General features: G+C 67.9%; 55 protein-coding genes (2 of these 55 running past the window's edge). 34 read left to right on the plus strand and 21 right to left on the minus strand.

Annotated elements, in window-relative coordinates; genetic code table 11:
- Positions 1–24, minus strand: the beginning of a protein-coding gene (locus ABD927_RS09485; RefSeq protein WP_345248669.1) for an SDR family NAD(P)-dependent oxidoreductase. 786 nt of this gene lie to the left of the window's left edge; only the first 24 of its 810 coding nucleotides appear in the window; its start codon is at positions 22–24; the stop codon falls past the left edge of the window.
- A gap of 28 nt (positions 25–52) precedes the next feature.
- The gene (locus tag ABD927_RS09490) at positions 53–832 is read right to left on the minus strand and encodes a helix-turn-helix transcriptional regulator (RefSeq protein ID WP_345248671.1); all 780 of its coding nucleotides are present in this window, start codon (positions 830–832) and stop codon (positions 53–55) included.
- An 86-nt stretch (positions 833–918) separates the two neighbouring features.
- On the opposite strand from ABD927_RS09490, the gene ABD927_RS09495 reads away from it, so the two are divergent.
- From ABD927_RS09495 to ABD927_RS09525, 7 genes are all read left to right on the plus strand, one after another.
- Positions 919–1,686: a class I SAM-dependent methyltransferase gene (locus ABD927_RS09495; protein ID WP_425570222.1), complete on the plus strand. Its 768-nt coding sequence runs from the start codon at positions 919–921 to the stop codon at positions 1,684–1,686.
- Between the two features lie 3 nt (positions 1,687–1,689).
- Complete coding sequence (locus tag ABD927_RS09500) at positions 1,690–2,394, plus strand: SAM-dependent methyltransferase (RefSeq protein ID WP_345248673.1); 705 nt, start codon at positions 1,690–1,692, stop codon at positions 2,392–2,394.
- Between the two features lie 257 nt (positions 2,395–2,651).
- Entirely contained in the window at positions 2,652–3,374 is a 723-nt protein-coding gene (ehuC, locus tag ABD927_RS09505) for an ectoine/hydroxyectoine ABC transporter permease subunit EhuC (protein ID WP_345248675.1), read from the plus strand.
- Positions 3,371–4,027 (plus strand): ectoine/hydroxyectoine ABC transporter permease subunit EhuD, encoded by a 657-nt coding sequence (ehuD, locus tag ABD927_RS09510; protein ID WP_345248677.1) that lies wholly within the window; start codon positions 3,371–3,373, stop codon positions 4,025–4,027. Before ehuC ends, ehuD begins: the two co-directional genes overlap by 4 nt.
- Positions 4,020–4,847, plus strand: a complete 828-nt coding sequence (locus ABD927_RS09515; RefSeq protein ID WP_345248679.1) for an amino acid ABC transporter ATP-binding protein — start codon at positions 4,020–4,022, stop codon at positions 4,845–4,847. The genes ehuD and ABD927_RS09515 overlap by 8 nt, the downstream gene beginning before the upstream one ends.
- A 45-nt stretch (positions 4,848–4,892) precedes the next feature.
- Positions 4,893–5,918 carry an isopenicillin N synthase family dioxygenase gene (locus ABD927_RS09520; protein WP_345248681.1) on the plus strand — a complete coding sequence of 342 codons (1,026 nt, stop codon included), beginning with the start codon at positions 4,893–4,895 and terminating at the stop codon, positions 5,916–5,918.
- Between the two features lie 101 nt (positions 5,919–6,019).
- A complete protein-coding gene (locus ABD927_RS09525; RefSeq protein WP_345248683.1) occupies positions 6,020–6,823 on the plus strand; it encodes a transporter substrate-binding domain-containing protein in 804 nt (267 codons plus the stop codon).
- 66 nt (positions 6,824–6,889) lie between these two features.
- Here the strand turns inward: ABD927_RS09525 and ABD927_RS09530 are convergent, their stop codons facing one another.
- Positions 6,890–7,099, minus strand: coding sequence for a hypothetical protein (locus ABD927_RS09530; RefSeq protein ID WP_345248685.1), 210 nt, complete (start codon positions 7,097–7,099; stop codon positions 6,890–6,892).
- A gap of 302 nt (positions 7,100–7,401) precedes the next feature.
- Here ABD927_RS09530 and ABD927_RS09535 point away from each other — a divergent pair, with 302 nt between their 5' ends.
- Positions 7,402–8,304 (plus strand): SAM-dependent methyltransferase, encoded by a 903-nt coding sequence (locus ABD927_RS09535; RefSeq protein ID WP_345248687.1) that lies wholly within the window; start codon positions 7,402–7,404, stop codon positions 8,302–8,304.
- An 18-nt stretch (positions 8,305–8,322) separates the two neighbouring features.
- Here ABD927_RS09535 and ABD927_RS09540 read toward each other — a convergent pair whose 3' ends face one another.
- The 3 genes from ABD927_RS09540 to ABD927_RS09550 form a co-directional block, all read right to left on the minus strand.
- Positions 8,323–9,465 (minus strand): glycosyltransferase, encoded by a 1,143-nt coding sequence (locus ABD927_RS09540; RefSeq protein WP_345248689.1) that lies wholly within the window; start codon positions 9,463–9,465, stop codon positions 8,323–8,325.
- A gap of 129 nt (positions 9,466–9,594) precedes the next feature.
- Positions 9,595–10,017 (minus strand): universal stress protein, encoded by a 423-nt coding sequence (locus ABD927_RS09545; RefSeq protein ID WP_345248691.1) that lies wholly within the window; start codon positions 10,015–10,017, stop codon positions 9,595–9,597.
- Between the two features lie 177 nt (positions 10,018–10,194).
- Complete coding sequence (locus ABD927_RS09550; RefSeq protein WP_345248693.1) at positions 10,195–11,133, minus strand: LysR family transcriptional regulator; 939 nt, start codon at positions 11,131–11,133, stop codon at positions 10,195–10,197.
- A 143-nt stretch (positions 11,134–11,276) separates the two neighbouring features.
- Between ABD927_RS09550 and ABD927_RS09555 the strand changes: the two genes are divergently transcribed.
- Complete coding sequence (locus ABD927_RS09555) at positions 11,277–11,708, plus strand: HAD family hydrolase (RefSeq protein WP_345248695.1); 432 nt, start codon at positions 11,277–11,279, stop codon at positions 11,706–11,708.
- Between the two features lie 106 nt (positions 11,709–11,814).
- On the opposite strand, the gene ABD927_RS09560 is transcribed toward ABD927_RS09555, so the two are convergent.
- On the minus strand, positions 11,815–12,708 hold the full coding sequence (locus ABD927_RS09560; protein ID WP_345248790.1) for a LysR family transcriptional regulator: 894 nt from the start codon (positions 12,706–12,708) through the stop codon (positions 11,815–11,817).
- Between the two features lie 114 nt (positions 12,709–12,822).
- Between ABD927_RS09560 and ABD927_RS09565 the strand changes: the two genes are divergently transcribed.
- The 4 genes from ABD927_RS09565 to ABD927_RS09580 all read left to right on the plus strand — a co-directional run bounded on the left by ABD927_RS09565 (position 12,823) and on the right by ABD927_RS09580 (position 17,779).
- Positions 12,823–14,160: an acyclic terpene utilization AtuA family protein gene (locus ABD927_RS09565; RefSeq protein ID WP_345248697.1), complete on the plus strand. Its 1,338-nt coding sequence runs from the start codon at positions 12,823–12,825 to the stop codon at positions 14,158–14,160.
- A gap of 4 nt (positions 14,161–14,164) precedes the next feature.
- Positions 14,165–14,542, plus strand: a complete 378-nt coding sequence (locus ABD927_RS09570; RefSeq protein WP_345248699.1) for an AtuA-related protein — start codon at positions 14,165–14,167, stop codon at positions 14,540–14,542.
- Positions 14,543–14,618: 76 nt separating this feature from the next.
- Positions 14,619–15,596 carry a Bug family tripartite tricarboxylate transporter substrate binding protein gene (locus ABD927_RS09575; protein WP_345248701.1) on the plus strand — a complete coding sequence of 326 codons (978 nt, stop codon included), beginning with the start codon at positions 14,619–14,621 and terminating at the stop codon, positions 15,594–15,596.
- Between the two features lie 44 nt (positions 15,597–15,640).
- A complete protein-coding gene (locus ABD927_RS09580; protein ID WP_345248703.1) occupies positions 15,641–17,779 on the plus strand; it encodes an alpha/beta hydrolase domain-containing protein in 2,139 nt (712 codons plus the stop codon).
- Positions 17,780–17,847: 68 nt separating this feature from the next.
- Here the strand turns inward: ABD927_RS09580 and ABD927_RS09585 are convergent, their stop codons facing one another.
- The 4 genes from ABD927_RS09585 to ABD927_RS09600 form a co-directional block, all read right to left on the minus strand.
- On the minus strand, positions 17,848–20,121 hold the full coding sequence (locus tag ABD927_RS09585; protein ID WP_345248705.1) for a xanthine dehydrogenase family protein molybdopterin-binding subunit: 2,274 nt from the start codon (positions 20,119–20,121) through the stop codon (positions 17,848–17,850).
- Between the two features lie 2 nt (positions 20,122–20,123).
- Positions 20,124–20,585, minus strand: a complete 462-nt coding sequence (locus ABD927_RS09590) for a (2Fe-2S)-binding protein (RefSeq protein ID WP_345248707.1) — start codon at positions 20,583–20,585, stop codon at positions 20,124–20,126.
- A 48-nt stretch (positions 20,586–20,633) separates the two neighbouring features.
- On the minus strand, positions 20,634–21,587 hold the full coding sequence (locus ABD927_RS09595) for an AraC family transcriptional regulator (RefSeq protein WP_425570223.1): 954 nt from the start codon (positions 21,585–21,587) through the stop codon (positions 20,634–20,636).
- 153 nt (positions 21,588–21,740) lie between these two features.
- Positions 21,741–22,031 carry a DUF4148 domain-containing protein gene (locus ABD927_RS09600; RefSeq protein WP_345248709.1) on the minus strand — a complete coding sequence of 97 codons (291 nt, stop codon included), beginning with the start codon at positions 22,029–22,031 and terminating at the stop codon, positions 21,741–21,743.
- Positions 22,032–22,283: 252 nt separating this feature from the next.
- Here ABD927_RS09600 and ABD927_RS09605 point away from each other — a divergent pair, with 252 nt between their 5' ends.
- The 18 genes from ABD927_RS09605 (at position 22,284) to ABD927_RS09690 (ending at position 41,156) form a co-directional block, all read left to right on the plus strand.
- Entirely contained in the window at positions 22,284–23,264 is a 981-nt protein-coding gene (locus ABD927_RS09605; RefSeq protein WP_345248711.1) for a VTT domain-containing protein, read from the plus strand.
- Positions 23,265–23,506: 242 nt separating this feature from the next.
- Positions 23,507–25,171: a methyl-accepting chemotaxis protein gene (locus ABD927_RS09610; RefSeq protein WP_345248713.1), complete on the plus strand. Its 1,665-nt coding sequence runs from the start codon at positions 23,507–23,509 to the stop codon at positions 25,169–25,171.
- Between the two features lie 301 nt (positions 25,172–25,472).
- Positions 25,473–25,832: an NADH-quinone oxidoreductase subunit A gene (locus ABD927_RS09615; RefSeq protein WP_345248715.1), complete on the plus strand. Its 360-nt coding sequence runs from the start codon at positions 25,473–25,475 to the stop codon at positions 25,830–25,832.
- A gap of 34 nt (positions 25,833–25,866) precedes the next feature.
- The gene (locus ABD927_RS09620; protein ID WP_087779235.1) at positions 25,867–26,343 is read left to right on the plus strand and encodes a NuoB/complex I 20 kDa subunit family protein; all 477 of its coding nucleotides are present in this window, start codon (positions 25,867–25,869) and stop codon (positions 26,341–26,343) included.
- A gap of 65 nt (positions 26,344–26,408) precedes the next feature.
- On the plus strand, positions 26,409–27,002 hold the full coding sequence (locus ABD927_RS09625; protein WP_345248717.1) for an NADH-quinone oxidoreductase subunit C: 594 nt from the start codon (positions 26,409–26,411) through the stop codon (positions 27,000–27,002).
- Between the two features lie 3 nt (positions 27,003–27,005).
- Positions 27,006–28,259, plus strand: a complete 1,254-nt coding sequence (locus tag ABD927_RS09630; RefSeq protein ID WP_345248719.1) for an NADH-quinone oxidoreductase subunit D — start codon at positions 27,006–27,008, stop codon at positions 28,257–28,259.
- 31 nt (positions 28,260–28,290) lie between these two features.
- A complete protein-coding gene (gene nuoE / locus ABD927_RS09635) occupies positions 28,291–28,797 on the plus strand; it encodes an NADH-quinone oxidoreductase subunit NuoE (protein WP_345248721.1) in 507 nt (168 codons plus the stop codon).
- Positions 28,794–30,116 (plus strand): NADH-quinone oxidoreductase subunit NuoF, encoded by a 1,323-nt coding sequence (gene nuoF / locus ABD927_RS09640; RefSeq protein WP_345248723.1) that lies wholly within the window; start codon positions 28,794–28,796, stop codon positions 30,114–30,116. The genes nuoE and nuoF overlap by 4 nt, the downstream gene beginning before the upstream one ends.
- Before the next feature lie 75 nt (positions 30,117–30,191).
- Positions 30,192–32,522 carry an NADH-quinone oxidoreductase subunit NuoG gene (gene nuoG, locus ABD927_RS09645; protein WP_345248725.1) on the plus strand — a complete coding sequence of 777 codons (2,331 nt, stop codon included), beginning with the start codon at positions 30,192–30,194 and terminating at the stop codon, positions 32,520–32,522.
- A gap of 1 nt (position 32,523) precedes the next feature.
- Positions 32,524–33,597, plus strand: a complete 1,074-nt coding sequence (nuoH, locus tag ABD927_RS09650) for an NADH-quinone oxidoreductase subunit NuoH (RefSeq protein WP_345248727.1) — start codon at positions 32,524–32,526, stop codon at positions 33,595–33,597.
- 41 nt (positions 33,598–33,638) lie between these two features.
- Entirely contained in the window at positions 33,639–34,127 is a 489-nt protein-coding gene (gene nuoI, locus ABD927_RS09655; RefSeq protein WP_345248729.1) for an NADH-quinone oxidoreductase subunit NuoI, read from the plus strand.
- 37 nt (positions 34,128–34,164) lie between these two features.
- Positions 34,165–34,812, plus strand: a complete 648-nt coding sequence (locus ABD927_RS09660) for an NADH-quinone oxidoreductase subunit J (RefSeq protein ID WP_345248731.1) — start codon at positions 34,165–34,167, stop codon at positions 34,810–34,812.
- Positions 34,809–35,117 (plus strand): NADH-quinone oxidoreductase subunit NuoK, encoded by a 309-nt coding sequence (nuoK, locus tag ABD927_RS09665; protein ID WP_345248733.1) that lies wholly within the window; start codon positions 34,809–34,811, stop codon positions 35,115–35,117. The genes ABD927_RS09660 and nuoK overlap by 4 nt, the downstream gene beginning before the upstream one ends.
- A 27-nt stretch (positions 35,118–35,144) precedes the next feature.
- Positions 35,145–37,226, plus strand: a complete 2,082-nt coding sequence (nuoL, locus tag ABD927_RS09670) for an NADH-quinone oxidoreductase subunit L (protein WP_345248735.1) — start codon at positions 35,145–35,147, stop codon at positions 37,224–37,226.
- On the plus strand, positions 37,223–38,725 hold the full coding sequence (locus tag ABD927_RS09675; protein ID WP_345248794.1) for an NADH-quinone oxidoreductase subunit M: 1,503 nt from the start codon (positions 37,223–37,225) through the stop codon (positions 38,723–38,725). The genes nuoL and ABD927_RS09675 overlap by 4 nt, the downstream gene beginning before the upstream one ends.
- Positions 38,726–38,744: 19 nt before the next feature.
- The gene (nuoN, locus tag ABD927_RS09680; protein ID WP_345248737.1) at positions 38,745–40,226 is read left to right on the plus strand and encodes an NADH-quinone oxidoreductase subunit NuoN; all 1,482 of its coding nucleotides are present in this window, start codon (positions 38,745–38,747) and stop codon (positions 40,224–40,226) included.
- Between the two features lie 28 nt (positions 40,227–40,254).
- Positions 40,255–40,572, plus strand: a complete 318-nt coding sequence (locus ABD927_RS09685) for a DUF2818 family protein (protein ID WP_345248739.1) — start codon at positions 40,255–40,257, stop codon at positions 40,570–40,572.
- Positions 40,569–41,156, plus strand: coding sequence for an NUDIX domain-containing protein (locus ABD927_RS09690; protein ID WP_345248741.1), 588 nt, complete (start codon positions 40,569–40,571; stop codon positions 41,154–41,156). Before ABD927_RS09685 ends, ABD927_RS09690 begins: the two co-directional genes overlap by 4 nt.
- A 22-nt stretch (positions 41,157–41,178) precedes the next feature.
- Here the strand turns inward: ABD927_RS09690 and ABD927_RS09695 are convergent, their stop codons facing one another.
- The 3 genes from ABD927_RS09695 to ABD927_RS09705 form a co-directional block, all read right to left on the minus strand.
- A complete protein-coding gene (locus ABD927_RS09695; RefSeq protein WP_345248743.1) occupies positions 41,179–42,159 on the minus strand; it encodes a tripartite tricarboxylate transporter substrate binding protein in 981 nt (326 codons plus the stop codon).
- A gap of 95 nt (positions 42,160–42,254) precedes the next feature.
- The gene (locus tag ABD927_RS09700) at positions 42,255–43,430 is read right to left on the minus strand and encodes a mandelate racemase/muconate lactonizing enzyme family protein (RefSeq protein WP_345248745.1); all 1,176 of its coding nucleotides are present in this window, start codon (positions 43,428–43,430) and stop codon (positions 42,255–42,257) included.
- Positions 43,431–43,533: 103 nt separating this feature from the next.
- Positions 43,534–44,208, minus strand: coding sequence for a GntR family transcriptional regulator (locus ABD927_RS09705; RefSeq protein WP_345248746.1), 675 nt, complete (start codon positions 44,206–44,208; stop codon positions 43,534–43,536).
- A 272-nt stretch (positions 44,209–44,480) separates the two neighbouring features.
- Between ABD927_RS09705 and ABD927_RS09710 the strand changes: the two genes are divergently transcribed.
- Both ABD927_RS09710 and ABD927_RS09715 read left to right on the plus strand, forming a co-directional pair.
- A complete protein-coding gene (locus tag ABD927_RS09710) occupies positions 44,481–45,539 on the plus strand; it encodes a FecCD family ABC transporter permease (RefSeq protein ID WP_345248748.1) in 1,059 nt (352 codons plus the stop codon).
- Complete coding sequence (locus tag ABD927_RS09715) at positions 45,536–46,360, plus strand: heme ABC transporter ATP-binding protein (protein ID WP_345248750.1); 825 nt, start codon at positions 45,536–45,538, stop codon at positions 46,358–46,360. The genes ABD927_RS09710 and ABD927_RS09715 overlap by 4 nt, the downstream gene beginning before the upstream one ends.
- A gap of 145 nt (positions 46,361–46,505) precedes the next feature.
- On the opposite strand, the gene ABD927_RS09720 is transcribed toward ABD927_RS09715, so the two are convergent.
- The 7 genes from ABD927_RS09720 to ABD927_RS09750 form a co-directional block, all read right to left on the minus strand.
- A complete protein-coding gene (locus tag ABD927_RS09720; RefSeq protein WP_345248752.1) occupies positions 46,506–47,489 on the minus strand; it encodes a Bug family tripartite tricarboxylate transporter substrate binding protein in 984 nt (327 codons plus the stop codon).
- Positions 47,490–47,545: 56 nt separating this feature from the next.
- On the minus strand, positions 47,546–48,445 hold the full coding sequence (locus ABD927_RS09725) for a TauD/TfdA dioxygenase family protein (RefSeq protein WP_345248754.1): 900 nt from the start codon (positions 48,443–48,445) through the stop codon (positions 47,546–47,548).
- Positions 48,446–48,476: 31 nt separating this feature from the next.
- Positions 48,477–49,409 carry a 3,5-dioxohexanoate:acetyl-CoA acetone transferase gene (gene kce / locus ABD927_RS09730; RefSeq protein ID WP_345248757.1) on the minus strand — a complete coding sequence of 311 codons (933 nt, stop codon included), beginning with the start codon at positions 49,407–49,409 and terminating at the stop codon, positions 48,477–48,479.
- A 4-nt stretch (positions 49,410–49,413) separates the two neighbouring features.
- Entirely contained in the window at positions 49,414–50,181 is a 768-nt protein-coding gene (locus ABD927_RS09735; protein WP_345248759.1) for an SDR family NAD(P)-dependent oxidoreductase, read from the minus strand.
- Positions 50,178–50,897, minus strand: coding sequence for a GntR family transcriptional regulator (locus ABD927_RS09740; RefSeq protein WP_345248761.1), 720 nt, complete (start codon positions 50,895–50,897; stop codon positions 50,178–50,180). The genes ABD927_RS09735 and ABD927_RS09740 overlap by 4 nt, the downstream gene beginning before the upstream one ends.
- Positions 50,898–51,068: 171 nt before the next feature.
- Positions 51,069–53,246 (minus strand): malate synthase G, encoded by a 2,178-nt coding sequence (locus ABD927_RS09745; RefSeq protein ID WP_345248763.1) that lies wholly within the window; start codon positions 53,244–53,246, stop codon positions 51,069–51,071.
- Positions 53,247–53,582: 336 nt separating this feature from the next.
- Positions 53,583–55,211, minus strand: coding sequence for an electron transfer flavoprotein-ubiquinone oxidoreductase (locus ABD927_RS09750; protein WP_345248796.1), 1,629 nt, complete (start codon positions 55,209–55,211; stop codon positions 53,583–53,585).
- A 259-nt stretch (positions 55,212–55,470) separates the two neighbouring features.
- Here ABD927_RS09750 and ABD927_RS09755 point away from each other — a divergent pair, with 259 nt between their 5' ends.
- Positions 55,471–55,617, plus strand: the 5' portion of a protein-coding gene (locus ABD927_RS09755; protein WP_345248765.1) for a CoA transferase subunit A. Its footprint extends 552 nt past the window's final position; the window shows 147 of its 699 coding nt (coding positions 1–147); the start codon lies at positions 55,471–55,473; the stop codon falls past the right edge of the window.

The raw sequence follows: 55,617 nt of genomic DNA on the forward strand, positions 1-55,617 counted from the left end.
TCCCGCCATGCGGCCTGTTGCCATGCCTGCCTCCCGTCTTCCGTGTGCGTCGTCAATCGGATAGTACGACGGGCGTGAGCATGACCAGCTTGTAGTCGGGCCGTTCGGCCAGGCTGAAGGTGTGCTGTTCGAAGCAGAGCCTGCCATCGCGCGGGTGGTCGAAGGCGCGCAGGCCGCCCTCGCGATGCTGGACGTCCTGGTCGTCCCAGGTGCGGGCGAACAGCGGGCTTTCCTTCTTGAGCGCCTCGATGAAATTCCTGACGTGGGCGTCGCGGAAGATGTGGCCGTAGTCAGCGCGGAATTCGGCCAGCAGCCTGCGCGCCCGGTCCTGCCACTGCGGGATCAGCGCGCGGGCGGCGGGCTCCAGGAAGATGAAGCGCAGCAGATTGCGCTGATGGTCGCCATCCAGCCAGCCGCAAAACAGGTGGGCGGCGGCGTCGTTCCAGCAGCAGGCGTTCCACAGGCGGTCGAGCCCATAGGCCGGATGCCGGGTGGCGTTCACGGCAGCCACCAGCGACGGCGGTGCGTCGGCGCGGGGCTCGGCCGGCAGTTCGGGGTCGAGGCGGCCGGCCAGTTCGAACAGATAGGCGCGCTCGGCGCGGTTCAATGCCAGCGCCTGTGCGAGGCGGCCGAGGGTTTCGGGCGAGGCCTGCACCGGGCGCCCTTGTTCGAGCCACGCGCACCAGGTCACGCTGATGCCGGCCATGGCCGCCAGTTCTTCCCGCCGCAGGCCGGGCGTGCGGCGGCGGCCCCCGGGCGCGGGAGGGCGGGCGCGCTCGCGGTGCGCGCGGATGAATTCCCCCAGCAGGCGTTTTTGGTCCGTTTCGAGCATGTGGAGAATTATAATAGGATAAGGTTCTGACTTGTAATAGCTTATGGCTCCCGGATAATGCCTTCCACGCAACATGAAAGGAGTCGATGATGCAGAACCCACACCAGAAGGCGGTGGAGGCCCAGTTCGGCCCGCGCGCCAAGGCCTATGTCGAAAGCGCGGTCCACGCGCGGGGCCCGGATCTCGAAGCGCTGGAGGCGCTCGTCGGCCAGCTCAAGCCCGCGCGGGCGCTGGACCTGGGCGCCGGCGGCGGGCACGTTTCCTATTTGATGGCGCGCCATGCCGGGCAGGTAACGGCGGCCGACCTGTCGTCCGAAATGCTGGCGGCGGTGGCGTCCACCGCCAACGAGCGCGGCCTGGCCAATATCGAGACCGCGATGGCGGCGGCCGAGCGGCTGCCGTTCGCCGACGGCAGTTTCGATTTCCTGGCCTGCCGCTATTCCGCCCACCATTGGCTCGATTTCGACGGCGGGCTGCGCGAAGCGCGGCGCGTGCTCAAGCCAGGATGCCGGGCGGTATTCATCGATATCTGTTCGACCGGCCCGGCGCTGTTCGACACCCATCTGCAGGCGGTCGAACTGCTGCGCGATACCTCGCACGTGCGCGACTATACGGCCGCCGAATGGGCCGCCGCGCTGGGCCGCAGCGGTTTCGTTCCCACTGCCAGCCGCACGTGGCGGCTGCGCATGGATTTCCCCGTCTGGATTGCGCGCATGCGCACGCCCGAGGAAAACGTCCGCGCCATCCGGGCCTTGCAGAAGGCGGCCTCGGACGAGACGAAGCGGCATTTCGCGATCGAGGACGACGGCTCTTTCGTGATGGACGTGCTGATGGTCGAGGCTTTGGCGCACTAGCTCATGACCTCTTCAGCAGACAAGTTCGACGCCGGCCGCGCCGGCGAATACGCGGTCCAGAGCCGTATCGCGCTCGCGGGATACGAGGCGTGCCACGAATTGGCCGCCTGTCTCCTGTCCGCATCGCTGGGGCATGGCGGCAGCGCCCGGGTGCTGGTCGTGGGGGCCGGCGGCACGGCGCAGGAAGTGCTGGCCGCCGGCCGCCTGGAACCCGGCTGGCGCTTCACTGCCGTCGATCCGTCGGCGCCGATGCTGGCGAGCGCGCGGGCCGCGGTGGAGGCCGCCGGCCTGTCGGCCCGTACTTCATGGCAGCTGGGCGGCGTCGAGACGCTCGGCGAAGAGCGCTCCTTCGATGCCGCCACGCTGATCGGCGTGCTGCATCATGTGCCGGGGCGCGCGGCCAAGCTCGCGCTGCTCCAGGAGGTCGCCGCGCGATTGAAGCCGGGCGCGCCTTTCATCCTGGCGGGCAACCGGGGCGCCTACGCGGACCGGCCGCTGTTCCTGTCGGCCTGGGCCACGCGCTGGCGCATGGCCGGCACGGCCGAGGAGGAGGTCCAGGCCAAGATCGGCAAGATCCTGCAGGGCGCCGACCCGCCGGCCGATGACGGAGACATTGCCGGCCTGCTGGCCGGCGCCGGGTTCACCGCGCCCGACATGTTTTTTTCGAGCCTGTTCTGGGGCGGCTGGATCGCCCGCCGCATCGGCTAGACCTGCTGCGGAGAGGGCGCGTCGGCCACGACGCCTTCCCCCCGCGGAATCACCCTCCCCCTTCCGAAACAGAACCCGGTTTATCCGGGGGCGGGATTCTTGTATCCAAGAAACTAACAGAATCCTGAATAACTGATGGTGGCCAGATGCGCCGAAATTATTTATTGACTTAAATTTGGAACGAATCTAGTATTTGTTCCAATATTTGTACGAATATATGAATCGGCAGTCCAACGGCACGTCATCCGGGAGATGTTGTGTTAGCTTCGCAGGACCTGAGCGCGATATTCATCTATCTTCTGACAGGGACGCAAGTCACCCTGGAAGTGACGGCCGCTGCGCTGGTATTGGCCGTGCTGTCGGCCTTCATTCTGGCCACGCTGCGCGTTTCGCACAATGCCCCGCTGCGATACCTGGCCGGCTTCGTCGTCGAGGGTTTCCGCGGCACCTCGGCGCTGGTCCAGTTGTTCTGGGCCTATTATGTATTCCCGATGTTCGGTTTCCAGCTGTCGCCATTCTGGGCTGCCACTTTCGTGCTGGGCCTGAACTGCGGCAGTTATTTCTCCGAAATCGTCCGTTCTTCGTTCGACGCCGTGCCGCGCGGCCAGAAAGAGGCCTCGGTCGCGCTGCATCTTTCCCGCTGGTACGTATTCCGGCACGTCACGCTGCCGCAGGCGCTGCCCATTCTCATCCCGGGCTTCGGCAATACCCTCATCACCCTTCTGAAATTCACCTCGCTGGCGTCGCTGGTCACGGTGCAGGAACTGTCGTTCCGGGCCGGGCAGATCAAATCGACCACGGGCAGCACCGCCGGCATCTATCTGGTGACCCTGGCCATTTACTTCCTGCTTTCGGTGGTGCTGGGTTCGGCCGCGCGGCTGTGGGAACGGCACGCCGCGGCGGCCGCCGGGCGCGGCGACGCATCCCGGATCGGGACGCGCGGCAAGTCTCAGATTCCGGATTGGGCGCTGTCGAAATGAATGCTTTTTCCTGGGATTGGGCCTACGCGCTCTCGCTGCTGCCCCGTCTGGCCAGGGGGCTGGAACTGACGGTGCTGGCCACGCTGGCCGGCTCACTGGTGGCCGCCGCGCTGGGTTTCGTCTGGACCATGGTGCGGATCTGGCGGCTGCCCGTGCTCAGCCAGGCCGCCTCCGGCGCCGTCATTTTCCTGCGCGGCACGCCGCTCATCGTGCAGCTGTTTTTCTGGTTCTACGTGCTGCCGCTCGCCGGCCTGAAACTCTCGCCGCTGACGGCGGGCATATTGGCGCTGGGCATCTATTACAGCTCGTATATGTCGGAGATCTACCGCGCCGGGCTGGAGGCCGTGCCGCCGGGCCAATGGGAGGCCTGTCTGGTGCTGAGCCTGCCTTTGCCGCGCGTGTGGCTGGGCGTCATCCTGCCGCAGATCGCCCGCATCGTGACGCCGATGCTGGCCACCTACGTGATCGTGATGTTCAAGGAATCGGCGCTGCTGTCCACGATTACCGTGACCGAAATGTTCTGGCAGGCGATGGACGCCGGCTATGAAAGTTTCCGCTTCGTGGAGCCGATCACGATGGCCGGGATCCTCTACTGGCTGATCAGCTACCCGCTGGCCATTCTGTTCCGATATGTGGAGCGCCGCTTTGCTTAAACTGCTCGATCTCCAGAACGACGCGCGGTCGCAGGCCGCGCCTTCGTCCGAGCCCATCGCCGAGATGCGCGGAATCACCAAATCGTACGGCGCGCGCCGGGTGCTCGACAACGTCGGCCTGCAGCTGCGGCCGGCCGAGCGGGTAGCGTTGATCGGCCCCAGCGGCTCGGGCAAGACCACCATCCTGCGGCTGCTGATCGGCCTCGACCGCCCGGACGCCGGCGATATCGAGATTGCCGGCCGCCCCCTGTGGCCCAAGGGCGGCAAGCGCAAGCCCGGCGACGAGCGGCAAGCGCGCGAAGTGCGGCAGTGCGTAGGCATGGTGTTCCAGCAGTTCAATCTGTTCCCGCACATGACCGCGCTGGAGAACGTCAGGGAGCCGATCCGCCACGTGCTGGGCGAGCCGATCCGCGTGGCCAACGAGCGCGCCGAGGAACTGCTGACCCAGGTCGGCCTGCGCAAGCACCTCGACCAGCGGCCGGCCCAGCTTTCGGGCGGCCAGCAGCAGCGCGTGGCCATCGCGCGGGCGATCGGCCTGCGGCCCCGCATCATGCTGTTCGACGAGATCACCTCGGCGCTCGACCCCGAGGTGGTGGGCGAGGTGCTGCAGGTCGTGCGCAAGCTGACCGACGACCACGACATGGCGATCATGATGGTCACCCACGAGATCAGCTTCGCCGCCGCATTCGCGGACCGGATCCTGATGTTCGATTCCGGATCGATCGTCGAAGACGGCCCGCCCCAGCAGGTTCTGAAGGAACCCGCCCATCAACGGACCCGGCAGTTCCTGCGCGCGATCATCGATCGCGAGGGACGCTGAGGCGCGCGCCTGCCGGGCGAATCGGCAACCGAAGGAAGACAGACCATGAAGGTAGATTTGAATCCGATGAAAGGCGTGCTCGCCGATACCGAGGAAGAGCTGCGCCTGATGGATTATCCGGACTCCGACGAAGAAATTCCGGTGCTGGACCTCGCCCCCTATCTGGAGGGCAGCGAAAGCGGCCGCGCGAAAGTGGCCCGCGAACTGGGCCGGATCAGCCAGCGGGTGGGGTTTTTCTACGTCAAGAACCACGGCGTGCCGCAGGAACTGGTGGACAACGTGTTCACCCAGGCCCGCCGTTTCCATTCGCTGCCGGAAGAAGTGAAGGCGCAGACGCCGCACGGCTACGTGGACAGTTTCCAGACCGGCTACGTGCCCATGCGCGCCGCAGGCAAGAAAACCAACGTCAATATCGTTGCCGACGCCAAGCCCAATCTGCTGGCGAAATTCCTGATCTCGCGCGAACTGCCCGCCGATCATCCCGACTACAGGCCGGTGAACAAATGGCCGGAAAACCTGCCCGGGTTCCGCGACGTGGTGAAGGAATATGCGCTGCAGATCGAGAAACTGGGCCGGTCGTTCCTGCCATTATGGGCCGTGTCGCTGGACCTGCGGCCCGATTATTTCGACCGCTTTTTCACCACGCCGCACCTGACCGTTTCGCTGTTGCATTATCCGCCGCAGGAAAGCGTGGGCGACCGCCAGTACGGCATCGCGCCGCATACCGACAACAGTTTCATGACGCTGCTGGCGCAATCGTCGGTGCCGGGCCTGGCGGTGCGGATGCCATCGGGCCACTGGCGCGTAGTCGAGAATATCCCGGGCACTTTCCTGATCAATACCGGCAACGTCATGGTGCGCTGGACCAACGGCCGCTACCTGTCGACCAAGCACCGCGTGATCAATTCCGCCGGCCGCGAGCGCTATTCGGTGCCGGTTTTCTTCGGCCCCAGCGGCGATGCGGTGATCGAATGCGTGCCCACCTGCGTTTCGCCGGAAAACCCGCCCCAGTACGAAACGATGACCTATCGCGAGCTGAGGCAGTGGTACTACAACCTCGGCTCGAAATGAATCCGGTTCCGATTTTTGACTGAAACTGCATGGGGGAAAAGGACATGCCGCGCATTATTTCGCGCCGAGAGGTGCTTCTGGGCCTGGCTGCGGTGCCCGCGATGGGTTTGATCAGGCCGGCCTGGGCGCAGCAGGGCCTGCTGGCGCGCCTGCAGGCGGCCAAGAGCGTCACGGTCGGCATCACCAACTTTCCGCCCTACAGCAGCGTGGGGATGGACGGCACGCCGGGCGGTTTCGTGCCGACGGTCACCAAGGTCATCATGGGCCGGCTGGGCATTACCGAGATCAAGGTGATGACCTCGACCTTCGGCGAGCTGATTCCCGCCATGATGGCGGGCCGCTGCGATTTCATCTCGACCGCGATGACCATCAGCAAGGCGCGCTGCGCCCAGGTCGGCTACGCGGATCCGATGATTGCCGACGGCCCCTGTCTGGTTTCGCTGCCGGGCAAATTGCAAAATGCGCCGAAAACCATCGCCGATCTGGTCAAGCAGAAGCTGGTGGTGGGGGTTTCGACCGGCGGCGCGCTGTCGCGCTATGCCGCGTCGGCCGGCGTGGAGCCGGGCAATATCCGGCAACTGCCCGACAACAACGCGCTGATCGACGGCCTGGTGGCGGGGCAGGTGCAGATCGTCCTGCAGGACCACGCGGGCATCGAGCACGTCTACATGCAGCGCAAGCTGCCGGTGGAGGTGACCTTCCCGATTCCCGACGCGCCCAAGCACAGCTCCAGCGCGGCGTTCCGCAAGACCGATTCCGACCTGCGCGATGCCTACCAGCGTGAGTTCCGAAAAATGAAGGCGTCCGGCGAGTTCCAGGCCATCTCGCGCCAGTTCGGCTTCGAACCCGCGCAGGACATGGTCGATTCGACCGCGGAGCAGGCCTGCTCGGTCGCCGAGCACTGACCGGCCGGCCGGTCGCCGGAACGGGGCGCATCGCCTCGCGCCGGCTCGCAGGGCAGGGCGGCGGCGTCAGCCGAAATGGATCGACGCCGCGATCAGGCCGCCGGTGACTGCGAACACCACCCAGCGGTGCTCCCACACGTCGCGCCAGGCCGCCCGGACGCGCCGCCGCAACGGCGGCGTATGCAAGCTGGGCATCAGCACCACACAGCCCACCACCCGTCCCGGGACCAGTCTTTCGTCCCAATGCTTGGCCCGCCAGCGCTGCCACCTGTTCATATCCCTGTCTCCCTTCATTGCGCCTCCTCCTTTTGGCAAGAGTTTGATGCTCGGCACCGATAACTGTACCGGGGCGCGGGACATTCGCCAACGTAGGGTAATGGAGTAATACAAGCGTTTCGCCTTCCTTTCCGGCGGAAGGCCGGCCGCATCGCCGCGCCGATCCTGACGTTCTGCTGAACTTGGCGCCACCTATGCGGTCACTTCCTGCATCGCCCGGCGGCAGCGTCCTCCGCCGGCGGTGTCCCGGCGCCGCGCCGCGGCTGCCGGGCTTCCTGCCCCGCTCGAAGAGGAGAACCACCATGCACGCGCAGCTCCGCTTTTCGTCGCCACGGATCAACCCCCCGGCCGCCGGCCGGCAGCCGCGGGCCCGCCGCCGCGCCGTCCCGTTGTTCGCGCCGCTGATAGCGCTGTCGCTGGCGCTGCCGGCCATTGTCCAGGGCCAGAGCCAGGGGGCCCAGGCGACTTCGCAGGCGCCGGCCGCCGGCTACACCCCGGAGGTCGGCCAGGCCGGCAAGGACGTCGTCTGGGTTCCGACCCCGCAGGCGCTGGTCGACCGGATGCTCGACATGGCCCAGGTGACCCCGCAGGACTACCTGATCGACCTCGGTTCGGGCGACGGCCGCACCGTCATCACGGCCGCCAAGCGCGGCCTGCGCGCGCACGGCATCGAGTACAACCCCGACATGGTGGAACTGGCCCGCCGCAACGCGGCGCAGGCGGGCGTGGCCGACCGCGCCACTTTCGTCCGGGCCGACCTGTTCGAGAGCGATTTTTCGCAGGCCCAGGTCATCACGATGTTCCTGCTGCCCACCATCAACGAACGGCTGCGTCCGCGCCTGCTCGAGCTCAAGCCGGGCACCCGCGTGGTTTCCAATTCGTTCACGATGGGCGACTGGAGCCCCGACCGCAGCTCCAAGGTAGAGGGCGATTGCCAGACCTGGTGCACGGCGCTGATGTGGATCGTGCCGGCCAGGGTGCAGGGGGCGTGGCGGCTGGGCAGCCAGGAGCTGAGGCTGACCCAGCAGTACCAGATGCTGAACGGCACCCTGGGGTCGGCGCGGATCGCCGACGGCAAGCTGGAAGGCAGCCGCATCACCTTCACCGTCAATGGCACGCGCTACAGCGGCACGGTCGACGGCGACCGGATGACGGGCAAGGCCACCGGAGGCCAGGGCGGCGACTGGACGGCGCGGCGGGTCTGAGCGGGCGGGGGAGCGGTTCTAGGCCGCGTCGCGCCCGGCGGCGGCGCCGCTTTCCAGGATGCGCGCCAGAATGTCGGGGATCTCGAACACGGCGCGATTGTCAATGCGCGCCACGTTGGCGCGGAAACGATCGAGCCCGTGGCACAGTTCGGCCACGGCCGGCCCGATCGAGCGGAAGCTGGGCACCGCCAGGCCCACGCCGTTCTCGCGGATCCACTGCGCGTTGTAGCGCTCCTGAGGCATGGTGGCGCGGTTGCTGGCCACGATCACCGGCAGCCCCTGCCGCACCGCCTCGCTGATGCTGCCTGGGCCCGGCTTGCCGATGAAGAAGTCGGCCAGCTTCATGTAGTAGGGGATGTCGCCGCTGTACTCCAGCACCACCCGCGGCGCCTCGGCTTTCATGGCCCGCAGCTGCGCGGCCAGCGCGCGGTTGTGGCCGCACAGCAGGATCAGCGGGACGTCCGGCAGCCGGCGCGCGATGGCGTGCATGGCGCGCGAGCCGTGGCCGCCGAACAGCACCACGCCGGTCAGGCGGCCGGGGTCCAGGCCCAGGCGGCGCCGCTCGGCTGCGCGGTCGATGGGGGTTTGCCGGTAGAAATCGGGCCGGATCACCACGCCGGAGGTCGCGTGCACCTGCCAGTCGGCGTATCCCATCGCGCGCGCCTGCGCCACGGCGCGCGGGGTGCCGCACACGATGTGCTGGCGCTGGCCGCGTTCGATCCAGAAGCGGGGCGGGTAATCGGCCAGGTCGGTCAGGATGGTGACGTAGGGCACGCCGGGCCGCACGGCCCCCAGGCTTTCGTACAGCGCGCGGTTGAAGTTGGGCACCAGCGAAACGACCGCGTCGGGCGCCGAGGCCGCCCAGTGGCGGCGCAGCCGCGCGGTCATCGGCCGGTGGCACAGGCGGATGCCGCCCTGCAGCAGCTTGAGCTCCTGCGCCATGCCCATCGTCCAGCCGCGCGCCAGGCGCCCGTTGTACAGGTCTTCGGGCCGCCGGCCAGTCACCTTGCGGAACAGGTCGCGCGGATCGAGCACTTCGAACAGGTCGACCAGGCGAATCGTCCACGGCAGGCCCAGTTCCTGCACCGCCTGCCGAATGGCCAGGGCCGAGGCCCGATGTCCGCCGCCGGCATTGAAATACACCAGGTCTATCGTTGTCATCGTGCCGTCGCGATCCCTCTGTCCGGGCAAAAACGAGGCAAGAATGCGGCACGAATGTGAACGGCCTGTGACATCCGGCCCGGACCGCGCCGCGGTCGGCGCGCCGCCGGCCGTTGCGCCCTGGCGCGCCTATTTCACCAGGGTAACGGGCACTTCGGCCAGGTGGATCACCTTGGTGGCGACCGAGCCGAGCAGCGCGGCCGACAGCGAGCCCAGCCCGCGCGTGCCCATGACGATGCGGTCGCACTGGCGGCGCTTGGCGTAGGCCGCCAGCGTATCGGCCGGGTGGCCCACCTCGATGCGCTGCACGTAGGTGACGCCGTCGGCCTGCGGCAGCGGCTCGACGGCGCGCAGCGCGTTGCGGCCTTCCGACTCGTAGTAGTCGCGGATCTGGGTTTCGTTCAGAAAACGCGCCGCGTAGCCAGACAGCACCGGCGGCTGCACGTTCACGAGATGCACCTCGGCCGGGTTGCCGCCGGCCATGCGCAACGCTTCGCGGCAGGCCCGGACGGAATTGTCGGAACCGTCGATGGGAACGAGGATTTTCTGCATGGCGTCGCCTCCTTGTGGGTAACAAACGGCCGGCGGGCCAATCGGAGCCCGAACCAGGGGTACCCAGCATATGCGCCCGTGGCGCGGCGGCGCTTGACGCAGGTCAATCGCGGGCGCCGCCTGCCGGGAGACGAAGCGGCGAGCAAGCGACGTACCCGCCTTGCCGCGCCGGCAGGCTCAGGCCGCGCGCCGGGGCGCGGACGGCCGCACCAGCGGGGCGGCCGCCGCGCCGCGTTGCACCAGGAAATCGCGGAACAGCGCGGCCACCGGCGGCAGGCGCTTGTCGGAGGCGTGCATCACGAACCAGTCTTTCTCGATCGGGTTGCCGGGCAGCGGCAGCAGCGCCAGCAGCCCGGCCTGGAATTCGAGCGCGCAGGCGTGCATCGACAGGAAAGCCACGCCCAGCCCGGCCTTCACCAGCTGCTTGATGGCCTCGTTGCTCGACAGCTCCGAGCCGATGTGCAGTTTGCAGCCGCCGAGCCGGAACAGGCTTTCGATGGCCGAGCGGGTGCCGGCGCCGTGCTCGCGCACCAGCAGGTTGGCCGATTCGAGGTCTTTCAGCGACAGCCGCTTGCGCTTCATCAGCGGGTGCGAAGGCGAGGCCACGAAGGCCATCGGGTGCTTGGCGAACGGCGTATAGACGGTGCGAATCTCGCGCGGCGGGCTGCCCATGACGGCCAGGTCGATCTCGTGCGTGGCCAGCATCCTGACGATCTCGTCGCGCTTGCCGACCTTGAACTTCACCTTGACCGAGGGGCGCCGCTCGGTGAATTCCACCAGCACCGGCGGGATCAGGTATTCCGACGTGGTGATGGCGCCGATACGCAGCATGCCACCCAATTCGCCGCGCAGCGCGCCGACCTCGTCGACGGCCTGCGTCCACAGGTCGAGGATTTCCGAGGCATAGCGCGCCAGGACCTCGCCGGCGCTGGTGAGCTGCACGCCGCGCCCCACGCGCTGCAGCAGCGGCGCGCCGGCGGATTCCTCCAGCATGCGGATCTGCACCGAGATCGCCGGCTGGGTCAGGTGCAGTTCCTCGGCCGCGCGCGACACGCTGCCGAGCGTGGCGACGGTGTGCAGTGTTTTCAGCTGCCGGAAAGTGGCGGTTTTCAGCATCGCATGGGGATGTTGCGCCAATATATAAGATGAAACTTATATATCGACAAAAAACATTAACTGGTCAATAAGACGTCCCAACTCTATAGTCCTTCCCATGCCGTCGTCAACCGGACGCGGCGCGAATCCAGGAGGACCGTCCCATGAGCATCGAAGCCGTCGTCACCAATTTCGATCATCTCCTGGAGCAGATCGACGAGGCCCCGGAGTCGCGGCAGGCCGCCGAGCAGCGCCGCACGATCGAGCGTTTCCTGCGCGGCGCGCAGCACGAAGGGTATCTGCTGGGCCTGATCACCGGCCTGTCGGCCGAGCGCCTGGGCTCTGTGCTCGATCGCCATTTCGGCGCCGACAGCCTGGACTATTTCTCGGTGATCGTGGCCGGCGCGGCCGACCCCGCCGGGCCGGCCGGGCAGGAGCCCTACGACGTGGCGCTACGTACGCTGGGCGTGCCGCCCGAGCGCTGCGCGGCCGTCGGCAGCACCGAGTCGGAGCTGCCGGCAGGGCCGCTCGGGTTTGCGGCTTGCGTGCCGCTGCCCATGGCCATGGAAGCCATCTGCGCCGATTACGCAGAGTGAGCGTCCGGGTCTGACCCCGGCCGCAAGGCCGGGCCCGTTTCCTGTTCCACCTCTTTTCCGGGCGGTGTCCGTAGGGATCCGCCCGGCCTTTTCGTTCGTCCCGGCTTCATGCCTGGTCGCCTGGCGTGGCAGCCATGACGCTTTCGTAGAGCGCGCGCGCCGGGGTGGAAAGCTGGCGGTCCGCGCGCCGGATCAGGAACAGGTCGCGCTTGAGCCCTGGCGCATTCAAAGGCCGGGTGTCGAGCGCGCGGTCGCGGAAGTGGAAAAGGGTCAACGCCGGCACGGCGCTGATGCCCAGCCCGGCGCGTAACATGCCCATGACCGTGGCCAGTTGTTCCACTTCCATCAGGGTATTCATTTTCAGCGGATGCAGCGCGGCCTCCAGATATTGCCGCACGCTGCTGTGGCGCGCCATGTGCACGAAGGGGTAGGCGCTGAGGTCCTTGAGCCTGAGCCGGGGCGCCAGGAGCAGCGGGTGGCCGCGCCGGCACACCAGATGGAACAGGTCGCTGCAGAAGGCTTCGGTCTTCAGTTCCGCGCTTTGGCCTTGTGTGGCCGCCAGGGCGAAATCGACGGCGCCGGTCTTGACCAGATCGATGCACGGCTCGGAAAGCACGTCCGAGACGTTCAATTCGATGCCAGGGTATTCGGCGTGGAAGCGGGCCAGGATGCCGGGCAGCCAGCCGGCGGCCAGCGAGGGCAGCACGGCGATCGACACCCGTCCGCGGCGCTTCTGCGCGTAGTCGCGCACGTTGGCCAGCGAGGCCTCGAAGTCGGCGAGCAACTGGCGCGCCGAGGCCTCGAACACCGCGCCCTCCTGGGTCAGGTCGACGCTCCGGGTCGTGCGCACGAACAACCTTGCCCCTACCTCCTGTTCCACCGCCGCGATCAGCGCGCTGAAGGCCGGCTGCGACAAATGACATTCCGCCGCAGCGCGCGTGAAGCTGCGCTGTTCGGCCAGCGCGACGAAGGCGCGCAGCTGGCGGGTGGACAGATTGATTTGCATGGCAAATTTATTTATCCAAAATATCGATTTAACAGAATAAATGCGCACGCATAAATTGTCGACGGTCCGCGCGGGCACGGGGTCTGCGCCATCAAGGCAATCGTCGGTATGGCTCGTTCTTCCCTATTGGTCGGCTGCGCGGCGGGATTCTCCGGCGATCGCACCGACGCCGCCGGCCCGGTGGTCGATACGCTGATCAGGCGCGGCGGCCCGTCGGTGCTGATCTTCGAGACGCTGGCCGAGCGCACGCTGGCGCTGGCGCAATTGGCGCGGCGGCAGAATCCGGCGGCGGGCTATGAACCACTGCTCGACGAATTGCTGGTGCCCGTGCTGGCCCGCTGCCTGGAGCACGGCGTTCGCATCGTCAGCAATATGGGCGCCGCCAATCCGCGCGGCGCCGCGCTGCGCATCCGGGACCTGGCCGCTTCGCTGGGGCTGCGCAGCCCGCGGATCGCCGTGGTATCGGGCGACGACCTGAGCGCCCGCGCCGACGTGCTGGCCCGCCACGTGCCGGCCTTGCCCGGCGCGCTGGCCAGCGCCAACGCCTATCTCGGCGCGGAAGCCATAGCGCAGGCCCTGGGGGCGGGAGCCGACATCGTGATCACCGGGCGCGTGGCCGATCCGTCGCTGGTCCTCGGTCCGGCCCTCGCGCATTTCGGCTGGGCGATGGACGACTGGGACAGGCTGGCGCGCGCGACGATGGCCGGCCATTTGCTGGAGTGCGGCGCGCAGGTCTGCGGGGGGTACTACGCCGATCCGGGCTACAAGGATGTCCCCGGACTGGCCCAGCTAGGGTATCCGATCGCCGAGATCGATGCCGAAGGCGACTGCATTGTCACCAAGGCGGACGGCACAGGCGGCTGCGTCACGGCGCACACCGTCAAGGAACAGCTTCTGTACGAAATCCATGACCCCGCCGCCTACCTGACACCGGACGTGGTCGCGGACCTGGGCGATGCGCGAGTGACGGAACTGGCCCCCGATGTCGTCCGGCTCAGCGGCGTGCGGGGCCATCCACGCCCGGCCTCGCTCAAGCTCAACGTCTGCTATGAAAACGGCTGGCTGGCCGAAGGCGAGATTTCCTATGCCGGGCCGCGCGCCGAGGCGCGCGCCCGCCTGGCTGGCGACGTGCTGCGGCGGCGGCTGGCGAGCGGCGGCCGTCTGCGCATCGACCTGATCGGCGTGGCCAGCGTGTTCGCCGATGACGCGGGCGAACTGATGGCGAGCATGCCGGCCCACGATGCCCGCGACGTGCGCCTGAGGGCAGCCACCAGCCATCCCGAGCGCGAAGTTGCCGAGCGGCTGACCCGCGAAGTGACGGCGCTGTACTGCTGCGGCCCGGCCGGTGGCGGCGGGGTGCGCACCTCGCTGCGGCCACGGCTCGGCACCTGGTCGGGGCTGGTGCCGCGCGACGTGCTTGTCCACCGTTTCGACATCCTGGAGTGAAGCCATGGCTTCCCGTTCCTCCATCCTCACCGTGCCGCTGTACCGCGCAGCGCACGGGCGCACCGGCGACAAGGGCAATCGCTCCAACATCAGCGTCATCGCCTGGCACCCGGCGCTGTGGCCCGCCTTGTGCGGCCAGGTAACCGAGGCGGCTGTCATGCGCCAGTTCGCATGGCGCCGGCCCAGCCGGGTGACGCGATATGTGCTGCCCGGCCTGCACGCAATGAATTTCGTCCTGGACGACGCGCTCGACGGCGGCGTCAACGAGGCCCTCAACCTCGACAGCCATGGCAAGGCACTGTCCTATCTGCTGCTCGACATGACGATCGATATCGATGCCGGCCTGGCGCCGTTCCTGGCGGGCGGGCCGCAGGCGCCATAAGGCGTTCGCTCTGGCGTCCCGGCGCTTCGCGCGCCGTCCGCCCACAACAAGCAATCGTTCAAAAGGAGACGACACGATGTTCACGCCCAGACGTTCCATGCTGCATCTGGCCGCGGCCTTCGCCACGGGCCTGGCGCTGGCCGGCCCGGCCGCCGCCCAGACTTTTCCGGCCAAGCCGATCACCTTCATCGTGCCGTTCTCGCCCGGCAGCGCCACCGACCTGCTGGCGCGCGCGCTGGGCCAGTCGGTCACCGCCGACACCGGCCAGCCGGCCGTCATCGACAACCGCGACGGGGCCGGCGGCCTGATCGCCGCCCAGGCGGCGGCGCGCGCCGCGCCCGACGGCTACACCGTGCTGATCACCACCAACTCCACCCATGCGGCCGCCCAGCATCTGTACAAGAAGCTGCCCTACGACCCGGTCAGGGATTTCGCGCCCATCACTGCGCTCGGCACGGGCAGCCAGGTGATGGTGGTCAACGTCAAGTCGCCGTACCGGACGGTGGGCGACGTCGTCGAGGCGGCGCGCGCCAATCCCGGCAAGCTGACCTTCGGCAGCGGCAGTTCGTCCAGCCGCGTCGCCGGCGAGCTGCTCAAGCAGATGACCCATACCGACATCGTGCACGTGCCCTACAAAAGCAATCCGCTGGCCATCAACGATCTGCTCGGTGGCCAGATCGACCTGATGATCACCGACATGTCGACCGGCGTGCCGCAGGTCAAGGCCGGCAAGCTGCGCGCCCTGGGCGTGTCGACGCTGAAGCGCTCGCCGCAGCTGCCCGACGTGCCGACCATCGACGAGGCCGGCGTCAAGGGCTACGACATGGGCTATTGGTTCGCCGCCTATGCGCCGGCCGGCACGCCGGCCTCCGTCGTCGAGCGGCTGAGGCAGCTGCTCGCGCACGCCACCGCCACGCCGGCGGCGGCCGCCTTCTTCAAGAACAGCGGCAGCGAGGCCTTCACGACCACGCCCGAGGAACTGGCGGCCTTCCAGGCGCGCGAAGCCGACAAATGGGGCCGTGTCGTCCGGGCGGCGGGCATCCAGGCGGAATAGCGCGCCACCCGCCACGAAAAGACAAACACAGAGGGGAGACGAACATGAAACAATTCTTCCGTTCCATCGCCAGAGTGGCCGTCGCATGCGGCATGGCATGGCTGGGCGCCTGCGGCGGCGACGATGCGCCGCCGGCTTCCGATCCGCCACCGCAGGCGAACACGCCGTCGCTCAGGCTTTCCATCTCGTCTACCGAAGACTTTCCGGGCAGCTACGGATCGGTCGGCGCCTACGAAAAACTGACCGGCGTCATCGAGGGCGAGGTCGATCCCAAGGATCCGAAGAACGCCATCATCCAGGATCTGGAACTGGCGCCCGTCAACGCGCGCGGGATGGTCGAATACAAGGCGGATTTCGTGTTGTTGAAGCCCAAGGACCCAAGCAAGGCGAGCGGCGTGCTGCGCTACGATGCGCCGAACCGCGGCAACATCCTGACCATGATCGACCCGGCCGCCGTGCCGAGCGACGCTGTCTACCTCGAACGCGGCTATGTGATCCTGTATTCCGCGTGGCAGGGCGACGTGCCGAAAAGCAGCCCGGCGCGGCTCACAGTGACCGTGCCGGTGGCGAAGAACCCCGATGGTTCATCGATCACCGGCGCCTACCGGGCGGAACTGGTGCCCACGGCGCCGGCCGTGGCGATGGCGCTGCCCGGCGGCGTGTTCAACGGCACGATGATTCCCTACGCGCCGGCCAGCATGGACAACACGCTGCCGGGCTATTCGCTGACCCGGCGTGTCAATGGCAACGATGCCCGCGAGGCGATCCCGCCATCGGACTGGAAATTCGCCGATTGCGACACCGCCGGGAACCCGTTTCCGGGCACGCCCGATCCGGGCAAGGTCTGCCTGAAAGAGGGCTTCGATCCGCGCTATCTGTACGAATTGGTCTATGTGGCCAAGGATCCGAAGGTAATGGGCGTGGGCCTGGCCGCGCTGCGCGACACGGTCGGGTTCTTTCGCCACGCGGCGGCCGATGCGGCCGGCAACCCCAATCCGGTGGCCGGCCGCATCGCGTACGCGATCGGCCAGGGCACCTCGCAGTCGGGCAATGCGATGAAAACCTTCCTGCACCTGGGCTTCAACCAGGCGCTCGATGGCAGCCGGGTGTTCGACGGCATCTATGCGCACGTCGCGGCCAGGCAGACCAATGTCAACACAAGGTTCGCGGTGCCGGGCGGGGGCGGCGGGCTGCGCACCGACAATACCGCCTTCGGCCAGACCGCGCCGCGCGCGCTCGACAAGGACTACGTCGACCCGCTGACGGGCCGCAAGGGCGGCGTCATGACGCGGTGCGCGGCCACCGATACCTGCCCCAAGTTCTTCCTGGGCCTGTCGGGCACGGAGTTCTGGCAGCTGCAGGGTTCGCCGGTGTTGACCGACGCCTACGGCACCGCCGATCTCGCGCAGCCCGCCAACGCGCGCATCTACTACTATTCCAGCACCCAGCACGGCGGCAACGGCGGCACCGCGGGCGTGAGCTACGCGCCGTCGCGCAACGTGTATCCCGCCGGCACGGTGGCCCACCATACCGACACGTTCCGCGCCCTGTTCATCGCGCTGGAGGACTGGGTGGTGCGCGACGTGGCCCCGCCCGACAGCCAGGTGCCCAGGATCGCCGACGGCACGCTGGTGCGGCCCGCCGACCTGGCCTTTCCCGCAATGAAGGGCGTCTCGTGGAACGTGGGCGGCGTGCCGACCGCGGTCCCCGACTTCGCCTACCGCGGATGGTTCAACAATTATTCGGTGCTCGATTTCGGGCCGCAGTTCCGCCCGGAAGACGAATCCGGCATCGCCACGCTGTTCCCGCCGCGCGTCGGAGCGGCGTACGCCATCATGGTGCCGCAGGTCGATCCCGCGACCGGCCTGACGCGCGCCGGCATCCGCGGCGTCGAGGTGCAGGCGCCGCTGGGCACCAGCATCGAGTTCAACTACGTGGCCACGCCCGGCATCGTCGACCTGTCGAATCTCACCGGCAGCTTCATTCCCTTCCACAAGACCGAGGCCGACCGCATTGCCGCGGGCGACGGCCGGCCTTCGCTGGAAGCGCTGTACGGGGACCAGGCCGGCTATGTGGCCGCCGTGCGGACGGCGGCCGACCGGCTGGTGCAGGACCGCTTCCTGCTGCCGCGCGACGCCGAGCGCCGGATCGAGCAGGCGCAGGCCCAGATCGTCCTGCCCTGACGGGAGCGGATCCGGCGGAAAGCCGGCGGCCTCTGCCGCCCAGGCCGGGCCGCCGGCCGCCAGCGGCGTCAGGCCGCCCCGGTATTGACGAAGGGCAGCACGCGCGTGCGCTTGCCGGTGGCCGCGAACACGGCATTGGCCACCGCCGGGCCGATCGGCGCCACGGCGGGCTCGCCCACGCCGCTGGGCTTCTGCTGCGACGGCACGATGTGGACCTCGACCCTGGGCATGTCGGCCATGCGCAGGACCTGGTAGCCGTCGAAGTTCGATTGCTCCACCACGCCGTCCTTGAGCGTGATGGCGCCGTACAGCGCCGCGCCCAGCCCGAAGCCGATGCCGCCTTCCATCTGCGCGGCGATGACGTCGGGATTGATGGCGATGCCGCAGTCCACCGCGCACACCACGCGTTCGACGCGGATGCGGCCGCTGTCGTCGACCGCTACTTCGGCCACCTGCGCCACCACCGTGCCGAAGGCTTCGGTCACCGCGATGCCGCGCCCCTTGCCGGCCGGCATCGGCCGGCCCCAGCCGGCGCGCTGCGCGGCCAGGTCGAGCGCGGCCAGGAAGCGCGGCTGCTGCGCCAGCAGCTTGCGGCGGAAGGCATACGGGTCCTGCCCGGCGGCATGGGCCAGTTCGTCGACGAAGGCCTCGACCGCGTAGGCGGTGTGCGAACTGCCCACCACGCGCCACCACAGCACCGGCACGCCGGTCTGCGTGGCGATGGCTTCCACCGACAGGTTGGGGATGGCGTAGGGCAGGTTGGCCGCGCCTTCCACCGAGGTGGCGTCGATGCCGTTCTTGATCACCATGTCGGCCATGACCGTGCCGGCCATGATCGACTGGCCCACGATCACGTGGCGCCACGCGGTGGGCATGCCGTCGGCGCCGAGCGCGGCTTCGAGCTTGTGGAAATACATGGGGCGGTACATGCCGCCGTGGATGTCGTCTTCGCGCGTCCACTGCAGCTTGACCGGCCGGCCGTCGGCGCCGAGCGCCTTGGCGATCGAGACCGCCTCGACCACGTAGTCCGAGACGGTGTTGGCGCGCCGGCCGAAGCTGCCGCCGGCATACAGCGTGTGGATGCGGACCTGCTTGGGATCGAGCCCGGCCACGCGCGCGGCATTGCCCTGGTCGATCGTCTGGAACTGGTCGCCGCACCAGATCTCGCAGCCGTGGGCGTCGAGCTTGACCACGGCGTCGAGCGGTTCCATCGGCGCGTGGGCCAGGTAGGGGAATTCATAGGCGGCGCTGACGCGGCGGCCGGCCGCGGCCGCGCGCAGCGTGCCGGCGGCATCGCCCTGCGTGCGCGCCGGCAGGCCCTTGCCGGCGTCGGCCAGCCGGCGGTATTCGTTCATGATCGCCGCCGAGCTGCGCTTTTCCGCCTTGCTGTCGTCCCACTCGATCTTGAGCGCGTCGCGGCCGGTCTTGGCGGCCCAGAAGGTGTCGGCCACCACCGCCACGCCGCGCTCTACCTGCACCACGGCGCGCACGCCGGGCACCGCGCGCGCCGCCTTGGCGTCGAACGATTTGACCTTGGCGCCGAAGCGCGGCGGCCGCTGCAGCAGCGCGATCCGCATGCCGGGGAAGACGACGTCGAACGTGAACTGCGCGGTGCCGTCGGTCTTGGGCGGCACGTCCACGCGCGGCAGGCGCGTGCCGATCAGGCGGAAGTCCTTGGGGTCCTTCAGCGCGACCTGTTTGGGCGCGGGCATGGCCGCGGCCTTGGCCGCCAGCTCGCCGAAGCCGGCCTGGCGCCCGCTGGCCGCGTGGCGCACCACGCCGCGCTCGACGCTCAATTGCGCGGCGGGCACTTTCCAGGTGTCGGCCGCGGCAGCCACCAGCATCGCGCGGGCGGTGGCGCCGGCCTCGCGCAATTGCATCCAGGAGTTGGCCATGGCGGTGCTGCCGCCGGTGCCCTGCATCGGGCCGAAGGCCAGGTTGTTGTAGCGGGCGGCGTCGGCCGGCGCGCTTTCGACGCGGATCTTGCTCCAGTCGGCATCCAGCTCTTCGGCCACGATGGTGGCGATGCCGGTGTAGGCGCCCTGGCCCATTTCCACGTGCTTGGAGATGACGGTGACGGTGCCGTCGGGCGCCACGCGCAGGAAGGCGTTGGGCGTGAACGTGGGCTTGGCGGCTTCGGCCGCCTCGGCGCGGCGGCCGGGGCCGGTCCAGTGGAAACCGATCGTCAGGCCCGCCGCGGCGGCGGCCTGGAGGAAGCGGCGCCGGGCAGGCCGTTCGATGTCGGCCGGGGAGGGTTGCGAGGCGCCGTCGGGAGCGGCGGGCAGGCCAGCCTGCAAAGTGCCCGGCAGCGCGTCTTGCGGGTCGATGAGTGTCCGTTCCATGCTCACCCCTTCAGCGTGCCCGCTGCCGTATGGATGGCGGCGCGGATGCGGTTATAGGTGGCGCAGCGGCAGATGTTGCCGTTCATCGCCGCGTCGATGTCGGCGTCGGTGGGCGCCGGATTGTGTTCCAGCAGCGCGGTGGCCGACATGATCTGGCCCGACTGGCAGTAGCCGCATTGCGGCACCTGGTGCGTCACCCAAGCGGCCTGGATGGCGCGCGCGGGGCGGCTTTGCAGCCCTTCGATGGTGGTGACCTGGCGGCCGGCCACGGCCGCCACCGGCATGATGCAGGAGCGGGTGGGCTGGCCGTCGATGTGCACGGTACAGGCGCCGCACTGGGCCATGCCGCAGCCGAACTTGGTGCCGTGCAGGCCGGCCAGTTCGCGCACGGCCCACAGCAGGGGCATGGCGGGATCGGCATCCAGCGTGACCGGCTTGCCGTTCAGGACGAACGAGGTGGACATGGAAGAGTCTCCAAACTGAAAGCGAGGGAGGAGAAAGCCTGGGAAAGCTCAGCCCGGCCGGCCGCCGGGATCGGCCGCCAGGCCGCGCAGCCGGCTGGCGTCGCGCATCGGGGGCGCGCCGTACAGCCGGCGGTATTCGCGGATGAATTGCGACGGGCTTTCGTAGCCCACCAGGTGGGCGGCCGCCGATACGTGCCGCAGCTCGGTCATGATCAGCCGCCGCGCTTCCTGCAGCCGCAGCTGCTTCTGGTACTGCAGCGGGCTCATCGCGGTGACGGCCTTGAAATGGTGGTGCAGCGACGAGGTGCTCATATTGACGGCCTGGGCCAGGTCGTCGATGCGCAGCGGCCGCGCGAAGTTCTTCCGCAGCCAGGCGATCGCGCGCGCGATCTGCTGGCTCTGGCTGTCGCTGACGGCGATGTGGCGCAGGCGCATGCCCTGGTTGCCGGTCAGCAGGCGGTAGAAGATCTCGCGCTCGATCAGCGGGGCCAGGATGGGAATGTCTTCGGGAGTGTCCAGCAGCCGCACCAGCCGCAGCACGGCATCGAGCAGCGGCGCCGACAGGCGGTCCACCGACAGCCCCGGCCCGACGCGGCAGGCCTTGGGTTCGGGCATGCCGGTTTCGGTCATCAGTTCGCCGATGCGCCGCACGTCGAGCCCGAGCGTCAGGCACAGATAGGGCGATTGCGGGCTGGCCTTGATGATCTGGGAGGTGACCGGCAGGTCGACCGAGGCGATCAGATAGCGCGCCTGGCCGTATTCGTAGGATTGGCCGGCCAGCGTCACGCGCTTGGCGCCCTGGGCGATCACGGCCAGGACGGGCTCGTAGACGCCGTGGAAGGGCAGGCCGGGCGTGGTGCTCCGGTGCAGCGTGAGCGCCGGGATGGCGGTGGGATGATTGCCTTCGGTGTCGGTAAAACGGGCAATCAGCGATGCCAATTGCTCCAGGCCGCGGGCATGGTCGTCGTCAGGCACGGTCGCCAGGGGCAAGGCGTTATGCATGGTGCGTGGAGACGGGTAAGAGGGAAAGGGATTTCCCGAAGATTACCCATTTCCACGGCTCCTGCCGACCGTACGGTATGAGGTTTGCAGGATCAGGCAGCACTTTCGCAGAATTGAGTTACTTGGCGATGTGCCGCCTGCCTGCCGTGCGCGTCAGTCGCCGGCGTAGACGTTGTCCGGGTTATCGAACGAGACGCGGGCGCCGCGGCCGGTGGCATCGGCGCGCGAGGTCGCGACGTGCCGCTGCGGGCCGAACTGGTCGCGATCGAGGCCGTGGCGTTCAGGGAAGGGCTGGGCCGGGAGGTCGGCGCCGATGTCGGGCAGGCCGGCGGCATGCGCGGCTTTCATCTCGGCAACGACTTGCGTGCGGCTCGGGCCTTGCGCCTGGGCGGCGCCAGCGGCCAGCGAAACGGCGATCAGTGTGGCATAAGCGATGGTCTTCATGGTGCATCTCCTGAATGCGACATTGGGAAAGGCAGCCGGTCTTGGCGTGGGGTTACGATCGGCGGCCTGTAATCAAGATGAGCCCGCGGCCACGGATAAAAAGGCGGTGCGGCCGGAAATGACTTTTCGGACGGCGGCAACAATTCAGCTTGCAGAAACGAAAGGCCGCGGCCGGCCCGTCCGCGGCCGGGTTGAATACCGCCCGGGCATCCCCATTGCTTAAAATGTCCGCCCATCCGCAAAGGCCCGCGCATGAACGTACTGGATCTGCTCGCACACGGCGGCATACCGCTGGTGTTCCTGGTCGTGCTCGCGCAGCAGAGCGGACTGCCGGTACCGGTGTCGCCGGTGCTGGTGGGCGGCGGGGCGCTGGCCGCGCTCGGCTGGCTGTCGCCGGTCGAACTGTGGCTGGCGGCCATCGTCGCCAGCCAGCTCGCCGATCACGGCTGGTTTTTGCTGGGGCGGCGCTACGGCCACAAGTTGCTGGGACTGGTGTGCAGGCTGTCGCTGTCGGCCGAATCCTGCGTGGTTAGCGCCGACGGCCTGGCGCTGCGCCACGGTCCGGCCATCCTCGCGTTCGCCAAGTTCATCCCGGGCGTGTCGGCGCTGGCGGTGCCGGCCGCGGCGGCGCGCGGCCTGCCTTACGGCCGCTTCGCGCTGTTCAGCGCGATCGGCGCGGCGCTGTGGAGCGGCACCTACATCCTGATCGGCGCGGTCTTCAGCCGGCAGATCGAGTCCACGCTCGACGCGGTGAGCCGGATCGGCGGCTGGACGGTCGCCATCGTGGCGGTGCTGGCGGCCGCCTACCTGGTCTGGGCGCTGGCGATGCGCTGGCGCCTGGTGCGGCTGCACCGGCTGGTGCGGATCTCGCCGGAGGAACTCGAAACCATGATGGCGGGCGACGATCCGCACCTGATCATCGTCGATGCCCGTTCGCCGCTGGCGCGCGAGCGCGACCCGCGCGAGTTCCCGCATTCGGTCGTGCTGTACGGCCGGCCGCCGGCATCGGTGCTGCCGCCGCCCGCCGACGGCCACACCATCGTCACCTTCTGCACCTGTCCCAACGAAGCCAGCGCGGCCCTGGTCGCCAAGCGCCTGATCAAGGCCGGCTACCGGCGGGTGAGGGTGCTGACCGGCGGCGTGCAGGCCCTCGAGCGCCTGGCCGCCGGCGCCGCGCCCGGCGACGCCGTCGAAGCCGTGGAAATCATCGACCCGCCCGGTAGCTTCGCCTAGCCTCACGAGCACGCGCCGCTCCCTTCCAGGGCACAGCGGATCCGGCTTCGCCGGTCCGCCAGTGCCGCCCCAAGGGGGCGCGCGAAGCGCGTAGGGGGCATTTCATTTGTCTTCTCTAATTCATGTAACAGCCTTCAAGTCGCGCGGCCGCCCTCCGATACCTCGGCGGCATCGGCGGCGAGTTCTCCTTGCGGGGACTCGCCGCCGGTGCTTTCAAGGTCCGGAATCTTAATCAGGGCGTCATGAAAATACGAAGCAAATTGATGTTGCAGGGGGCGGCCGGCGTGGTCGCGTTGTCGATCGTGGCCGGCGGCGCGCTGTTCGGCCTGAACCGCCTCACGGCCACGGCCAATGGGTTCGCCCAGCGGCGGCTGCCGGCGCTGGTCGAGCTCGGCACGATGCGCGAAGGGCAGATCCAGGTGGCGCGCCACACGCTCGAGCCGCTGCAGTGGGCCTCCGAATATTCGATCCAGGCGCAGAACGAATGGAACCGCATGCTGCAGTCCAAGAAGCGCGCGCTGGAATCGGTGGACAAGGCGCGCCAGGCGCTGGCCGGCGTCGAGTTTTCCGAGGACGAACAGGCGGCGCTGGCCGCCTTCGACGCGGCCTTCGCGGCCTGGATCCAGAAGGACAAGCCGCTGACGACGCTGCTGGAGCAGCTGGTGAACGTCAAATCGGAAGAAGAGCAGAAGTTCCTGTTCGTCAAATACCAGGCCGCCTATTCGGACTCGGAGCCGTTCTACGAACGGGCCCAGCAGACGATGCGGGAGCTGGCCGAGGCCACCGCCAAAGGCGCCGCCGAGCGGGCGGCCGAACTCGATCGCGGCGGCCGCCGCCTGGCGCTGCTGATCGCGGCCGCCAGCGCCGCCGCCGTGCTGGTGCTGGCGCTGTGGAGCTGGAGCGCCGCGCGCGCCATCGTGGCCTCGGTGGGCCGCCTGCGCGGCACGCTGGTCAAGGTGGCCTCCGACCTGGACTTCACCGTGCCGGTGCCCAACGGCGGCAACGACGAAATCGCCGACATGGCGCGCGCGCTGGCCACGCTGCTGGGGCGCATGCGCGAATCGCTGGCGGCGGTGCAGGACATGGCCGAGACGATGCGCTCGACCGCCGACGGCCTGTCCGAACGCGCGGCCGAGGTGGCCGAGGCCTCGTCGGGCCAGAGCGGTTCGGCCACCGAGATGGCGGCCGCCGTGCAGCAGGTGGCCGACAGCATGAACGAGGTGAACGCCGAAGTGCAGCGCGCGGTGCAGTTGTCGCGCGACGCCAGCGGCCTGGCGGCCGAGGGCGGCCAGCGCATCGCGCTGACCGCCGGGCAGATGGACCTGATGGCGCGCCAGGTGGGCCGGGCCGCCGAGGCGATCGGCGCGCTGGAGCGGCACAGCGCATCGGTGCGCGAGATCTCCAGGCTCATTTCCGACATCGCCAGCCAGACCAATCTGCTGTCGCTGAACGCGGCCATCGAGGCGGCGCGCGCCGGCGAGCAGGGCCGCGGCTTCGCGGTAGTGGCCGAGCAGGTGCGCGGCCTGGCCGGCAAGACGGTGGCCTCGAGCCACGAAATCGCCGCCACGGTGGAGCGCATCGTGAACGAAACCGGTTCCGCGATCGGCTTCATGCGGCAGGTGGTGACCGAAGTGGACGCCGGCCAGGCGCGCGCGCGGGAGGCCGGCGAGTTCATGTCGCGGCTGGAACGGGGCGCGGTCGACGCTGCGGCGGTGGTGGAACGTATCGGCAGCGCGCTGCATGCCCAGACCGGCATCAACCACGACGTGGCCGGCCACGTGGAGGCCGTCGCCAGGATGGCCGAAAGCAACCGGGGCGCGTCGGAAGCGGCCGCGAGCGGGGCCGGCCGGGTGCGCGAGGCGGCGCTCGACGTGGCCCGCACGGTGCAGGCGTTCAGGGTCCGGTAAGACAGCGAAAAACCAGCTTTTCCCTGGCAAAATGCCGCTTTCGCGCGTTTCGGGCGGATTCGGGTTTGCGCTATACTTTCGGGCGGGTAACAGTTGCAACGCAAGCTATTGCCCGGAACATGCGGCGTGGATCCGGCGTCGATCATGGGAAAGCGCACAAGCGCCCGTTCCACGAATCGTGCGGCCAAACGCTGTGTATAAACATACATGCCTGCATGTATGAGAACGTAAACAGGCTCTAAGCGGCGGCCGCCGCGGCGCCGCAATCCGTGCGGCGCCTGTGCCTTCTACAGGTTTCCTGATGAATATCGAGAGCTACTTTCCCGTACTGCTGTTCATCATCGTGGGCGGCGTCATCGGTTTCGCGCTGATGTTCCTGGGGTCCGTGGTCGGTCCGCACCGCCCCGACACCGAAAAGCTCTCCCCCTACGAATGCGGCTTCGAGGCTTTCGAAGACGCTCGCATGAAGTTCGATGTGCGCTACTACCTGGTCGCCATCCTCTTCATCCTGTTCGACCTCGAAATCGCTTTTCTCTTCCCGTGGGCCATGGCCAACCACCAGGTCGGGCTGCTCGGCTTCGGAACCGTGGCGGTGTTCCTCGCCATCCTCGTGATCGGTTTCGTCTACGAATGGAAGAAGGGCGCGCTCGACTGGGAATGATTCCCCGCCGCGCCCCACACACCGGATTTCTATCATGGCTATCGACGGCATTCTGAACGAAGGCTTCATCACCACGACCGCTGACAAGGTCATCAACTGGGCCAAGACCGGCTCGCTGTGGCCGATGACGTTCGGCCTGGCCTGTTGCGCCGTCGAGATGATGCACGCCGGCGCGGCGCGCTACGATCTCGACCGCTTCGGCATCATCTTCCGGCCCAGCCCACGCCAGTCCGACCTGATGATCGTGGCCGGCACGCTGTGCAACAAGATGGCGCCGGCGCTGCGCAAGGTGTACGACCAGATGCCCGAGCCGCGCTGGGTGGTCTCGATGGGGTCGTGCGCCAACGGCGGCGGCTATTACCACTATTCGTACTCGGTGGTGCGCGGCTGCGACCGCATCGTGCCGGTCGACGTCTACGTGCCGGGCTGTCCGCCCACGGCAGAGGCGCTGGTCTACGGCCTGCTGCAGCTGCAGAACAAGATCCGGCGCACCAACACCATCGCGCGCTGAACGGCGTGGCGGCCCGGCGCCGCCGCCGCAATGAAACCAGGCACGAAGATTAGGCACGAAGGCCCATGACCAAGCTTGAAACCCTGCAGCAGAACCTGCGCCGCGCATTCGGCGAAGACGCCCGCCTGACCGCCGCCCTCGGCGAGGTCACGCTCGAGGTGCCGGCCGACCGCTATGTGCAGGCCTGCCTCGCCCTGCGCGACGACGGGGAGCTGCGTTTCGAAACCTGTATCGACCTGTGCGGGGTGGACTACTCCACCTACGGCAACGAGGTGCGCGAAGGGCCGCGCTTTGCCGTGGTGCTGCACCTGCTGTCGATCACTCACAACTGGCGCCTGCGGGTGCGCACCTTCGCGCCCGACGACGACCTGCCCGTGGTGCCGTCGCTGGTCGAAGTCTGGCCGGGCGTCAACTGGTACGAGCGCGAAGCCTTCGATTTCTACGGCATCCTGTTCGAAGGCCATCCCGATCTGCGCCGCATCCTGACCGACTACGGCTTCATCGGACACCCGTTCCGCAAGGATTTCCCGCTGTCGGGCAATGTGGAAATGCGCTACGACCCGGAGCAGCGGCGGGTGATCTACCAGCCCTTGACCATCGAGCCGCGCGAGATCGTGCCGCGTGTCATTCGCGAAGACGGTTACGGAATGGGGCGGTAAAAAATGGCTGAAATCAAGAACTACACCCTCAACTTCGGTCCGCAGCACCCGGCCGCGCACGGCGTGCTGCGCCTGGTGCTGGAGCTCGACGGCGAAGTCATCCAGCGGGCCGACCCGCACATCGGGCTGCTGCACCGCGCCACCGAAAAGCTGGCCGAGCACAAGACCTTCCTGCAGGCGCTGCCCTACATGGACCGTCTCGACTACGTGTCGATGATGTGCAACGAGCACGCCTACGTGATGGCGATCGAGAAGCTGCTCGGCATCGAGGTGCCGCTGCGGGCCCAGTACATCCGCGTGATGTTCGACGAGATCACCCGGCTGCTGAACCACCTGATGTCGCTCGGCTCGCACGCGCTCGACGTGGGCGCGATGGCGGTGTTCCTGTACGCCTTCCGCGAACGCGAAGACCTGATGGACTGCTACGAGGCGGTGTCGGGCGCGCGCATGCACGCGGCCTACTACCGGCCGGGCGGCGTCTACCGCGACCTGCCCGACCAGATGCCGCAGTACCGCGAAAGCAAGTTCCGCAGCGCCAAGGAAATGAAGGCGCTCAACGACGACCGCTCCGGCTCGCTGCTCGATTTCATCGAGGCCTTCACCAACCGCTTCCCCGGCTACGTCGACGAATACGAAACCCTGCTGACCGACAACCGCATCTGGAAACAGCGCCTGGTCGACGTCGGCATCGTCAGCCCCGAGCGCGCCAAGGCGCTGGGCTTCACCGGTCCCATGCTGCGCGGCTCCGGCATCGCCTGGGACTTGCGCAAGATGCAGCCCTACGAGGTCTACGACCTGGTCGAGTTCGACGTGCCGGTCGGCACCAACGGCGACTGCTACGACCGCTATCTGGTGCGGATCGAGGAAATGCGCCAGAGCAACCGCATCATCAGGCAGTGCGTGGAATGGCTGCGCAACAACCCGGGTCCGGTCATGAGCCCGAACCACAAGGTGGCGCCGCCCAGCCGGCAGCAGATGAAGTCGAGCATGGAAGACCTGATCCACCACTTCAAGCTGTTCACCGAAGGCTTCCACGTGCCGCCGGGCGAGGCCTACAGCGCGGTCGAGCACCCCAAGGGCGAGTTCGGCATCTACCTGGTCTCCGACGGCGCCAACAAGCCGTACCGGCTCAAGATCCGCGCCCCGGGCTTCGCCCACCTGCAGTCGCTCGACGAAATGGCGCGCGGCCACATGATCGCCGACGCCGTGACCATCATCGGCACGCAGGACATCGTGTTCGGCGAAATCGATCGCTGAGCCCGCCCACGTGTCCATACCGGATTCCAACATGCTGCTTTCCGAACAGGCCCTGAAGAAGATCGACCGCGAGGTCGCCAAGTATCCGGCCGACCAGAAACAGTCCGCCGTGATGGCCGCGCTGGCCATCGCGCAGGACGAAAAGGGCTGGCTGTCGACCGAGGTGATGGAAGAGGTCGCGAGCTATCTGCAGATGCCGCCGATCGCGGTGCAGGAGGTCGCCACCTTCTACAACATGTACAACCTCAAGCCGGCCGGCAGGTTCAAGATCTCGGTCTGCACCAACCTTCCCTGTGCCCTGCGCGACGGCGAACGCGCGGCGCACTACCTGAAGGAAAAGCTCGGCGTCGAATACAAGGAAACCACCGCCGACGGCCTGTTCACCGTGCTCGAGGGCGAATGCATGGGCGCCTGCGGCGACGCGCCCGTCCTGCTGGTGAACAACAAACGTATGTGCATTCAGATGTCGGAGGCCCGGCTCGACGCCCTGATCGACGAGCTGAAGGCCGCCGCGCCGAATGCCGGAGATGCACAATGAACGCTACGCAAGAGCTGGCGATCAGCACCGCGTTCCACGACCGCCACATCGCGCCGCAGATCATGGCCGGGCTGGACGGCCGCAACTGGCGCCTGGAAGACTACGTCAAGCGCGGCGGCTACGAGGCGCTGCGCAAGATCCTGGGCACCGGCATGACGCAGGAGCAGGTGATCGCCGAGGTCAAGGCCTCGGGCCTGCGCGGCCGCGGCGGCGCGGGCTTCCCGACCGGCTTGAAGTGGAGCTTCATGCCGCGCACCTTCCCGGGCCAGAAGTACCTGGTCTGCAATTCCGACGAAGGCGAGCCGGGCACGTTCAAGGACCGCGACATCCTGCGCTACAACCCGCACATCGTGATCGAAGGCATGGCGATCGCCGCCTACGCGATGGGCATCACGGTCGGCTACAACTACATCCACGGCGAGATCTTCGAGGTGTACGAGCGCTTCGAGGAAGCCCTGGAAGAGGCGCGCGCCGCCGGTTTCCTGGGCGACAACATCCTCGGCTCGAACTTCAGCTTCCAGCTGCACGCCCACCACGGCTACGGCGCCTACATCTGCGGCGAGGAAACCGCGCTGCTCGAATCGCTGGAAGGCAAGAAGGGCCAGCCGCGCTTCAAGCCGCCGTTCCCGGCCAGCTTCGGCCTGTACGGCAAGCCCACCACGATCAACAACACCGAGACCTTCGCCGCGGTGCCGTGGATCATCCGCAACGGCGGCGACGCCTTCCTGCAGGTGGGCAAGCCCAACAACGGCGGCACCAAGCTGTTCTCGGTGTCGGGCGACGTGGAGTACCCCGGCAACTTCGAAGTGCCGCTGGGCACGCCGTTCTCCAAGCTGCTGGAACTGGCCGGCGGCGTGCGCCGCGGCCGCCAGTTGAAGGCCGTGATCCCGGGCGGCTCCAGCGCGCCGGTGATCCCCGGCCACATCATGCTCGACACCACGATGGACTACGACGCCATCGCCAAGGCCGGCTCGATGCTGGGCTCGGGCGCCGTGATCGTGATGGACGACAGCCGCTGCATGGTGCGTTCGCTGCTGCGCCTGTCGTTCTTCTACCACGAGGAAAGCTGCGGCCAGTGCACGCCGTGCCGCGAAGGCACCGGCTGGCTGTACCGGGTGGTGAACCGCATCGAGCACGGCAAGGGCCGGATGGAAGACATCGACCTGCTCGACTCGGTGGCCGGCAACATCATGGGCCGCACGATCTGCGCGCTGGGCGACGCGGCGGCGATGCCGGTGCGCGGTTTCCTGAAGCACTACCGCGACGAGTTCGTCTACCACGTGGAACACAAGCACTGCTCGGTGCCCGACTACCTGTAGCCCGCCCGGGCCGGTAGCGCGCCGCGCACCCAACGAAACGCATAGGCCCCGCCGCGGCGGGGCAACGGAAACGAGATGGTTGAAATCACGATCGACGGCAACAAGGTGGAGCTGGCCGAGGGCAGCATGGTGATGCATGCGGCCCAGAAGGCCGGCCTCTACGTGCCGCATTTCTGCTATCACAAGAAGCTCTCGATCGCCGCCAACTGCCGCATGTGCCTGGTCGACGTCGAGAAGGCGCCCAAGGCCCTGCCGGCCTGCGCCACGCCGGTCAGCAACGGCATGATCGTGCGCACGCGGTCCGAGAAGGCGATCGCGGCGCAGAAGAGCGTGATGGAATTCCTGCTGATCAACCATCCGCTGGATTGCCCGATCTGCGACCAGGGCGGCGAATGCCAGCTGCAGGACCTCGCCGTGGGCTACGGCGGCTCCACCTCGCGCTACACCGAGGAAAAGCGCGTGGTCTTCCACAAGAGCCTGGGCCCGCTGGTGTCGGCCGAGGAAATGGCGCGCTGCATCCATTGCACCCGCTGCGTGCGCTTCGGCCAGGAGATCGCCGGCGTGATGGAGCTGGGCATGCTCAACCGCAGCGAGCATGCCGAGATCACTTCCTTCGTCGGCCGCGCGATCGAATCCGAACTGTCCGGCAACATGATCGACATCTGTCCGGTGGGCGCGCTGACCTCCAAGCCGTTCCGCTACAGCGCCCGCACCTGGGAACTGGCGCGGCGGCGGTCGGTGAGCCCGCACGACAGCGTCGGCGCCAATCTGGTGGTGCAGGTCAAGAACGACCGCGTGATGCGCGTGGTGCCGTTCGAGAACGAAGAGGTCAACGAGTGCTGGATCAGCGACCGCGACCGCTTCTCGTATGAAGGGCTGGCCGGCGAAGACCGCGTGACGGCGCCGCTGCTGCGCGCGGCCGACGGCAGCTGGCGCGAGGCCGACTGGCCCGAGGCGCTGGAGGCCGTGGCGGCCGGGCTGCGCGGCGTGGCCGAGCGCCACGGCGCCGAACAGCTGGGCGCGGTGGCCGCGCCGTACGCCACCACCGAAGAATTCGCGCTGCTGGCGCGGCTGGTGCGCGGGCTCGGCTCCGACAACATCGATTTCCGCCTGCGCCAGACCGACGCCGGCTTCGACGCGGCGCGCGCCGGCGTGCCGTGGCTCGGCCTGCCGCTGGCCGAGATCGGCAAGCTCGACCGCGTGGTGGTGATCGGTTCCTTCCTGCGCAAGGACCATCCGCTGATCGCGCAGCGCCTGCGGCAGGCGGCCAAGAACGGCGCGCGCGTGGTGCTGGTCGACGCCGGCGCCGAGGATCCGCTGATGCCGGTGGCCGGCCGCCTCACCGTGGCGCCGTCGGCGCTGCCGGCGGCGGTGGCCGAACTGTGCGTGGCGCTGGCCCGGGCCAAGGATGCCGAGGTGCCGGCCGCGTTCGCCGGCGTGCAGCCCGGCGACGCCGCGCGCCGACTTGCGGACGTGCTGGCCTCGGGCGAGAACACCGCGGTGCTGATGGGCAACCTGGCCGTGCGGCATCCGCAGGCCGCGGCGCTGGCCGCAGCCGGGCTGGCGCTGGCGCGGGCCGCCGGCGGCCGCTTCGGTTTCCTGACCGAAGGCGGCAACACCGTGGGCGGCTACCTGGCCGAGGCGGTGCCGCAGCAGGGCGGCAAGACCGCCGCCCGCATGTTCGCCGAACCGCTCAAGGGCTACCTGGTTCTGCACGCCGAGCCGCAGCTCGACGCCGACGACGGCGCCGCCGCGCTGGCGGCGCTGCGCGCGGCCGAATTCAACGTCGCGCTCACCCCCTACCTGTCGGCCGCCCAGGACTGGGCCCACGTGATCCTGCCGATCGGGCCGTTCACCGAAACCTCCGGCACCTTCGTCAATGCCGAAGGGCGCGTGCAGAGCTTCAAGGGCACGGTCCGTTCGCTGGGCCAGAGCCGTCCCGGCTGGAAGGTGCTGCGGGTGCTGGGCAACACGCTGGGCCTGCAGGGCTTCGACGAGGAAACCTCCGAGGCCGTGCGCGACGGCGTGCTGGCCGACGACACCGCCTCGCGCCTGTCGAACGATTTCGGCGCGCCGGCGGCCGTGGCGGCGCCCGCCGTCCAGGGCCTGGAGCGCGTGGCCGACGTGCCGATCTACTTCAGCGACGCCATCGTGCGGCGCGCCGAATCGCTGCAGCGCACGCGGGCGGCCGCGGCGCCCGAGGCGCATGCCAGCGCCGCCACCCTCGCGCGGCTGGGCATCGCCGCCGGCGAGCGGGTGAAGATCGCCTCGCGGCGTGGCTCGGTGGAGCTTTTCCTGAACCAAGACGACACGGTGGCCGACGGCGCCGTGCGGATCGCCGCCGCGCATGCCAGCACCGTCGCGCTGGGCGGCGCGTTCGAACAACTCAGCGTGGAGCGTGCCTGAGATGCACTGGATCGATGTTCTTCAGGCCGGCGGTACCGACTTGCTCGGCGCGACGGCATGGTCCGTGGTGTGGACGCTGATCAAGATCGTCTGCATCGCGGTGCCGATCATCCTGTGCGTGGCCTACCTCACCTACTGGGAGCGCAAGCTGATCGGCTGGATGCACATCCGCCGCGGCCCCAACCGGGTCGGCCCCAAGGGCCTGCTGCAGCCGTTCGCCGACGTGCTCAAGCTGCTCACCAAGGAAGTCATCATGCCCACCAGCGCCAGCCGGGTGCTGTACGTGGTGGCGCCGGCGATGGTGCTGATGCCCGCGCTGGCGGCCTGGGCGGTGGTGCCGTTCCAGCCCGAGGTGGTGCTGGCCGACGTCAACGCCGGGCTGCTGTACGTGATGGCGATCACCTCGCTGGGCGTGTATGGCGTGATCATCGCCGGCTGGGCTTCCAACTCCAAGTACGCCTTTCTCGGCGCGCTGCGCGCGTCGGCGCAGATGGTGTCGTACGAACTGGCGGTCGGCTTCGTGCTGGTCACGGTGCTGCTGGTGTCGGGCAGCCTGAACATGAGCGAGATCGTGCTGGGGCAGGGCAGGGGCTATTTCGCCGGCCACGGCCTGACCTTCCTGTCGTGGAACTGGCTGCCGCTGTTGCCGCTGTTCGTGATCTACGTGATCTCGGCCGTGGCCGAAACCAACCGCCACCCGTTCGACGTGGTGGAGGGCGAATCCGAGATCGTGGCCGGCCACATGGTCGAATACTCCGGCATGGCGTTCGCGCTGTTCTTCCTGGGCGAGTACGCCAACATGATCCTGCTGTCGTGCATGGCCTCGGTCATGTTCCTCGGCGGCTGGATGGCGCCGCTCGATTTCGCGCCGTTCACCTGGGTGCCGGGCTGGCTGTGGCTGGCCATCAAGACCTTTTTCGTGGTGTCGCTGTTCATCTGGTTCCGCGCCTCGTTCCCGCGCTACCGCTACGACCAGATCATGCGCCTGGGCTGGAAGATCTTCATTCCGCTCACGCTGGTCTGGCTGCTTGTGGTGGCGGTCTGGATGCAGACGCCGTGGAACATCTGGAAGTAGCCGCGGGCATCGCGCATACATCGAATAGGCAGGGTTGAATCATGCAGGCAATCAAGGAATTTCTCGGCAGCCTGATGCTGACCGAACTCCTCAAGGGGCTGCGCCTGACCGGGCGGTACGTGTTCGCCCGCAAGATCACGGTGCAATACCCCGAGGAAAAGACGCCGTCGTCGCCGCGCTTTCGCGGGCTGCACGCGCTGCGCCGCTATCCGAACGGCGAAGAACGCTGCATCGCGTGCAAGCTGTGCGAGGCCGTGTGCCCGGCGCTGGCCATCACGATCGAATCGGAAGTGCGCGAGGACGGCACCCGCCGCACCAACCGCTACGACATCGACCTGACCAAGTGCATCTTCTGCGGCTTCTGCGAGGAAAGCTGTCCGGTCGATTCCATCGTCGAGACCCATATCCTGGAATACCACGGCGAAAAGCGGGGCGACCTGTACTTCACCAAGGAAATGCTGCTGGCCATCGGCGACCGCTACGAAGCCGAGATCGCGCAGCGGCGCACCCAAGACGCCAAGTACCGCTAATGCAAACCCACCCGGACCGGTACAAGATAAATACGCCATGACCGCCATCCTGTTCTATATTTTTGCCGCCATCCTCGTGGTGTCCGCGCTCCGCGTCATCGGCGCGCGCAGCCCCGTCAGCGCGGTCATGCACCTGGTGCTGTCGTTCTTCACCGCCGCCATGCTGTGGATGCTGCTGAAGGCCGAGTTCCTGTCCATCCTGCTGGTGCTGGTGTATGTCGGCGCGGTGATGGTGCTGTTCCTGTTCGTGGTGATGATGCTCGACATCGACATCGAAACATTGCGCGCGGGTTTCAGGTCCTATCTGCCGCTGGGGCTGACGGTGGGCGCCATCATGGTGGCCGAGATGGCCTTCGTGCTGGCGCGGGCCTACTGGACGCCGGCCAACCCGCCGGCGCCGGTGCCGGCAGATTTCAACAACACGCGCGCCATCGGCGTGGCGATGTACACCGAATACATCTACGCGGTCGAAATCGCCGCGGTGCTGCTGCTGGTGGGCATGGTGGCGGCGATCGCGCTGACCCTGCGCCGCCGCGCCGACGTGCGGGTCACCAACCCGTCCAAGCAGATCCGCGCGCGCCGCCAGGACCGCGTGCGCCTGGTCTCCATCCCTTCGCAAACCGAAGTCCCGGAAGCGCCCGCCGCCGATGCTGCGGCCTCCGATTCCAAGGGAACGCAACCATGACCCTGACCCTCGGCCACTATCTGGTGCTGGGCGCGATCCTGTTCGCGATCAGCATCGTCGGCATCTTCCTGAACCGCAAGAACGTCATCATCCTGCTGATGGCCATCGAGTTGATGCTGCTTGCGATCAATATGAACTTCGTCGCCTTTTCCAGCTGGATGGGCGATCTGAGCGGACAGGTGTTCGTGTTCTTCATCCTCACCGTGGCCGCGGCGGAATCCGCCATCGGTCTGGCGATCCTGGTTGTGCTGTTCCGCAATCTGAACACGATCAACGTTGATGAACTCGACCGGCTGAAGGGCTGACGGTCCGGGCTACGAGAAAACCAAGACATGGCTAGCGTACCTAAGCTCTATCTACTCATCGCATTCGCCCCGCTCGCCGGCGCGATCCTGGCGGGCCTGTTCGGCACCGGCTTCCTCGGCCGCTGGGTCGGGCGTTCCGGCGCGCACGTGGTCACCATCCTGGGCGTGCTGGCCTCGGCGGTCGGCTCCGGCTTCGTGCTGGCCGACGTGCTGGCGGGCCACACTTTCAACGGCACCCTTTACCAGTGGGGGGCGATCGGCGGCGTCAAGCTCGAAGTCGGCTTCATGATCGACACGCTGTCGGCCATGATGATGGTGGTGGTCACCTCGGTCTCGCTGATGGTGCACATCTACACCATCGGCTACATGAGCGACGATCCCGGCTACCAGCGCTTCTTCGCCTACATCTCGCTGTTCACCTTCTCGATGCTGATGCTGGTCATGTCCAACAACATGCTCCAGCTGTTCTTCGGCTGGGAGGCGGTGGGCCTGGTGTCGTACCTGCTGATCGGCTTCTGGTACACGCGGCCGTCGGCCATCTTCGCCAACATGAAGGCCTTCCTGGTCAACCGCGTGGGCGACTTCGGCTTCGTGCTGGGCATCGGCCTTTTGTTCGCCTTCGCCGGCTCGCTGAACTACACGGAAGTGTTCTCGCAGGCCGGGCGGCTGGCCGGGCTGACCTTCCCGGGCACCGACTGGATGCTGCTGACGGTGGCCTGCATCGCGCTGTTCGTGGGCGCAATGGGCAAGTCGGCGCAGTTCCCGCTGCACGTCTGGCTGCCCGACTCGATGGAAGGCCCGACCCCGATCTCGGCGCTGATCCACGCGGCGACCATGGTCACGGCCGGCATCTTCATGGTGGCGCGCTTCTCGCCGCTGTTCGAGCTGTCCGACACGGCGCTGTCGTTCATCATCATCATTGGCGCGATCACCGCTCTGTTCATGGGCTTCCTGGGCATCATCCAGAACGACATCAAGCGCGTGGTGGCCTACTCCACGCTGTCGCAGCTGGGCTACATGACGGTGGCGCTGGGCGCCTCGGCCTACTCGGTGGCGATCTTCCACTTGATGACGCACGCCTTCTTCAAGGCGCTGCTGTTCCTGGCGGCCGGCTCGGTCATCATCGGCATGCATCACGACCAGGACATCCGGAACATGGGCGGCCTGCGCAAGTACATGCCGATCACCTGGATCACCTCGCTGGTGGGTTCGCTGGCGCTGATCGGCACGCCGTTCTTCGCCGGCTTCTACTCGAAGGAAAACATCATCGAGGCGGCCAAGGCCTCGGAGGTGTTCGGCTCGGGCTTCGCCTACTGGTCGACGCTGATCGGCGTGTTCGTCACGGCCTTCTACTCCTTCCGCATGTACTTCCTGGTGTTCCACGGCAAGGAGCGCTTCGATACCAGCGGCCACGGCCATGCGCACGCGGAACAGCGTCACGACGACGAGGGCCACGCCCAGGCGGTGCGCGAAGGCCATGAAGACGCCGAGCACGTGGTCGACGAGCCCGCGGCGCACGGCCACCACGGCGGCGTGCCGCACGAATCGCCGGCGGTCGTCACGATCCCGCTGATCCTGCTGGCGATCCCCTCAGTGGTGATCGGCGCGCTGGCGATCGGCCCGCTGCTGTTCGGCGATTTCTTCAAGGGCGCGATCTTCTTCTCGCCCGAGCACCACGTGATGGGCGAACTGGCCGAGGAGTTCCACGGCTGGGCCGCCTACGGGCTGCACGCCTTCACCACGGCGCCGTTCTGGCTGATGGTGGCCGGCGTGGTGTCCGCCTGGTACTTCTACCTCGTCAACCCGGCCATCCCTGCGGCGATCAAGGAACGCTGCGGCGGTCTCTACCGCCTGCTCGAGAACAAGTACTACATGGACCGCATCAACGAAACGGTGTTCGCCGCCGGTGCCCGCAAGCTGGGCGGCGGGTTCTGGAGGCTGGGCGACCGCGCGCTGATCGACGGCCTGATCGTCAACGGCAGCGCCCGCCTGGTGGGCCTGTTCGCCGGCGTCGCGCGCCGCGTGCAGTCGGGCTACATCTATCACTACGCCTTCGCCATGATCGTCGGCATCATGGCCCTGGTGACGTTCTTTGTCCTGATGAACTGATGGCAAGCGACATGGCACAAACTTCTTTCCCGTGGCTCACGCTTGCGATCTGCACGCCGATCGTGTTTGGCCTGCTGGTGCTCGCCTTCGGGCGCGACGGCAACCCGGGCGCCACCCGCGTCCTGGCGCTGGTGGGCGCCATCGTGGGCTTCCTGGTCACGCTGCCGCTGTACACCGGGTTCGATCCTTCCACGGCCAGCATGCAGTTCGTCGAGCGCAGCTCGTGGATCCCGCTCATCAACAGCTACTACCACCTGGGCGTGGACGGCATCTCGCTGTGGTTCGTGCTGCTGACGGCCTTCATCACCGTCATCGTGGTGCTGGCCGGCTGGAAGGTCATCACCGAGCGCGTGGCGCAGTACATGGCGGCTTTCCTGATCCTGTCGGGGCTGATGATCGGCGTGTTCGCCGCGCTCGACGGGCTGCTGTTCTACTTCTTCTTCGAAGCCACGCTGATCCCGATGTACATCGTGATCGGCGTGTGGGGCGGCCCCAACCGCGTCTACGCGGCCTTCAAGTTCTTCCTGTACACGCTGCTGGGCTCGCTGCTCACATTGGTGGCCTTCGTCTACCTGTGGCGCTCCTCGGGCGGTTCGTTCGACATCGCCACCTGGCAGAACCTGCCGCTGGGCATGACCGAACAGATTCTGATCTTCATCGCCTTCCTGATGGCCTTCGCCGTCAAGGTGCCGATGTGGCCGGTGCATACCTGGCTGCCCGACGCCCACGTCGAGGCGCCCACCGGCGGCTCGGTGGTGCTGGCGGCCATCATGCTGAAGCTGGGCGCCTACGGCTTCCTGCGCTTCTCGCTGCCGATCGCGCCCGACGCCTCGCACAGCCTGGCCGGCCTGATGATCGCGCTGTCGCTGATCGCGGTCATCTACATCGGCCTGGTTGCGCTGGTGCAGGACGACATGAAGAAGCTGGTGGCTTATTCGTCGGTGGCCCACATGGGTTTCGTCATCCTCGGCTTCTTCATCTTCAACACGGCCGGCATGGAAGGCGCGATCGTGCAGATGGTGTCGCACGGCTTCGTGTCGGGCGCGATGTTCCTGTGCATCGGCGTGCTGTACGACCGCATGCACACGCGCCGCATCGCCGACTACGGCGGCGTGGTCAACACCATGCCGCGCTTCGCCGCCTTCTTCGTGCTGTTCTCGATGGCCAACAGCGGCCTGCCGGCCACCAGCGGTTTCGTCGGCGAGTTCTACGTGATCCTGGGCGCCGTCCAGCACAACTTCTGGATCGGCCTCTTGGCCGCCACTTCGCTGATCCTCGGCGCGGCCTATTCGCTGTGGATGGTCAAGCGGGTGGTGTTCGGCGAGATCGGCAACCAGCACGTGCGCGAACTGCTCGACCTCGACCGGCGCGAATTCCTCATCCTCGGCATCATGGCGATCGCGGTGCTGGCGATGGGAATCTACCCCGCGCCCTTCACCGATGTGATGCACGTCTCGGTCGACGCGCTGCTCAAGCACGTCGCCGCCTCGAAACTGTAAGCCGCCGGATACTCAAGCCATGGACCTCGCTTCTCTCAATCTGACCCTGGCGGCGCCGGAGATCCTGCTGCTGGCGATGACCTCGCTGATCCTGCTGATCGACGTGTTCAGCAAGGACCAGGAGCGCGCGCTGACCCACGGGCTGACGCTGCTCACGCTGCTGGCCCTGGTCGCGCTCGGCATCCGCGACCTGTCGGCCGGCGTGCGCGGCACCGCGTTCGACGCCATGTACGTGGCCGACGACATGAGCCACCTGCTGAAGATTTTCTCGTACATCTCGGTGGGGGCCACGCTGGTCTACGGCCGCGCCTATGCCCATGCGCGCGACATGCTGCGCGGCGGCGAGCTGTACGTGCTGTCGCTGTTCGCGCTGCTGGGCCAGATGGTGATGATCTCGGCCGGCAACATGCTGACCATCTTCCTCGGCCTGGAACTGCTGTCGCTGGCCTCGTACGCGCTGGTGGCGCTGCGCCGCGACCACGCCGTCTCGACCGAGGCGGCGATGAAGTACTTCGTGCTGGGTGCGCTGTCGTCGGGCTTCCTGCTGTACGGCATGTCGATGATCTACGGCGCCACCGGCACGCTGAACCTGGCAGGCATCGCGCGCGCGGTGGCCGACAACGGCCCCAGCCATATGGTTCTGGTGTTCGGCCTGGTGTTCCTGGTGGCCGGCCTGGGGTTCAAGCTGGGCGTGGTGCCGTTCCACATGTGGATTCCCGACGTCTACCAGGGCGCGCCCACCACCGTCACGCTGCTGCTGGGCGCGGCGCCCAAGCTGGCCGCGTTCGCGATGATCCTGCGGCTGCTGGTGGAAGGCATGTTCGACCTGGCCGGGCAGTGGCAGCCGATGCTGGGCATCATGGCGGTGCTGTCGCTGGCGATAGGCAACCTGGCCGCCATCGCCCAGACCAACCTGAAGCGGATGCTGGCGTATTCCACCATCTCTCACATGGGCTTCGTGCTGCTGGGCCTGATGTCGGGCTCGGTCGACGGCGGCGCCTACCATGCGCGCGACGCCTATGGCGCGGCGATGTTCTACGTGGTGGTGTACGTGTTGACCACGCTGGGTTCGTTCGGCATCGTGCTGCTGCTGTCGCGGGCCGGCTTCGAGTGCGAGAACATCGACGACCTGAAGGGCCTGAACCGCCGCAGCCCGTGGTTCGCCGCCGTGATGCTGCTGGTGATGTTCTCGCTGACCGGGATCCCGCCCACGGTGGGTTTCTACGCCAAGCTGGCGGTGCTGCAGGCGCTGCTGCAGGCAGGCCATGTGGCGCTGGCGGTGGTGGCGGTGCTGTTCTCGCTGATCGGCGCGTTCTACTACCTGCGCGTGGTCAAAACGATGTACTTCGACGAGCCGGCCGATTCGGCGGCGATCCAGCCGTCGACGGGCTTTCGGGCGCTGCTGTCGGTCAACGGCGCGCTGATGCTGATCCTCGGCATCGCGCCGGCCCCGCTGATGGCGCTGTGCGCGCAAGCCGTGGCCAACTCGCTGTCGTTCTGACCTTGAGCCGGCGTTCGGGGCAAGCAGGGTGAAACAGACGCTGGCCATCTACGTCCTGATCGCGCTGGCGGTGGTGACCGCCAACCTGCCGTTCCTGACCGAGCGCGTGTTCGGCGCGCTGCCGTTCCGCCGAGGCGGCCAGGCGGCCATCAAGCCGTTCTGGCTGCGGCTGGCCGAGGTGCTGGTGCTGTACCTGCTGGTGGGCGCCATCGGCGTCGGCTTCGAGGCCAGCCTGGGCAATGTGTTCCCCCAGGGCTGGCAGTTCTACGCGATCACGCTCACGCTGTACCTGGTGCTGGCCTATCCGGGCTTCGTGTACCGCTACCTGATGAAACGGAGCGCATGATGGATAGGCATCCCGAACTGCAAGAGCTCGACGCCAGCTCGCGCCGGCTCGAGGAGACGCGGGTGTCCACCGCCGTCGTGTTTCCCGGCAAGCTGCTGCAGGTCCACCGCGACGAAGTCAGGCTGCCCGACGGCGCGCTGGCCGTGCGCGAGTACATCCACCATCCCGGCGCGTCGATGATCGTGCCGCTGCTGCCCGACGGCAGGGTGGTGCTGGAACGCCAGTTCCGCTATCCGATGCACCGCGCCTTCATCGAATTCCCGGCCGGCAAGATCGACCCGGGCGAGGCGCCGCTGGCCACCGCGCAGCGCGAACTGCTGGAAGAAACCGGCTACCGCGCCGGCCGCTGGACGGAACTGACCACCATCCACAATGCGATCGCCTATGCCGACGAGCGCATCGTGCTGTTCCTGGCCGAAGACCTGCAGGCCGGCCGGCACAGCCTGGACGAACACGAATTCGTCGAAACCTTCGTCGCATCGCTCGACGACTTGATGACCTGGGTCGCCGCCGGCGAGGTGAGCGACGTCAAGACCATCATCGGCGCCTTCTTCGTGCAAAAACTGCTGCGCGAACGGGGCTAGAGGCGACTCTGGCCAGGGAAGACTATTCGCCCTGAATCCTTGCATCCTTGATGACCTTGCCCCAGCGCTGCTTCTCCGATTTGACGAAGGCCGTGAATTCTTCCGGCGTATTGCTGGACGGATCGGCGCCTTGTTCGATGAACAGCCGGCGCACTTCGGGATCGGCGACGATCCTGCGGATCTCCCGGTTCATCTTGGAGACGACGGTCGGTGGCGTGTGAGCGGGCAGGAATACGCCGAACCACGAGCTGACGTCGAAGTCCGGCACGCCCGCCTCGTCGAAGGTGGGCAGGGCGGGCAGGGCGGGCGCTCGCGCCTTGGTGGTCACGGCCAGCGGCCGCATTTGTCCGGACTTGATGTACGGCATCAGCGCCGCGATGCCGCTGATCATCGCCTGCACGTGGCCGCCGACCAGATCGGTGTTGGCCGGCCCGGTTCCCTTGTACGGCACGTGGATGACGTTGATGCCCGCCATGCTCTTGAACATCTCGAAGGTCACGTTGGGCGAGGTGCCGATCCCCGACGAGGCGTAGTTCAGCTTGCCAGGCTGGGCCTTGGCCAGCGCGATGAATTCGGCCAGCGACCTGGCCGGCACGGCGGGATGCACGACCAGCACCTGAGGCGACGAGACTGCCAGCGTGACGGGCTGGAAATCCTTGATCGGGTCGTAGTTCATGTGCGCATACAGCGCGGGGTTGATGGCGTGGGTGGTGATCGAACCGAGCAGCACCGTGTAGCCGTCGGGCGCGGCCTTGGCGACCATTTCGGTGCCAATGATGCCGCCGGCGCCCGGCCGGTTGTCGACCACCACTTCCTGGCCCCAGGCCTCGCTCAGCTTCTGGGCGATCATGCGGGCCACGAAATCGGTGGTGCCGCCGGGCGGGAATGGGCAGACCATGCGGATCGGCTTGTCGGGGTAGTCGGCGGCGGCCGCGTATCCCGGCAAGGCAAGGCTGGCCGCGAGCGCGGCGACGGCGTATGCGACGGTCATTCTCCAGTTCATGGGATTCTCCTTTGGTCTTTCCGTGTACCGGCGACGGGCTGCCGGCGCCTCGTGGGACGCCGGTTCATGCGGGATCCGGCTGGCGCCGGAAGAGCTCAGGCCTGGCTGCGGTCGTGAATGAACCAGGTATCGCCTTGGAACGGATACTTCTCTGCCAGCCCTTCTTTCAGGTCGGAGCCCAGCCCGGGCCGGTCGGGCACCACTGCCTTGCCGTCGCGGATGACCGGCGGATGAGTCAGCAATTGCTCGTAGGGGTAGACCGGGTCGAACTCGTGGAACACGTTGGCGGTGACATGGGGCGGTGCCGAGGCGAACAGGTGGAAATTGCCGAGCGCGTTGATGCCGCCGTCGCAGTGTGGCGAATACTTCATGTTCCACGTCTCGATCAGCGTGATGATCTTGCGCGTTTCGGTAATGCCGCCGGCCTTCGACACATTGGCCATCACGTAGTCGACGCCGCCGTGCTCGACGATGCGCTTGACCGATGAGCGTCCGTAGACGTTGCCGCCGGTGGCGATCGGCACGTTGGCCTCGCGCGACAGGCGGGCGGTTTCTTCGTTGTGGTAATGGATCGTGAAGCGGAAGGGGTCTTCCAGCCAGTAAAGGTTCAGCGACTCGAATTCGCGCGCCATGCGCGCGGCGGTGGTGTAGTCGCCGTATTCGGAATTGACGTCGACCAGCAGTTCGATCTTGTCGCCGAAAGCCTGGCGCAGTGCCTTGGCCGATTCGATGTCGCCGTGTTCGGGATGGCCCCGGCCGCCGCGCATCTTGAGCGCCTTGAAGCCGCGTTCGACGTAGCGGCGGGCTTCCGCGACCAGGTCGTCGAGCTTGTCGAGCGAGCGGTAGCCGAGCACGTGGCCGCCGGTGTATAGCGGAATTTCCTTGATGTTGGCACCGCCTAGCAGTTTGTACACGGGCTGCTCCAGAGCCTTGCCTTTGATGTCCCACAGCGCGGTGTCGACGCCCGCGATGGCGGCGATGGCGGCCGAGCCCAGCTGGACCGTCCGAATGAACATCCTGGCCCAGAGCTGTTCGGTGTCGAAGGGATCCTGGCCGATCAGCATGGGCTTCAGGGTGTGCTCGATCGTGGCGATCACCGCCCATGGGTTCTTCAGGTGGTAGGCCTCGCCGATGCCGCTCAGGCCGGAGTCGGTATGCACGCGGACGATGAGCAGGTCCCAGCCGGTGGAACTGATCTCGCCCTTGACCCAGACGTGGCCGGGCGGATGCGGGATGGTCAGTGCGATGGTTTCGATATCGACGATCTTCATGCGGCGAGTCTCCTCATATGCCGGCCCGGAGGGCGGGTCTGGCCTGGCTTGGCGCGGTCCGGGACGGCCGCGTTTTAGAAATCGCTGAAACCGTGTCGCTGCGCTAATCGTTTTCCCGCTGCCGCAGGCGGGCGACCAGCACGTCGGCCGAGCGCTCGACGTGGCGCGTCATTTCGGCCTCGGCGCGGACCGGGTCGCGGGCATAGAAGGCGTCGAGAATGCGTCGATGCTCGGCCACGCGCTCGGGGTCGTAGTCGCCGAACGATGCGACCAGGGCGCGAAAGCGGCCGATCCGCGCGCGCAAGCCGCCGAGCGTTTCCACCAGAGGCTGGTTGCCGCATTCGCGGATGATGACGTCATGGAATTCCTGGCCGGCGGCGATGGCGCCGATCGCGTCGCCGTCCCGTACGCAGCGTTCCATTTCTTCCATGCTGGCCCCCATGGCTTCCAGGTCGACGGTTCGCAGTTGCGGCGCCGCTAGCCTGGCCGCGAGGCCTTCCACCGTGGCGCGCAGCACGTAGAGCTGCTGCAGGTCGGGGATGTGCAGCGGGCGGACGGAAATCCGGCCATTAGGCAGCCGTTCCAGGAAACCTTCGTGTTCGAGGCGGGCGATGGCCTCGCGGATGGGGCTGCGGCTAACCTTGAACATCGATGCCAGTTCCGGTTCGCTCAGGCGCTGGCCTGATTTGAAGCTGCCATTGAGCAGCGCGTCGCGCAGGCGGCGATTGAGATGATCGGCAAGGGTCTGGCGCGTCGTGGGGAGATCGAGTTTACTCATCTGAATGCAGAAAACCATATCTGTCGACAGTTCTAGGAACTGTATACAGGATTGCGTGGCGCCGTCAAGCGGTGGCGCCATTGCAACGCATGGCGCCCGCAGGCCGCCCCATGCCGGCCGGGCGGTTCCGGAACGGTGCGCGGCCCGCTTAGAATGCGGGGACACTTCCTGTCGCCGTCATGTCCGCCGTCGCGTTTCATCCGTCCGTACGCCTTCCCTCCGTGGTCCCACGGCGCGTCGCATATTCCATCCGGCTGCGGAGCGCCTGAGCCATGCTGCACGTCCGCCGCCTGCCGGCGCGCATCCTGTTCCCTGTCCTGGCCGTGCTGCTGCTGGCGCTGATGCTGACCGCCGCTGCCAATGGCGCCTATCCGGTGCCGCCGTCGGCCATCGTCGCCATCCTGCTCGACCGGGCCGGCTGGCCGCACGGCGGCTTCAGCCCCGAGCAGTTCACGGTACTGTGGGCGGTGCGGCTGCCGCGCGTGGCGCTGGGCGCGCTGGTCGGCGCGCTGCTGGGCATGGCGGGGGCGACGATGCAGGCCTTGTTCCGCAATCCGCTGGCCGACCCGGGGTTGATCGGCGTGTCGAGCGGGGCTGCGCTGGCGGTGGCGCTGATGATCGTATTCGGGCATCTGTGGTGGCCCGATACCGTGCAGGCCTTCGGCCTGAGCCTGCTGCCGGCGGCCGCGTTCGCGGGCGGCATCGCCGCCACGCTGCTGGTGTACCGCGTCGCCCGCGGCCCGGGCGGCGTGTCGATGGCGGTCATGCTGCTGGCCGGCATCGGCCTGAATGCCGCGGCGCAGGCGGTAATCGGGCTGGCCAGCTACCTGGCCACCGACGAACAGCTGCGCAGCCTGACTTTCTGGAACCTGGGCAGTCTCGACGGCGCCACCTGGCAGGTGGCCGGTGCCGTGGCCGCCGGCGGGGCGGTGGCGCTGGCCGTCATGGCCGCGCTGGGCCGTTCGCTCAACGCGCTGGCGCTGGGCGAGGCCGAAGCACGCCACCTGGGCGTGCTGGTGGAGACGGTCAAACTGCTTGCCATCGTGGCCGGCGCACTGGCGGTCGGGATGTCGGTGGCGTTCTGCGGCGTGATCGGTTTCGTCGGGCTGGTGGCGCCGCACTGCATCCGGCTGCTGGCCGGCCCCGACGCGCGGGTGGTGATGCCCGGCGCCGCGCTGCTGGGCGCCGCGCTGACGGTGGTGGCCGATCTGGCGGCGCGCACGCTGTCGGTCCAGGCCGAGCTGCCGATCGGCGTGCTGACCGCGCTGGTGGGCGCCCCGGTGTTCCTGGCGCTGTTGCTGCGCGCGCGGCGCCGGCTGGAGGCGCCATGAAGCCCATCGTGCACGCATCGGGGCTGGCGGTCGCGCGCCGCCAGCCAGGCGCTGCGGCGCGCACCGTGCTGCACGGCGTGGATTGCATGGTGGAGCCGGGCGAGGTGGTGATGCTGATCGGTCCCAACGGTGCCGGCAAGTCGACCCTGCTGGCGGCCCTGGCGGGCGACCTGAAGCCGGCCGCCGGCGGCGTCTGGTTCGACGGCCGGCCGCTGGCGCGCTGGGCGCCGGCCGAGCTGGCCCGGCGCCGCGCCGTGCTGCCGCAGCATGCGGCGCTGAACCTGCCGTTCACCGCGGCCGAGGTGGTGCGGCTGGCCTGCATGGCGCGGCTGGACGGCCGGCGCGCGGTGTCGGCTGTGGTCGAGGCCGCGATGGCCGAAACCGGCGTCGACCACCTGGCGGGGCGCGCGGTGACGGCGCTGTCGGGCGGCGAGCAGGCGCGCGTGCACCTGGCGCGCGCGCTGGCGCAGATCTGGCCGGCCGAGCCGTCGGCATCCACCCGCAACCTGCTGCTGCTCGACGAGCCCTGCGCCAGCCTCGATCCGCACTTCCAGCACGCGCTGTGCGCCGCGGTGCGCGGCTTCGTGCGGCGCACCGGCGCCGGCGCGCTGATTTCGCTGCACGACATGAACCTGGCGGCGCAGTACGGTGACCGCATCGTCGCGCTGCAGGACGGCCGCGCCGTGGCCGAAGGCCTGCCGCGCGAGGTGCTGACGCGCGCTTTCGTGCGGGACTGCTTCGCGGTCGACGCCGACCTGCGCACGGTGGACGCCGCGCTGCTGGTGGCCACGCGGCCGCTGGCCGATACCGCGAGGCGTTGATGGATCGGCGCGAGGGCGATCTGGCCGGTACCGCCACCGTGCGTGCCGCCACTCTCGCCCCGGCCAGCCTGGCGCTGCCGATGGACCAGTCCCATCTGCTCGGTGCCGCGGCGGCTCATGCCGGCGGGCAGCCGGATCGCCGGCGTCAGTCGGCGCTGATGCCGGCGGTGCGGATCACGTCGGCGAATTTCCGGTATTCGCTGGCGATGAAGGCCTGGAAGTCTTGCGCGCTGCCGCCGATAGGGCTCATGCCGAGGTCGGCCAGCTTCCTGCGGATGCCAGGTTCTTCCATGACCTGCGCGAAGTCCCGGTTCAGGCGGCTCTGCAACGCCGGGTCCAGCCCGGCGGGCGCCACGACGCCCAGCCAGCCCTGGACTTCGAACCCTGGCAGGCCGGCCTCGGCCACGGTCGGCACGCCGGGCGCGGCGTCGGTGCGGGTGGCGGTGGACGCGGCAAGGAAGCGCAATTGGCCGGCGCGGACGAATCCGATGGCCGCCGGCGTCGTGTCGAACATCAGCTGCAGGCGGCCGGCCAGCAGGTCGGTATAGGCGGGCCCCGCGCCTTTGTACGGAATGTGCTGCAACCGGATGCCGGCGCGGTGCTGGAACATTTCCATGGTCAGGTGCGCCAGCGAGCCGGTGCCGCCGGTACCGTAGCTGAGCTTGCCGGGATTGCGCCTGGCGTCGTCGATGACGTCCTGCATGCTCTTGTACGGCGAATTCGCGGGCACCAGCATCATCTGCGGCACGCCGGCCAGCGCGATGACGGCGGCGAAGTCCTTGCGCGGGTCGTAGGCGGCGGCCTTCGACAGCTGGGGGGCGATCGAGGTCGGCCCGGTGGAGCCCATCAGCAGCGTGTAGCCGTCCGGGCGGGCGCGGGCCACGATCAGGCTGCCGACGGCCCCGCCGGCACCGCCGTTGTTCTCGACCACCACCGGCTTGCCCCATTTCTTGCCGAGCGCTTCGCCCAGCATGCGGGCGAGGATGTCGGCCGATTGGCCGGGCGCGAACGGGACGACGATGGTGACCGGCCGGGCGGGGTAAGACGCGGCCGGGTCCGCGGCCAGGGCGGCGGCGGGGCAGGCGAGCAGGAACGCGATCGACTGCAGGATGCTGCGGCGGATAGTCATGCTGTCTGTCTCCAGTATGTTTTGTTGTCGTTCGGAGCGGCGCGCCCTGGAGCCGTCTACTCGCGGAAGAACGGGCGGTCGCCCTGTATCGTCACGCGGTAGCCGTGGCGGCGGTTCGGATAGTAGTCCCACATGGCGTTGTGCATGGCGCAGCGGTTGTCCCAGAACGCCACCGAGTTCCTGCGCCAGCGGAAGCGGCACTGGAAGACGGGTTTTTCGCAATGGCGGAACAGCATCTCCAGCAGGGCATCGCTTTCATGGCGGTCGAGCTGGACGATGCGGGTGGTGAAGGTACGGTTCACGAACAGGGCCTGCCGGCCGGTGACGGGATGGGTGCGGACCACCGGGTGTTCGTTGCAGGGATAGGTCTTGCCGGCCTGGTTCTCGAAGTTCCGGCCGAAGGCGGCGCCGTCGTGCAGCGCCGTCAGCCCGCGCAGGAAGTCTTTCATCGGTTCCGACAGTGCGTCGTAGGCGGCGTACATGCTGGAGAACAGCGTGTCGCCGCCGCTGGGCGGCACCTGGGTCAGACGCAGGATACTGCCCATGGGCGGCTCGGCGTCGCACGATACGTCGGAATGCCATTCCTCGCCGGCGATGCGCCTGGAATTTTCGTCGGCGTAGATGGCCAGCACGCCGGGGTGGCCTTCGATGCCGTAGGCGTACGGAATGTGCTTCAACTGGCCCAGCTGCGGCCGGCCTTCGGCGTCTTCGTGCAGGATCGGCGCGCCGGGATGGATGTGCAGGCGGCCGAACCGGCTGCCGAAGGCGCGTTGCTGCTCTGGATTCATGTCCTGGTCGCGGAAGAAAATGACCAGGTTTTCCATCAGCGCGTCGTGGATGGCCTGGAAGGTGTCATCGTCCAGCGGGCGGGACAGGTCCACGCCGGATATCTCGGCGCCGATGTGGGTGGTGATCTTGTCGATCCGTATGCGGTTCGCTACGTCGATGTCGCTCATGGGAGGCACCTTGGATGGAACGGTATGGCTGTCAGAACGCCACGTTGGCGCCGCCTTTCAGCTGGAGCAGGGCGCGGGCGCGGGCCGGCGTGGCGATTTCCAGGCCGAGTTCTTCGAGGATGCGGCGGATTTTCGACACCTGTTCGGCGTTGCTTTGCGCCAGCCGGCCGGGGCCGAGCCACAGGCTGTCTTCCAGGCCGACGCGGACGTGGCCGCCCATCACGGCCGATTGCACGGCCACGAACATCTGCTGGCGGCCGGCGCCGAGCACCGACCAAACCAGCGCGTCGCCGAACAGCCGGTCGGCGGTGCGCTTCATGTGCAGCACGTCTTCGGGGTGCGGGCCGATGCCGCCGCGCAGGCCGAATACGGACTGGATCAGCAGCGGCGGCTTGATCAGGCCGCGGTCGAGGAAATGGGCCGCAGTATACAGGTGGCCGATGTCGTAGCACTCGATCTCGAAGCGCGTGCCGTTGTCGCTGCACGATTCCAGGATGTAGGCGATGTCCTTGAACGTGTTCTTGAAGATGCGTTCGTCGCTGCCGGCCAGGTAGGGCCGTTCCCAGTCGTACTTGAATTCCTTGTAGCGGTCCAGCATCTCGTACAGGCCGAAATTCATCGACCCCATGTTCAGCGACGCCACTTCGGGCTTGAGCTGCAGCGCCGGCTGCAGCCGCTCTTCCACGCTCATCGTGGGCGCGCCGCCGGTGGTGAGGTTGACCACCACGTCGCAGGCCTGACGGATCGGCGGCAGGAAGCGCCGGAACAGTTCCGGGTCCTGCGTCGGGCGGCCGTCGGCCGGGTCGCGCGCATGCAGGTGCACGATGGCCGCGCCGGCCGCGGCGGCCTCGATCGACGCGGCGGCGATCTCTTCGGGCGTGACCGGCAGGTGGGGCGACATCGACGGCGTGTGGATCGAACCGGTGACGGCGCAGGTGATGATGACTTCGCGGGATCCGGCCATGGCGTTACTCCGGCGCGCCGGCGCGGCGCAGCAGATCGGCGTCAGCCACCGACAGGTCGCTGCCCATCAGGTCTTGCGGCAGGGTGTCGGCCAGCCAGGCGATGACGGCGGCAGACCGCGCCGGCGACGCCAGTTTCTCGCGCGGGATGCGGCTGATCTCGTTGGCGCCGGCGCTGCGGATGCGGGCCTGCATGTCGGTATCGACCACGCCGGGCTGCAGACTGTATACCGACAGGCCTTCGCCGCCGTATTCGGCCAGCACGGAGCGGCTCAGCATGTAGAGTCCGGCCTTCGAGCTGCAGTAGGCCGACCAGCCATCGCGCGGCGTATGCGCGGCGCCGGTGGACACGTTGACGACGGCGCCGCGTCGCCGCAGCAGTTCGGGCAGCGCGGCGCGCAGCACGTGGTAGGGGCCCACCAGATTGCTGGCGATGGCCTGCGCCCAGGCGGCCGGGTCCGTCTGCGCCAGCCGGCCCTGGGGTTCGATCTGGCCGGCATTGTTGATGACGGCGTCGAGCCGGCCCCAGGCCTGGAGCACTTCGCTCACGCAGCGCTGCACGGCGGCGTAGTCGGCCACGTCGCAGGCGGCTACGAGGCAGGGCAGGCCCAGCGCCCGCACCGCGCCGGCCGCTTCCTGCGCGGCCTCGGGCCTGCGTACCGCGAGCACCGGCGCGATGCCGCGCCGTGCCAGCGCCAGCGCCGCGGCGGCGCCGATGCCGCGCGAGGCGCCCGTTATCAGTGCCACGCGCCCGGTGGGCTTGGGGTCGTTCATTCGGAGTCTCCGGAGAAGTCGTTGTCGATCAGGATGCCGTCGGCCGCGCTGGACAGATCGTTCCAGATGGCGCGCGCGGCGCCGGCGCCGTCGCCGCGCCGCAGGGCGCGCAGCACTTCCATGTGGTGGTGGTCGGCGGTGTCGATGCGCCCGGCGCCGGGCTTGAAGATCTGGTTCAGGTAGGGGCCGACCTGCAGCCACAGGCTTTCGATGAAGGGCAGCATGACCACGCTGCCGGCGGCTTCGTAGAGCCGGAAGTGGAAGCGGCGGTTGGCCGCCAGGTAGCCGGCCTTGTCGCCGGCGTCGGCCGCCAGGCACATGTCTTCGTGGTCGCGGCCCATGGCTTCGATGGTTTCCGGCGCGATCCGCTGCGCCGCCCGTTCGGTGATCATCGTCTCCAGGCTGAGCCGGACCTGCAGGATTTCCTGGAAACGCGCGCGCGACATGCGCGGCAGCATGACCGAGCGGTTCGGCAGCAGCTGCAGCGCGCGTTCGGCCACCAGCCGCTTGAGCGCGTCGCGCACCGGCATCGGGCTGGTGCCGAAGGCCTGCGCCAGCCCGCGCAGTGTGAACGACTGGCCGGGGCGCAGGCGGCCTTCCATCAGTGCCTTGCGGATGCCTTCGTAGGCGGCGTCTTCGAGATTGCCGGCGCGCTCAGGCAGCAGCGCTTCGAATGCGTGGGTGGCGTCGTCGACGGCAAGGGACGTATCGTGCATGGTTGGCCAGTGAGTTGTTATAAAAATATAGGCTTGGTACAGAAATACGTCAATGATTGTTATATCAGATGCCTAATATCAAGGGGAATTAATGGATATGAAATAACAAAGCCCGGCATCGGAAACCGAAGCCGGGCGTCTTCCCACCCGCCGCAGCGGGGGTGTGGGGAGTCAGCGCAGGGCAGCCTTGAACTGCAGCCGGAACTTGTGCAGCAGCGGCTCGGTATAGCCATTGGGCTGCGCCAGCCCTTCGAAGATCAGCGCGCTGGCGGCGCGGAAGGCGAACGAACCTTCGTAGTTGCCGGCCATCGGCAGGTAGTGCGGATCGCCCGCGTTCTGCGCGTCCACCACCTTGGCCATGCGCCGCAGCACCTCTTCCACCTGTTCGCGCGTGGCGATGCCGTGGCGCAGCCAGTTGGCGATGTGCTGGCTGGAGATGCGCAACGTGGCGCGGTCTTCCATCAGGCCCACGTTGTGGATGTCGGGCACTTTGGAGCAGCCCACGCCCTGGTCGATCCAGCGCACCACGTAGCCGAGGATGCCCTGGGCGTTGTTCTCCAGCTCCTGGCGGATGGCATCGGGCGTCCAGCCGGCCGGGTCGCCCACCGGCACGGTCAGCAGCCCGGCCAGCAGTTCGTCGCGCACCGCCTCGTACGAGGTGCGTTCGAGCTCCTGCTGGACCGCGGCCACGTCCACCTGGTGATAGTGCAGCGCGTGCAGCGTGGCGGCGGTGGGCGAGGGCACCCAGGCGGTGTTGGCGCCGGCCTTGGGATGCCCGATCTTCTGCTCCAGCATGGCCGCCATCAGGTCGGGCATGGCCCACATGCCCTTGCCGATCTGGGCGCGGCCGCGCAGGCCGCAGGCCAGCCCCACCAGCACGTTGCTGCGCTCATAGGCGGCGATCCAGGCGGAGTTCTTCATGTCGCCCTTGCGCAGCATCGGGCCTGCTTCCATCGAGGTGTGCATCTCGTCGCCGGTGCGGTCCAGGAAGCCGGTGTTGATGAAGGCCACGCGCTCGCGCGCCGCGGCGATGCAGGCCGCCAGGTTGACGCTGGTGCGGCGTTCCTCGTCCATGATGCCCATCTTGACCGTGTGGCGCGGCAGGCCCAGCAGGTCTTCGACGCGGTCGAACAGTTCGTTGGCGAAAGCCACTTCGGCCGGGCCGTGCATCTTCGGCTTGACGATGTAGAACGAGCCCTGGCGCGAGTTGCGGCGGCTCGCCAGGTCGGGGATGGCGCCCAGGCAGGTCACCACCGCGTCGAGGATGCCTTCGGGGATCTCGTTGCCATCGCGGTCGAGCACGGCCGGGTTGGTCATCAGATGGCCGACGTTGCGCACGAACATCAGCGAGCGGCCGGGCAGGGTGACCGTGGACCCGTCGGCGCCGGTGTACTGGCGGTCGGGGTTCATGCGACGGGCGAAGGTCTTGCCATTCTTGGTGACCTGTTCGCTCAGGTCGCCCTTGATCAGGCCCAGCCAGTTGCGATAGACCAGCACCTTGTCTTCGGTGTCGACCGCGGCCACGGAATCTTCGCAATCCATGATGGTGGTGATCGCCGCTTCCATCAGCACGTCTTTCACGCCGGCGGCGTCGGTCGCGCCGATCGGGTGGCTGCGGTCGACCTGGATCTCGAAATGCAGGCCGTGGTTCTTCAGCAGCACGGCCGTGGGCGCCTGGGCCTGGCCCTGGTGGCCGACGAACTGTTCCGGCCGCGCCAGCGCGCGGCGCCGCGTGCCGGCCAGCACCACCAGCCGGCCGTTTTCCACCAGGTAGCCGGTGGCCTCGGCGTGCGAGCCCTCGGCCAGCGGCGCTGCCTGGTCGAGGAAGGCGCGGGCGCGGGCGATCACGGCCCGGCCGCGGACCGGGTTGTAGTCGGCGCGGCGCTCGGCGCCGCCGGCGTCGGGGATGGCATCGGTGCCGTACAGGGCGTCGTACAGGCTGCCCCAGCGGGCGTTGGCGGCGTTCAGCGCGTAGCGCAGGTTGGAAACCGGCACCACCAGCTGCGGGCCGGCCTGTTCCGCGATCTCGGTATCTACATTGCGGGTGGCGGCCTGTACGCCGGCCGGCGCCGGCAGCAGGTAACCGATGCCTTCCAAGAAGGCGCGGTAGGCCGCCTGGTCGGCGATCGGGCCGGGATGGGCCCGGTGCCAGGCGTCGATCTCGGCCTGCAGGCGGTCGCGCTCGGCCAGCAGGGCGCGGTTTTTCGGCGCCAGGTCGTGCACCAGCGCGGCGAAACCTTCCCAGAATTTGCCGGCGTCCACGCCCGAGCCGGGCAAGGCCTCGTCTTCGATGAAACGGTACAGCGCGGGCGCCACCTGCAGGCCGTGGCGGTCGATGCGGTCAGTCATGCGTCTTCTCCTGGTGCCGCCGGCGCGCGGCGCGGCGGCTGGACGATAGGGGCGCAGGCAAGCCGCTGCGCCGTCCGTCGATGATAGACGCTGCCGCCTCCGCCGGGTGTCCCGCAGTACCGGCGCCGCAGTCAATACTCTTTTACGTCACGGTAAAAGGGTCACCTATCCAGGGCACCGCGGATCCGGCTCCGCATGCCCCCGCGCTGTCGACCCAGGGCACAGCGGATCCGGCTCCGCATGCCCCGCGCTGTCGACCCAGGGCACAGCGGATCCGGCTCCGCCGGTCCGCCAGTGCCGCCCCCTGGGGGGCGCGCGAAGCGCGTAGGGGGGGGTCTACATCTCCGCGTAAACCGGGCCTTCGCCGCCTTGCGGCACCACCCACACGATGTTCTGCGTCGGATCCTTGATGTCACAGGTCTTGCAGTGCACGCAGTTCTGCGCGTTGATCTGCAGCCGGTCGCCGCCGTCTTCCGTCTTGACGAATTCGTACACCCCGGCCGGGCAGTAGCGGCTTTCAGGGCCGGCGTAGCGCGCCAGGTTGATGTCCACCGGCACCGAAGGATCCTTCAGCGTCAGGTGCACCGGTTCGTTTTCGTCGTGGTTGGTGTTGGAGATGAACACCGAGCCCAGGCGGTCGAAGGTGAGCTTGCCGTCGGGGCGGGGGTATTCGATGCGCGGGCATTCGTCGGCCGGCCGCAGGTAGAGGTGGTCGGCCTTGGCGCGGTGCAGGGTCCACGGCATCTTGCCGCGGAACAGCGTCTGCTCGACGAAGGTCATGATCGAGGCCATCGTGCGGCCCTTCTTGAACCACTGCTTGAAATTGCGCGACTTGCCGAGCTCTTCGCGCAGCCACGACGATTCGAACGCGGCCGGGTAGGCGGCCAGTTCGTCGTGCGAGCGGTCTTGCGCCACCGCCTGGAAGGCGGCTTCGGCCGCCAGCATGCCGGATTTGATCGCGGCGTGGCTGCCCTTGATGCGCGAGGCGTTCAGGAAACCTGCCTCGCAGCCGACCAGCGCGCCGCCCGGGAACACCAGCTTGGGCAGCGACAGCAGGCCGCCGGCGGTGAGCGAGCGGGCGCCGTAGGCCAGGCGCTTGCCGCCCTCGAAAAAGGTACGGATGGAGGGATGGGTCTTGAAGCGCTGGAATTCCTCGAACGGCGACAGCCAGGGGTTGGCGTAGTCGAGCCCGACCACCAGCCCGACCGCGACCTTGTTGTCTTCCAGGTGGTACAGGAAGGAGCCGCCGTAGGTATCGGCGTCGAGCGGCCAGCCGGCGGTGTGCATGACTAGGCCGGGCTTGTGGCGGGCGGGATCGATCTCCCACAGTTCCTTGACGCCGATCGCGTAGCTTTGCGGGTCGCGGCCCTCGGCCAGGCGGAAGCGCTCCATCAGCTGGCGGCCCAGGTGGCCGCGCGAGCCTTCGGCGAAGATGGTGTAGCGCGCGTGCAGTTCCATGCCGGACTGGAACTGTTCGGTGGGCTGGCCGTCGCGGCCCACGCCCATGTCGCCGGTGGCCACGCCTTTCACGGCGCCGGCCTCGTCGTACAGGATCTCGGCGGCGGCGAAGCCGGGGAAGATTTCCACGCCCAGTTCCTCGGCCTGCGCGCCCAGCCAGCGGGTGACCTTGCCCAGGCTGACCACGTAGTTGCCTTCGTTGTGGAAGCTGGGCGGCAGGGCCCAGGCCGGGGTGGCGGTGGCGCCGGTGGACGACAGGAACAGGAAGCGGTCTTCGGTGACGGGGGTGTCGAGCGGGGCGCCGCGTTCTTTCCAGTCGGGGATCAGCTCGGTCAGGGCGCGCGGGTCCATCACGGCGCCCGACAGGATGTGCGCGCCCACCTCGGCGCCCTTTTCGAGTACGCAGACGCCGATTTCCCGGCCTTGCTCGGCCGCGAGCTGTTTCAGGCGGATGGCGGTGGCCAGGCCCGCCGGCCCCGCCCCGACGATGACCACGTCGTATTCCATCGACTCGCGTTCGATGCCTTGCATCTGGGAAATCCTCCTGGGTTTGCGCGAGAGGGTGCCGCGGTGCGCGCGGCCCGTGCGCTGCTTGGGTGGTTAATAGAGTTGGAATATGATTCGGGATTGTATTTCACTTGCTCCGTCGAACTTCGCGCGACCCCGCGTCAGCCTATCAGGGGCACAGCGGATCCGGCTTCGCCGGTCCGCCAGTGCCGCCCCTGGGGGCGCGCGTAAGCGCGTAGGGGGGGCTTAGGATTCTGAGATGAACAAGGTCTACGCCAGCGCCCGCGAGGCGCTCGCAGACATCGTCCGCGATGGGCAGACCATCGCCGTGGGGGGCTTCGGCCTGTGCGGGATTCCCGAGGCCCTGATCCTCGCGCTGCGCGACAGCGGCGTGAAGAATCTCACC

Source organism: Pigmentiphaga soli, assembly GCF_039541095.1.
Taxonomy (GTDB): Bacteria; Pseudomonadota; Gammaproteobacteria; order Burkholderiales; family Burkholderiaceae_B; genus Pigmentiphaga; species Pigmentiphaga soli.

Bases quoted from the DNA above. Each gene is read 5' to 3' on its own strand.
- ABD927_RS09490 (WP_345248671.1), bottom strand. From the start codon at position 832: ATGCTCGAAACGGACCAAAAACGCCTGCTGGGGGAATTCATCCGCGCG.
- ABD927_RS09495 (WP_425570222.1), top strand. From the start codon at position 919: ATGATGCAGAACCCACACCAGAAGGCGGTGGAGGCCCAGTTCGGCCCG.
- ABD927_RS09500 (WP_345248673.1), top strand. From the start codon at position 1,690: ATGACCTCTTCAGCAGACAAGTTCGACGCCGGCCGCGCCGGCGAATAC.
- ehuD (WP_345248677.1), top strand. From the start codon at position 3,371: ATGAATGCTTTTTCCTGGGATTGGGCCTACGCGCTCTCGCTGCTGCCC.
- ABD927_RS09520 (WP_345248681.1), top strand. From the start codon at position 4,893: ATGAAGGTAGATTTGAATCCGATGAAAGGCGTGCTCGCCGATACCGAG.
- ABD927_RS09525 (WP_345248683.1), top strand. From the start codon at position 6,020: ATGGGTTTGATCAGGCCGGCCTGGGCGCAGCAGGGCCTGCTGGCGCGC.
- ABD927_RS09530 (WP_345248685.1), bottom strand. From the start codon at position 7,099: ATGAACAGGTGGCAGCGCTGGCGGGCCAAGCATTGGGACGAAAGACTG.
- ABD927_RS09535 (WP_345248687.1), top strand. From the start codon at position 7,402: ATGCACGCGCAGCTCCGCTTTTCGTCGCCACGGATCAACCCCCCGGCC.
- ABD927_RS09540 (WP_345248689.1), bottom strand. From the start codon at position 9,465: ATGACAACGATAGACCTGGTGTATTTCAATGCCGGCGGCGGACATCGG.
- ABD927_RS09545 (WP_345248691.1), bottom strand. From the start codon at position 10,017: ATGCAGAAAATCCTCGTTCCCATCGACGGTTCCGACAATTCCGTCCGG.
- ABD927_RS09550 (WP_345248693.1), bottom strand. From the start codon at position 11,133: ATGCTGAAAACCGCCACTTTCCGGCAGCTGAAAACACTGCACACCGTC.
- ABD927_RS09555 (WP_345248695.1), top strand. From the start codon at position 11,277: ATGAGCATCGAAGCCGTCGTCACCAATTTCGATCATCTCCTGGAGCAG.
- ABD927_RS09565 (WP_345248697.1), top strand. From the start codon at position 12,823: ATGGCTCGTTCTTCCCTATTGGTCGGCTGCGCGGCGGGATTCTCCGGC.
- ABD927_RS09570 (WP_345248699.1), top strand. From the start codon at position 14,165: ATGGCTTCCCGTTCCTCCATCCTCACCGTGCCGCTGTACCGCGCAGCG.
- ABD927_RS09575 (WP_345248701.1), top strand. From the start codon at position 14,619: ATGTTCACGCCCAGACGTTCCATGCTGCATCTGGCCGCGGCCTTCGCC.
- ABD927_RS09580 (WP_345248703.1), top strand. From the start codon at position 15,641: ATGAAACAATTCTTCCGTTCCATCGCCAGAGTGGCCGTCGCATGCGGC.
- ABD927_RS09585 (WP_345248705.1), bottom strand. From the start codon at position 20,121: ATGGAACGGACACTCATCGACCCGCAAGACGCGCTGCCGGGCACTTTG.
- ABD927_RS09590 (WP_345248707.1), bottom strand. From the start codon at position 20,585: ATGTCCACCTCGTTCGTCCTGAACGGCAAGCCGGTCACGCTGGATGCC.
- ABD927_RS09595 (WP_425570223.1), bottom strand. From the start codon at position 21,587: ATGCATAACGCCTTGCCCCTGGCGACCGTGCCTGACGACGACCATGCC.
- ABD927_RS09600 (WP_345248709.1), bottom strand. From the start codon at position 22,031: ATGAAGACCATCGCTTATGCCACACTGATCGCCGTTTCGCTGGCCGCT.
- ABD927_RS09605 (WP_345248711.1), top strand. From the start codon at position 22,284: ATGAACGTACTGGATCTGCTCGCACACGGCGGCATACCGCTGGTGTTC.
- ABD927_RS09610 (WP_345248713.1), top strand. From the start codon at position 23,507: ATGAAAATACGAAGCAAATTGATGTTGCAGGGGGCGGCCGGCGTGGTC.
- ABD927_RS09615 (WP_345248715.1), top strand. From the start codon at position 25,473: ATGAATATCGAGAGCTACTTTCCCGTACTGCTGTTCATCATCGTGGGC.
- ABD927_RS09620 (WP_087779235.1), top strand. From the start codon at position 25,867: ATGGCTATCGACGGCATTCTGAACGAAGGCTTCATCACCACGACCGCT.
- ABD927_RS09625 (WP_345248717.1), top strand. From the start codon at position 26,409: ATGACCAAGCTTGAAACCCTGCAGCAGAACCTGCGCCGCGCATTCGGC.
- ABD927_RS09630 (WP_345248719.1), top strand. From the start codon at position 27,006: ATGGCTGAAATCAAGAACTACACCCTCAACTTCGGTCCGCAGCACCCG.
- nuoE (WP_345248721.1), top strand. From the start codon at position 28,291: ATGCTGCTTTCCGAACAGGCCCTGAAGAAGATCGACCGCGAGGTCGCC.
- nuoF (WP_345248723.1), top strand. From the start codon at position 28,794: ATGAACGCTACGCAAGAGCTGGCGATCAGCACCGCGTTCCACGACCGC.
- nuoG (WP_345248725.1), top strand. From the start codon at position 30,192: ATGGTTGAAATCACGATCGACGGCAACAAGGTGGAGCTGGCCGAGGGC.
- nuoH (WP_345248727.1), top strand. From the start codon at position 32,524: ATGCACTGGATCGATGTTCTTCAGGCCGGCGGTACCGACTTGCTCGGC.
- nuoI (WP_345248729.1), top strand. From the start codon at position 33,639: ATGCAGGCAATCAAGGAATTTCTCGGCAGCCTGATGCTGACCGAACTC.
- ABD927_RS09660 (WP_345248731.1), top strand. From the start codon at position 34,165: ATGACCGCCATCCTGTTCTATATTTTTGCCGCCATCCTCGTGGTGTCC.
- nuoK (WP_345248733.1), top strand. From the start codon at position 34,809: ATGACCCTGACCCTCGGCCACTATCTGGTGCTGGGCGCGATCCTGTTC.
- nuoL (WP_345248735.1), top strand. From the start codon at position 35,145: ATGGCTAGCGTACCTAAGCTCTATCTACTCATCGCATTCGCCCCGCTC.
- nuoN (WP_345248737.1), top strand. From the start codon at position 38,745: ATGGACCTCGCTTCTCTCAATCTGACCCTGGCGGCGCCGGAGATCCTG.
- ABD927_RS09690 (WP_345248741.1), top strand. From the start codon at position 40,569: ATGATGGATAGGCATCCCGAACTGCAAGAGCTCGACGCCAGCTCGCGC.
- ABD927_RS09695 (WP_345248743.1), bottom strand. From the start codon at position 42,159: ATGAACTGGAGAATGACCGTCGCATACGCCGTCGCCGCGCTCGCGGCC.
- ABD927_RS09700 (WP_345248745.1), bottom strand. From the start codon at position 43,430: ATGAAGATCGTCGATATCGAAACCATCGCACTGACCATCCCGCATCCG.
- ABD927_RS09705 (WP_345248746.1), bottom strand. From the start codon at position 44,208: ATGAGTAAACTCGATCTCCCCACGACGCGCCAGACCCTTGCCGATCAT.
- ABD927_RS09710 (WP_345248748.1), top strand. From the start codon at position 44,481: ATGCTGCACGTCCGCCGCCTGCCGGCGCGCATCCTGTTCCCTGTCCTG.
- ABD927_RS09715 (WP_345248750.1), top strand. From the start codon at position 45,536: ATGAAGCCCATCGTGCACGCATCGGGGCTGGCGGTCGCGCGCCGCCAG.
- ABD927_RS09720 (WP_345248752.1), bottom strand. From the start codon at position 47,489: ATGACTATCCGCCGCAGCATCCTGCAGTCGATCGCGTTCCTGCTCGCC.
- ABD927_RS09725 (WP_345248754.1), bottom strand. From the start codon at position 48,445: ATGAGCGACATCGACGTAGCGAACCGCATACGGATCGACAAGATCACC.
- kce (WP_345248757.1), bottom strand. From the start codon at position 49,409: ATGGCCGGATCCCGCGAAGTCATCATCACCTGCGCCGTCACCGGTTCG.
- ABD927_RS09735 (WP_345248759.1), bottom strand. From the start codon at position 50,181: ATGAACGACCCCAAGCCCACCGGGCGCGTGGCACTGATAACGGGCGCC.
- ABD927_RS09740 (WP_345248761.1), bottom strand. From the start codon at position 50,897: ATGCACGATACGTCCCTTGCCGTCGACGACGCCACCCACGCATTCGAA.
- ABD927_RS09745 (WP_345248763.1), bottom strand. From the start codon at position 53,246: ATGACTGACCGCATCGACCGCCACGGCCTGCAGGTGGCGCCCGCGCTG.
- ABD927_RS09750 (WP_345248796.1), bottom strand. From the start codon at position 55,211: ATGGAATACGACGTGGTCATCGTCGGGGCGGGGCCGGCGGGCCTGGCC.